35 protein-coding genes are annotated in these 51,878 nt (G+C 34.6%); 10 read left to right on the forward strand and 25 right to left on the reverse strand.

Going from position 1 to position 51,878, the window contains the following annotated elements; all coding sequences use genetic code 11:
* Nucleotides 1-840: 840 nt before the first annotated feature.
* The 4 genes from B0A66_RS01880 (at nucleotide 841) to B0A66_RS01895 (ending at nucleotide 7,292) form a co-directional block, all read left to right on the forward strand.
* Nucleotides 841-1,977: a helix-turn-helix domain-containing protein gene (locus B0A66_RS01880; RefSeq protein WP_089048155.1), complete on the forward strand. Its 1,137-nt coding sequence runs from the start codon at nucleotides 841-843 to the stop codon at nucleotides 1,975-1,977.
* A 249-nt stretch (nucleotides 1,978-2,226) separates the two neighbouring features.
* Nucleotides 2,227-4,569 carry a TonB-dependent receptor gene (locus B0A66_RS01885; RefSeq protein ID WP_244283374.1) on the forward strand — a complete coding sequence of 781 codons (2,343 nt, stop codon included), beginning with the start codon at nucleotides 2,227-2,229 and terminating at the stop codon, nucleotides 4,567-4,569.
* Nucleotides 4,570-4,572: 3 nt separating this feature from the next.
* On the forward strand, nucleotides 4,573-5,412 hold the full coding sequence (locus B0A66_RS01890) for a DUF4249 domain-containing protein (protein WP_089048157.1): 840 nt from the start codon (nucleotides 4,573-4,575) through the stop codon (nucleotides 5,410-5,412).
* Nucleotides 5,413-5,852: 440 nt separating this feature from the next.
* On the forward strand, nucleotides 5,853-7,292 hold the full coding sequence (locus B0A66_RS01895) for an eCIS core domain-containing protein (protein ID WP_208862563.1): 1,440 nt from the start codon (nucleotides 5,853-5,855) through the stop codon (nucleotides 7,290-7,292).
* Nucleotides 7,293-7,294: 2 nt separating this feature from the next.
* On the opposite strand, the gene B0A66_RS01900 is transcribed toward B0A66_RS01895, so the two are convergent.
* From B0A66_RS01900 to B0A66_RS01965, 15 genes are read right to left on the reverse strand one after another with little or no spacing between them, the layout of a single operon-like run.
* Nucleotides 7,295-8,647 carry an ATP-binding protein gene (locus B0A66_RS01900; RefSeq protein WP_089048158.1) on the reverse strand — a complete coding sequence of 451 codons (1,353 nt, stop codon included), beginning with the start codon at nucleotides 8,645-8,647 and terminating at the stop codon, nucleotides 7,295-7,297.
* Nucleotides 8,638-12,417, reverse strand: a complete 3,780-nt coding sequence (locus tag B0A66_RS01905; RefSeq protein ID WP_089048159.1) for a contractile injection system tape measure protein — start codon at nucleotides 12,415-12,417, stop codon at nucleotides 8,638-8,640. Before B0A66_RS01905 ends, B0A66_RS01900 begins: the two co-directional genes overlap by 10 nt.
* Before the next feature lie 17 nt (nucleotides 12,418-12,434).
* Nucleotides 12,435-15,407, reverse strand: a complete 2,973-nt coding sequence (locus B0A66_RS01910) for a hypothetical protein (protein ID WP_089048160.1) — start codon at nucleotides 15,405-15,407, stop codon at nucleotides 12,435-12,437.
* A 30-nt stretch (nucleotides 15,408-15,437) separates the two neighbouring features.
* On the reverse strand, nucleotides 15,438-16,283 hold the full coding sequence (locus B0A66_RS01915; RefSeq protein WP_089048161.1) for a hypothetical protein: 846 nt from the start codon (nucleotides 16,281-16,283) through the stop codon (nucleotides 15,438-15,440).
* 6 nt (nucleotides 16,284-16,289) lie between these two features.
* On the reverse strand, nucleotides 16,290-20,147 hold the full coding sequence (locus B0A66_RS01920; protein WP_123868192.1) for a hypothetical protein: 3,858 nt from the start codon (nucleotides 20,145-20,147) through the stop codon (nucleotides 16,290-16,292).
* Nucleotides 20,148-20,156: 9 nt separating this feature from the next.
* Nucleotides 20,157-20,564 carry a GPW/gp25 family protein gene (locus tag B0A66_RS01925; protein ID WP_089048163.1) on the reverse strand — a complete coding sequence of 136 codons (408 nt, stop codon included), beginning with the start codon at nucleotides 20,562-20,564 and terminating at the stop codon, nucleotides 20,157-20,159.
* A gap of 3 nt (nucleotides 20,565-20,567) precedes the next feature.
* The gene (locus tag B0A66_RS01930) at nucleotides 20,568-20,867 is read right to left on the reverse strand and encodes a PAAR domain-containing protein (protein ID WP_089048164.1); all 300 of its coding nucleotides are present in this window, start codon (nucleotides 20,865-20,867) and stop codon (nucleotides 20,568-20,570) included.
* Nucleotides 20,868-20,884: 17 nt separating this feature from the next.
* A complete protein-coding gene (gene vgrG, locus B0A66_RS01935) occupies nucleotides 20,885-22,681 on the reverse strand; it encodes a type VI secretion system tip protein VgrG (protein WP_089048165.1) in 1,797 nt (598 codons plus the stop codon).
* A gap of 6 nt (nucleotides 22,682-22,687) precedes the next feature.
* Nucleotides 22,688-23,353: a CIS tube protein gene (locus B0A66_RS01940; protein WP_089048166.1), complete on the reverse strand. Its 666-nt coding sequence runs from the start codon at nucleotides 23,351-23,353 to the stop codon at nucleotides 22,688-22,690.
* A gap of 1 nt (nucleotide 23,354) precedes the next feature.
* Entirely contained in the window at nucleotides 23,355-23,519 is a 165-nt protein-coding gene (locus tag B0A66_RS22785; protein ID WP_165766569.1) for a DUF5908 family protein, read from the reverse strand.
* 19 nt (nucleotides 23,520-23,538) lie between these two features.
* A complete protein-coding gene (locus tag B0A66_RS01945; protein WP_089048167.1) occupies nucleotides 23,539-23,994 on the reverse strand; it encodes a phage tail protein in 456 nt (151 codons plus the stop codon).
* Nucleotides 23,995-24,005: 11 nt separating this feature from the next.
* Complete coding sequence (locus tag B0A66_RS01950; RefSeq protein ID WP_089048168.1) at nucleotides 24,006-24,461, reverse strand: phage tail protein; 456 nt, start codon at nucleotides 24,459-24,461, stop codon at nucleotides 24,006-24,008.
* A 32-nt stretch (nucleotides 24,462-24,493) separates the two neighbouring features.
* Nucleotides 24,494-26,434, reverse strand: a complete 1,941-nt coding sequence (locus B0A66_RS23055; protein WP_089048169.1) for a phage tail sheath C-terminal domain-containing protein — start codon at nucleotides 26,432-26,434, stop codon at nucleotides 24,494-24,496.
* A gap of 18 nt (nucleotides 26,435-26,452) precedes the next feature.
* A complete protein-coding gene (locus tag B0A66_RS01960; RefSeq protein WP_089048170.1) occupies nucleotides 26,453-27,283 on the reverse strand; it encodes a hypothetical protein in 831 nt (276 codons plus the stop codon).
* 8 nt (nucleotides 27,284-27,291) lie between these two features.
* A complete protein-coding gene (locus B0A66_RS01965; protein WP_089048171.1) occupies nucleotides 27,292-27,861 on the reverse strand; it encodes a DUF4255 domain-containing protein in 570 nt (189 codons plus the stop codon).
* 336 nt (nucleotides 27,862-28,197) lie between these two features.
* Here B0A66_RS01965 and B0A66_RS01970 point away from each other — a divergent pair, with 336 nt between their 5' ends.
* Together B0A66_RS01970 and B0A66_RS01975 are read left to right on the forward strand one after the other, a co-directional pair.
* Nucleotides 28,198-30,144, forward strand: coding sequence for a glycosyl hydrolase family 18 protein (locus tag B0A66_RS01970; RefSeq protein WP_165766570.1), 1,947 nt, complete (start codon nucleotides 28,198-28,200; stop codon nucleotides 30,142-30,144).
* An 11-nt stretch (nucleotides 30,145-30,155) separates the two neighbouring features.
* A complete protein-coding gene (locus tag B0A66_RS01975; RefSeq protein WP_089048173.1) occupies nucleotides 30,156-30,935 on the forward strand; it encodes a polysaccharide deacetylase family protein in 780 nt (259 codons plus the stop codon).
* Between the two features lie 261 nt (nucleotides 30,936-31,196).
* Here the strand turns inward: B0A66_RS01975 and B0A66_RS01980 are convergent, their stop codons facing one another.
* On the reverse strand, nucleotides 31,197-32,066 hold the full coding sequence (locus B0A66_RS01980; RefSeq protein WP_089048174.1) for a DMT family transporter: 870 nt from the start codon (nucleotides 32,064-32,066) through the stop codon (nucleotides 31,197-31,199).
* A 344-nt stretch (nucleotides 32,067-32,410) separates the two neighbouring features.
* Between B0A66_RS01980 and B0A66_RS01985 the strand changes: the two genes are divergently transcribed.
* Nucleotides 32,411-34,438 (forward strand): T9SS type B sorting domain-containing protein, encoded by a 2,028-nt coding sequence (locus tag B0A66_RS01985; protein WP_089048175.1) that lies wholly within the window; start codon nucleotides 32,411-32,413, stop codon nucleotides 34,436-34,438.
* An 87-nt stretch (nucleotides 34,439-34,525) separates the two neighbouring features.
* Here the strand turns inward: B0A66_RS01985 and B0A66_RS01990 are convergent, their stop codons facing one another.
* Nucleotides 34,526-34,912 carry a DoxX family protein gene (locus tag B0A66_RS01990; RefSeq protein ID WP_089048176.1) on the reverse strand — a complete coding sequence of 129 codons (387 nt, stop codon included), beginning with the start codon at nucleotides 34,910-34,912 and terminating at the stop codon, nucleotides 34,526-34,528.
* 194 nt (nucleotides 34,913-35,106) lie between these two features.
* On the opposite strand from B0A66_RS01990, the gene B0A66_RS01995 reads away from it, so the two are divergent.
* Nucleotides 35,107-35,460 carry a winged helix-turn-helix transcriptional regulator gene (locus tag B0A66_RS01995; RefSeq protein ID WP_089048177.1) on the forward strand — a complete coding sequence of 118 codons (354 nt, stop codon included), beginning with the start codon at nucleotides 35,107-35,109 and terminating at the stop codon, nucleotides 35,458-35,460.
* Nucleotides 35,461-35,613: 153 nt separating this feature from the next.
* On the opposite strand, the gene B0A66_RS02000 is transcribed toward B0A66_RS01995, so the two are convergent.
* The 8 genes from B0A66_RS02000 to B0A66_RS02035 form a co-directional block, all read right to left on the reverse strand.
* A complete protein-coding gene (locus B0A66_RS02000; protein WP_089048178.1) occupies nucleotides 35,614-37,080 on the reverse strand; it encodes a M28 family metallopeptidase in 1,467 nt (488 codons plus the stop codon).
* Nucleotides 37,081-37,179: 99 nt separating this feature from the next.
* Nucleotides 37,180-39,993: a M16 family metallopeptidase gene (locus B0A66_RS02005; RefSeq protein ID WP_089048179.1), complete on the reverse strand. Its 2,814-nt coding sequence runs from the start codon at nucleotides 39,991-39,993 to the stop codon at nucleotides 37,180-37,182.
* An 11-nt stretch (nucleotides 39,994-40,004) separates the two neighbouring features.
* Nucleotides 40,005-42,272: a Gldg family protein gene (locus B0A66_RS02010; RefSeq protein WP_089048180.1), complete on the reverse strand. Its 2,268-nt coding sequence runs from the start codon at nucleotides 42,270-42,272 to the stop codon at nucleotides 40,005-40,007.
* Between the two features lie 11 nt (nucleotides 42,273-42,283).
* Nucleotides 42,284-43,231, reverse strand: a complete 948-nt coding sequence (locus tag B0A66_RS02015) for an ABC transporter ATP-binding protein (RefSeq protein ID WP_089048181.1) — start codon at nucleotides 43,229-43,231, stop codon at nucleotides 42,284-42,286.
* 65 nt (nucleotides 43,232-43,296) lie between these two features.
* The gene (locus B0A66_RS02020; RefSeq protein ID WP_089048182.1) at nucleotides 43,297-44,673 is read right to left on the reverse strand and encodes a RagB/SusD family nutrient uptake outer membrane protein; all 1,377 of its coding nucleotides are present in this window, start codon (nucleotides 44,671-44,673) and stop codon (nucleotides 43,297-43,299) included.
* 12 nt (nucleotides 44,674-44,685) lie between these two features.
* On the reverse strand, nucleotides 44,686-48,072 hold the full coding sequence (locus B0A66_RS02025) for a TonB-dependent receptor (RefSeq protein ID WP_089048183.1): 3,387 nt from the start codon (nucleotides 48,070-48,072) through the stop codon (nucleotides 44,686-44,688).
* Between the two features lie 148 nt (nucleotides 48,073-48,220).
* Complete coding sequence (locus tag B0A66_RS02030; RefSeq protein ID WP_123868193.1) at nucleotides 48,221-49,258, reverse strand: FecR family protein; 1,038 nt, start codon at nucleotides 49,256-49,258, stop codon at nucleotides 48,221-48,223.
* A gap of 211 nt (nucleotides 49,259-49,469) precedes the next feature.
* Nucleotides 49,470-50,063 (reverse strand): RNA polymerase sigma factor, encoded by a 594-nt coding sequence (locus B0A66_RS02035; protein ID WP_089048185.1) that lies wholly within the window; start codon nucleotides 50,061-50,063, stop codon nucleotides 49,470-49,472.
* A gap of 745 nt (nucleotides 50,064-50,808) precedes the next feature.
* On the opposite strand from B0A66_RS02035, the gene B0A66_RS02040 reads away from it, so the two are divergent.
* Nucleotides 50,809-51,588: a HipA family kinase gene (locus B0A66_RS02040; protein WP_123868194.1), complete on the forward strand. Its 780-nt coding sequence runs from the start codon at nucleotides 50,809-50,811 to the stop codon at nucleotides 51,586-51,588.
* A gap of 6 nt (nucleotides 51,589-51,594) precedes the next feature.
* Nucleotides 51,595-51,878, forward strand: a 284-nt coding sequence (locus B0A66_RS23060; protein WP_208862564.1) for a hypothetical protein, incomplete at its 3' end; no start/stop codon positions are given.

Below are 51,878 nucleotides of genomic sequence, written 5' to 3' on the forward strand. Positions count from 1 at the left end.
CAATGAACTTTCCGTGTTTTACCTCACTTAACTCTTAATTAAAAAAGTGTTCGGTGAACTCGTTTGCGGGGTGCAAATGTAACATCTGTTTTCAAATCTCACAAGCTTTTTTAAATCTTTTTTTGAAAATAAATTTTCAACTTAGATTTAGTTGCTTGTCAGTATTTCAGTGAACGTTTGTCCTTATTGCGGGTGCAAAACTACACCCTTTATTTACATTTACAATACTTTTTGTTACATAATTTACATCTTTTTTAAAACTTTTTCTTNNGTAATTGTAGGATTTTTGAGGGAGTCATTTCTGTTTTCGCAATTTTTGGGGGCTTAAAACTTGCCGTTTTATGGACTTCGCAGGTTTTATTCCTTATAATTTGTTTTTTTCTTTCACGCAAAGGCGCTAAGGCGCGAAGGTTTTTCTTTTTTTGTGTTGTTTTTTATTGTTGTTCTTTGCTACACTGCTGCCCTAGCCCCGATGGGAGTGGAAATCCTTTGGCTTTTTTCTTTAAAAAGCTAAAGATTACTTCACCTAGCTTTTATTTTAGTCGGAGTTCAGTGAACTTCATTTGTAGCGGACAGCGGGAAATAGCTCCTGAAAAATATACTTCTTTCTTATTATATACATTAAATCTAACAGGTTTAGGTAAATTGCTCCTTTATATAATACTTGATTTACTGTCTTACTTAAACCTACAAGGTTTTGAAAACCTTGCAGGTTGTTTGTTCTTAATATATGAAACATCATTTTCGTTAATCATTTCTTAATAGCATTAGGAATTTTTCTTCCTTAATATAACTTCGTTCCCGAAATCGAAATCTTTAAACCAATCTTTACTACTAATCTTGATTTATATCACTCTTTTAAATATCGCTATTTTCCAAGGACTAATTTTAGGCTTAATTATTCTTAGGTCTCCTTTATTCTCCAGCGCTGCAAATAAATATTTGGCTTATGCGATATTTACACTTTCTATACTTTTACTGAATCTTGTTCTGGAAATGGAAGGTGCTTACGAATCTATGCCGTTCCTTCATTTTCTAGATGATGTGGAGTGGGCATTTATTTTACCTGTTTTTATCTTTCTCTTTATTATTAAAAAGACGGATCATGCTCTCCAATATAATAAGAAGGTACTCTTGCTCTTTATTCCATTTGGATATTCGGTTGTCCTTAATATTGTATCTGACTGTGATACTATCGCTGGTTTTTACAAGATACCTTCTTTAGGTTTACAAATAATTGATGTACTAAGTCAGGTTGAACTTTTTCTAGCACTAACCTTTATTCCTTCTATAATACTCTACGCTTACAGTTTTATAAAGCATGCTGCGGATAAACAGGAAAAAAGGTGGCTCATCAGTTTATGGTTAATTATAGCTGTATTGCTGTTCTCTTGGGTTATTGCTGTAATTGCCGGTCTGTTTTTCTCTTATGATATTTCATCTCTCATGAGATCGTTAGCGCTGTTTGGAACATTATTAATTCACTGGAGTGCTTATATTGGAATCTATAAATACAAACTTGCTAAGAACAAAGCAGCAATCTATAGTTTCTTAAATCAGGAATTAGCGGTTTCTTTTGACAATGTATCAATTCCTGATAGTAGTATAAGAGAGGAAATTAAGGAATCTATTACTGCGGATAATCTGTATTTTCAAAAATTAGAGGCTCTCTGCAAGGAACATCATATCTATACGGATAGTACATTAAGCCGAGAAAGGGTTGCGGAACAGTTAGGGATTAGTCCTGGTTATGTTTCTCAGATTGTAAACATAGTAACGGGAGATAATTTTGCCAACTATATTAATTCGTATCGGGTAAAGGCTGTTCAGAAAATGATCTTAAATGCTGACTTCGAAAATTATAATCTCTTAACTATGGGATTAGAATCCGGCTTTACTTCTAAAACTACTTTTTATAATGCTTTCAAGAAAATTACGGGTCAGACACCAAATGAGTACCGAAATGCAAATAAATAGGTACGGATTTGTACAATTTTAAGTTTTTGAAACCTTATTTAATTCCACTTCACTGAATTTTGGCATTAAATAATTCAAATAACTTATATGACTAAAATCTTATCTCGTGCAGTATTGTTGCCACTATGGATTGTAGATACGCAAATCAAGAGCGATCGCTTTTTATTTCCTCATAAAGGGAGAGTCACCGCATCTAAAAATTTTAAAAAGTACAAGATTGCCACTTGCTTTTATTTATTCAGCTTGTGCATGTTCTCTCAAAGTGTTCCGACAACTTCTGCTAAAACAAAAAAGAGCAAATTAACCGGTCATGTTTTAACTAGCAATAATCAACCTATTGCCGGCGCTACTGTTTTGATTAAGGAAACTGAAACTAGTATTATGACTAATTCAAAGGGAATGTTCCTAACAACATTGGAGGATGGCACCTATACTATTATAATTAGTTACATTGGTTTTAAAAATTCCGAAAGACAAATTACGATTTCTGATGCTACTTCTCTTGATTTTACTATGGAGGCTAACAGTCACGAATTAGATCAGGTGGTCGTAAAAGGTTCTAAAGCCATTGATGTTAGAAGTACTCAAATGAGTATTAACAGACTCTCCATGGAAGAAATAAAGAAGATTCCGGTTGTTATGGGTGAAGCTGATCCGTTAAAATCTATACTAACATTGCCCGGAGTTACCAATAGTGGTGAATTATCTTCTGGATTTAATGTTCGTGGAGGTGCGAATGATCAAAACCTGATTCTTTTGGATGGAGCTCCTGTTTATGGTGATTCTCACATGTTTGGGTTGTTTTCTGTTTTTAATGCCGATATCGTTAACAGTTTAGATTTGTATAAAGGTGGGATTCCATCAAAATTTGGAGGAAGGGTTTCTTCTGTTTTAGATGTAAATCAGCAAACGGGTGATTTTGAGAAATACCATGTCAATGGTGGAATAGGTTTAATATCGAGTCGTCTTTTGGTGCAAGGTCCTATAAAAAAGGACAAGGGTTCTTTTATCCTTGCAGGACGCGCTTCTTATGGTCACTTATTTTTAAAGCTTGACAAAAACAACAATGTGATTCGGTTTTATGATCTTAATTCGAAACTTAATTATAGACTTGGGACCAATAATACGTTAACCTTCTCCGGATATTTAGGTAATGATATTCTAGATTTCAAAAAAGAGTTCGTCACCACATTTGGTAACACAATGGGTAATTTAAGCTGGAAGCATACTTTTTCTGATAATCTAAATACAAATTTATCTGCTTTTTACAGCGAATATAAGTTTGACTTTGGTGTACCGACTGAAAGTTATACTTGGGAAAACAACGTTAAGACATACGGCTTAAAATATAATTGGAATCAAACTGTTTCAGAAAAACTGAAGCTGAATTACGGGTTTGAAGGTATTTACTATAATTTTAATCCGGGAACGATACAGCCAACGGATTCTGAATCACAGATTAATTATAAACAACTTGATAAAAAATATGCTTTTGAGTCTTCTATATATCTTGACCTTGAGCATCAGATAACTGAAAAATTAAATCTTCGGTATGGACTTCGATATAGTATGTTTTATCGCTTAGGAGCTGAAAAAATTAACACTTACGAAAATGGACAGGCAGTTGTCTATAATCCACTTTATAACATTTATCAGGAAGGTAATCCAACAGGAAGTATTCAGTACAAAAGTGGAGAAATTATAAATACGTTTAAAAACTTCGAACCACGAGCGGCATTATCCTATACACTTGACAAAAATACAGCTGTGAAAATAAGCTACAACAGGATGGCACAATACATTCACATGTTGTCTAATTCTCAACTGGCATTGCCTATGAATATCTGGACTCCAAGCGGACCTTTTACCAAACCACAACTATTGGATCAATTTACAACTGGATATTTTAAAAATTTCAGTGATGGTGATTATTCTTTCGAGACTGAGCTGTTTTACAAAAAGAATAAAAATCGAATTGATTATATAGACGGAGCGGGAATTTTAGGGAACAATAATATTGAACAGGTAATTCTAAACGGAAAAGCGAGATCGTATGGCGCTGAATTTTTCTTTAGAAAAAATACGGGTCGTTTTACAGGTTGGGTTTCCTATACTTTATCACGAGCGGAACAAAAAACTCCGGGACGAACTGCTGAAGAACCTGGTATTGCAGAAGGTAACTGGTATTTATCCGGTCATGATAAATTGCATAATCTAAGTGTTGTTAGCAGTTACAACTTGAGTTCAAAATGGTCTCTTAATACTAATTTTTCATTCCAATCCGGTCGTCCCACAACGTATGCAAATGGTTATTATGAATTTGCAGGTCTTAAGGTATCTAACTACACATTAAGAAATCAGAACAGGCTTCCTCTCTACCATCATCTGGATTTAGCGGCTACTTATACGCCAAAACCTGATAAAACTAAGGGATGGCAAAGCTATTGGGTATTTAGTATCTACAATTTGTATAACAGACACAATGCCGCCTCTATGACTTTTTCAAGTAATGATGATACTGGAATCAACGAAACTAAAAAACTATCTATATATGGATTAGTACCTGGAGTTTCTTATAATTTTAAATTTTAAGTAATGAAAATACAGAACGAAAATAATTTTAAAAATAAGATTGCACTGGTATTCACTATTTTTTCAACCTTGTTTTTAACTTCTTGTGAAGAGGTTGTACATCTTGATTTAGAAGCTGCTCCATCTAAATTAATTGTTGATGCTGAAATTCTCTGGAACAAAGGCACCAGCGGAAATGAACAAATTATAAAAATCAGTAAAATGGCTTCTTATTATGATGCCACAACACCAAAAGTGACAGGAGCAAAAGTATACATAGAAAATAGTACTGGTATCTCTTTTACCTTTACAGAATCTGAACCTGGTTCGTATGTGTGTACTAACTTTATTCCTGAACTGAATATGAATTATACCTTATATATAGAAGCAGAAGGAAAAAGTTTTACGGCTACCGAAAAATTAGCTCCGGTTGTACCGATTACCAAAATAGATCAAAAGTATGTTACGGATTCCGATGGGATTGATTTACTTGAATTAGACGTCTATTACGATGATCCGGCCGACGAAACCAATTATTATCTAACGGAGTTTAGAACTGACTTTTTGCTCTTTCCCTCTTATTCTATGACAAGTGATGAATTTTTTAATGGTAATGAAATCAAAACTACATTTTCTGATGAAGATTTAAAATCCGGTAAAAACATCGAAATCATACATCGTGGCATTTCTAAAAGCTTTTTCAATTATATGACTTTGATTTTTCAAGCATCGGGTTGGAATCCGTTTGCTATTCCGCCTGGAAATATTAGAGGAAATATTGTTAATACAACAGATTCTAATGATTTTGCGTTGGGCTATTTCAGACTTTCTGAAGCAACTCATACTTCCTACATTATGAAATAAACTTTTGAGTTAGGAAAAGCAAGTGCTTCTAATATTAGGAATAATGTTAGAAGCACTTGTTATTTAATCTATTCAGCGATTAAATGTTGTGTTTCTTTTTCTAAACTAACGTATTATATCGGTCGTTCCTATGGAACTTTTAGTTTCGGTGGCTTTATAATCAACGGATTAAAATCCGTTGCTACAAAATAGGTCATTCCTACGGAATTTTAAACGAAGTGTTGAATGCATTCTCTATTTGTAATTTATTTGAAATCTATTATCTATTAAGTAAAACATTCAAAATCAGAACACAATAGAATCAAAAATCGTCTCAAACCTATCAGAATTAATTTTAAAGTGTTACATTTGAAAGAATTAACTCATATTCAATACAAGCCTGTTATTTTTATTCCGATTCCTATACGCTAAAGTACTTGTTGAACTTTTAACTTTAAATCATGAATTCGTACGCAAACCAATTACAGGAAAATAAAAATATAAAGACAGCTGCTGTTACTCAAAAAAAGAGTCATCATAAAGTTTCTTATTATCCTGCTAATGTCGCACAAATGCAATTGCAGGAAATAGCGAATAATAGTGTGCAGGTAAAACAAGCTTTACAGTTAAGAGCAATCGCCAATTCTTATTTTGCTTTTCCGATACAGAAGAAAGGTGTTGAAGAAGAATTGCAAATGAAGGTTGATCCTGTGCAAAAAAAAGGTGCTGAAGAAGAAGAACTACAAATGAAAGCTGCTCCAATACAGAGAAAAGGTATTGAAGAGGAAGAGGCTGTTCAAGGTAAATTTGCGCTGCCAATTCAAAAAAAAGCCAATAATACCGGACTTCCAGATAATTTAAAATCCGGAATCGAAAATCTTTCTGGTTTTGCTATGGACGATGTAAAAGTACATTACAATTCTGCTAAACCTGCTCAAATACAAGCGCATGCTTATGCTCAGGGAACTGACATTCATGTTGCGTCGGGACAAGAAAAACATTTACCTCACGAAGCCTGGCATGTAGTCCAACAAAAGCAAGGTCGCGTTCAACCTACAATGCAAATGAAAGGCAATATTAATGTAAATGATGATGCGGGATTAGAAAATGAGGCTGATGTTATGGGAGAAAAAGCCATGCAACAAAGTACTTCGCAAATACAATTAAAAGAAATTGACAATAACAATACAATAATTCAACAATACAGCAATACATCTAAAACCATTCAACGTAACGCTGACGAAGATTTGCTAGCCGGACAACAAAACCAAACTTATTTTGTAAATGAATCTGCAAATTTAAATACTGCCGGAACAAATGTTTATAATGTTATAAATGGTGCGCCAAACAATTCTACAAGAGATAAAGCAGCAGCCGGTTACAGATATTATTGGCAAACAATGCTTGATGGTTTTGATGGAAAAAAAGCTGAGATGTATGAAGCTAAATTATTAAGCGAAGATCATACTCCAATATTATCCAATAATGATTTTGTTGATCCTGACGTAAGAATTGAAACTGTAGATGGAGTAGAAGCTACTGAAGTAAAAACAATTAACTCAGACAATACAGGAAACGTAAATACACTAATTAAAGGAGCCGACATGCAATTAAGTAAGCGTGACGCTTACCGCAAAAAAATAAAAATTAGAATCGAAAGTGCTAACAATCTTTGGCCTGATGCTCGTTACAATAATACTGAATACATTAAGAGTAATACCGATTTAAAAAATTGGTTAAGTAAAGAAGGAGTAATACCTAAAATTCCAAATACTAATTCAATTGATATAGAGGGAATTAATATTCCTTATGAATCAATGGGAGATAAACGAAATTTTTCCGCAGATATTAAACGTGATGGGATTATCAAAAAAACCGGAGCACAAGTATGGGTAATATAGAGCTACACAATCTTCCCTTCCTTACCAAATTCCTTCCTAATGCTATGCAGCAGGTCTTTTTTGGTAATGGTATTGTCTCCGCGTTTGATTGCTATTAGTGATACGTATCTTAATACGTTGATAATGGCTCCACCTGCTAATTCGTATTTTTGGGCAATTTCATCGAGGTTGACATCTTCTGCAAGTGCAAATTTTTCTGTAAATGCTTTTTCCCATAACTTCTTGCGTTGTGGTGGGCTCGGTATTGGAAAGTTAATCATGGATTGAAAACGTCTGCTGAAGGCTTCGTCAAGATTGGCTTTTAAGTTGGTGGCTAAAATAACTACTCCTGGAAAGTCTTCGATACGCTGCAGCAAATAAGATACTTCCTGATTCGCATATCGGTCGTTTGAACTACTGGTTTGGGTTCGTTTTCCGAAAAGAGCATCGGCTTCGTCAAAAAACAAAATCCAGTTTTTATGTTCTGCCTGATCAAAAATATTAGATAAGTTTTTTTCTGTTTCTCCAATAAATTTAGAAACTACCATAGATAAATCAATTCGGTAGACATCTAATCCAGTTGATTTCCCTAGTAATGATACTGTCATGGTTTTTCCTGTTCCCGGAGGACCGTAGAACAAGGATCTGTAACCGGGCTTGATTTTTTTATGCAATCCCCAATCGTTTAGTAATGTTGGTCCGTAAACTATCCAGTCTTTTATTTCCATTACTTCGGTTAAAGTCGTTTTTTCGATCACCAAGTCTTCCCAAATTGCTTCGGTTGTGATGCGTTTGGCTGGGAAACTGGTACTAAAATCAGGTTGGTGTGACGTTCCTTTAGTAAAATAGCTCAAGTACTCTGCTGAAATGGTTAGTGCTCCGCTTAAAAATGGTTCGTTAGATGGACTGGATTCAAGACTTAAAATATTGAACTTTTTAAATTTATGATCGTCAGAGAAGAACGCTGAAATTATAAATCGTTTTTCGAGATCATTAGGTGCTAATAAAAACACGGCTGTTTCTCCTGTTGGTAAAAAACCTCCAAAATTTTGACCTTTCAATCCGCCAAATTCTGTAAAGCCTTTATCATACGCAGCATTTTTAATCAAAAAAATGTCTAATATTTTTGGTTGTATGTGTGGTGCCAAAGCGAGTAATAAGATGACACGCTCTGAAAAACTAATTTGATAATGTTTTAAAATTCCGGCGTACGGAGAATCATTATCGTATAAATCAGGAGGAAGTACTTCTGTAATGCTTTTATAGGCGCACTCTTCATTCCAATATAATTTCATGCTAACATCGATTAGCTCTGCAAGCCAATTTAATTCGGCTGTAAGTGTTTCAGCATTTTGTTTTAAGGCATCTAACTCCATTCTACAAATATTGGTTCGGTCATCCACGAATTTTTAATAAAACTTAATCCCCAGGGAAGTGTTTGCAATAATACATCAAAGGCCTTGTTTTCTACTACCAAAACCCAGCCTTCATCGGAAAGACTTAAAGAACCACTTCGTTGCAAAAAACTTTCCTGAAGTCCGTTAATCGAAGTATTTTTTAATTTTTCCCATTGCTGCGTGACTACATAAAGGAGTTGATTTGCTGTTTCTTTTTCGAGATCACTAAGCTGAACTTCTGAGGTTATGGCTTCCTGATATTCTATTCCACATAAAATTTTGTTGAGCAGTAAAGCATGTTCCGGACTTTCTTCTTCAAAATTCACAAGATATTGTAGTAAATGTGGTGCTCTCGATTTGGCTTCTTCATCTACAAATTCGCCATTTTTTACTAAACCGGTACGATCAAATAAAGTACTCAAAAATGGATGCAACAAAACCAGTCCTGCATTTTCGATATAAATTTTCTCTCCTTCTTGTAGTGCCGGCAGTTCATCATTATACGCACCTTCTGTTTTCATTTCTGCCATTTCTGTTGGAATGTTAGTTTCTGTAAAGTTAGTTTTTTTTAATACCTCCTCTTTATTATCATACAAAATCTCATTTTTATAGGCTTGCTGGGCAAGATAAGCTTCTGTAGCTTTTTGCATCTTTAAGAAAATGGCCTGCAACGAACTATTATTCAGTTTTTTGATATCGGTTGGCACTTTAGCAAGTTGTTGGTAAAAGCGTTTTATGTCCCAATTTTTTCTATGATTTAGAAAGGCAAGAAAACGATCAAAAAACAAAGTAGTATTTCCTGCATTGGTTTGTGCCACCCAATAAAAACTAAATTCTCTAAAATACAGCAAGAGCTTTTCGCGTTCAAAAGAATCCTTAACCGTTATATTCAATATATAGGTATAGTTTTCAATTAATTCCTGCAATATCGTATTGCCTAATGTTTTTATTATCGTAGTAAATTCTGCTCCTTTATAAATACCCGCATAATGCAATGTTGTATTGGCTAATTGTAATAGCTGTTTGTGCATTTGCTGTTGGGTACTTTCACTATTTTGCTTTTTAATAAAATGCAGCATCTCGTTTAAGTTTACAAAATCCTGATTGTGTCCCCAGGTTTGTTTGATGTAAACTAAGAAATCTTTCTCTTCGTACTCGCTGAGCAGGTTGGCAATATTTCTACCTTGTTGGTTAGTGCTTTTTGAAAAAGTGGTATGCAAGGTCATTTTTGCTGTTGATGCTGTAGTATCCTGACGCATTAGGTTGTGTAAAAGATTCTGATCTTGTTCGAAAACCAGAATTATTAATCTTTCTATGATTTTTGCTTCAATTGAAGGATCATCTACTTTTATTTCATCGGGTAATTTGTTGTGAAGCAAAAAATACGCTAGAATATCATACGCTTTATGCACCAAATTACTCCATGATATATTGAATATGTCTTTTGATTTGGTCAGCAACTTAAATTCATCATAAGAAAATGATTCTGGATTTTCGAAATCATCTAAAAGGAAAAACTCATTCTTATCTCTCCTTTCTGCTAATTTATATTTCTTACTTTGATTCTGTAAATCACTATCTTCTTTTGTTAGTATACTTTTAAGGTGCAATAACTTGTTTGCTTTAAACTGTGTTTCGAAAAACTCTTCTACTATTTTTTCTGAAATTCCTGCTTCTGTTTGAAGGTATTCTTTCAAAAGGAAATGAAAATATTGGGTACTAAACGAATTAAAATGCTGGTGATGATAACTTTCTAATATCGATTTCAGCACATATCCCATTAAACTGTCTCTTGAAATTCCAATCTTTGAAAATCCTGTCAATTCTTGAAACTCGTTCCATAGCTTTACAACATTTTCAGCCTCTGGAACCCTTTTTAAAAGTTGTACGATAGCTTGTGATACAGTATTAAGGAGGATTTGATTTTTAAATCCAAGATGCGAAGCTTGTTTTACTACTAATAATGCCTGAGCAGGTTTTGTTTTTACGAATTTCTCAAATAGTGCTGAGATTGAGGCATTGGTTTGCTCTTTTGCCCACCAAGGTATTGCAGCGTGTGTAAACCAATACAAAATAAGGTCTTGCAGCGAAAGATCATCCGCGTAGGCGTAATCCTTTTTGGTTTCTTTTAAATCCTTTTCTAAATATTTTTCTACCTCATCGTTAACTCTTTTTTTATGCTGTTCTTTATATTCTTCTTCTGTTGAAATCATTTCTGTCGAAAATAAACTTTTCATAGTATTTCTGATTTCTCCCAGAATTTCTGTAAAAATAAAAAACAACGGCGATTGGTCTTTTACAATGGCTTGTGCTTCTGCCATACCTTGTGTCATTAACAGTAATAATGTTTGATAATCTATATTATAATGTTGTGCGAGTTTTTTAATATTGTTTTCTACAAACATTTTAGCATTAAATAAACTTCCATGTGACGTAAAGAGAAAAGAAAGAATAAATTTCAGAATCGCTTTTTTAAACTCTTTTTCATTTGTTTTGATAAGATTCTTTTTGTTCTGAATTTTTACTGTGGTTTGATAATAGCTAATTACAAAATCAGATTTTGTGGTTTCGATTATCTTAATAATGGCAAACAAGGTTGCTTCCGGTGCTACCAGCATTAGTCGTTCTGTAAATTGTGTTATGTTGTGCTGTTTCTTGAGTATTTTGATAAAATCTTCAGGTTGTTGTTTGATGATTCCCTCCAACAATACGCTTATTTTTTGAGCGGTGTAATAACCGTATTCAAATGGTAAAGAGCCAAAAAAGAAATAATATTGGAGTGCTTCAAAATGACTCTTTGGTGTGTTTTTTTCTAAATAAAGGACTGAATCTGCCTCTTCATTTTCTGTTAAAGCTGTTGTGGCTTCTTCTTTTAGTTCTTCTATAAAGGTTGCGAAGTTTTTATCTGATCGAATGATCTCAGGATTTATCTGAATCGCATCTGACAATAAATGCAATATTCTTTGATAGGAGACATTAAAATGAGCTGCCATTTGCAACAGTGTACTTTTCACAAATTGTTTTCGTTCAAAATGTCCGCCCATGTCTACTAATAAGTAGGTGAGAATAAAATACCACAATGCCTGTCCAAATACTTTTTCCTGCGTCTGAATAATTTGTTTGTGTTTCTGAATTTTAACTACATTATTGAAATAGCCCGCAATAAAATTTGCATGAAAAGGTTCTATCAGCTTTATACTGTTTACTAGTATATCATCATTAAATTGTTGAGACAATCGTTTTCTTACCTCCTTCTCTATTCCTATTTTTAAAAGTAATTGTTTTAGCTGTTCCGGATTTTCGTCGAACAGTTTCAAAAAAGTTTTATCGGGCTGGGTAAATATAGCACCACTTGCCCACCACGGTAATGCGCCATTATTTAAAAAGAAGCGAAGCAATTCGAGGTAACTTGCTGAAAAGTTTTGCGTGTCTGCCGGTTTGCCTTCTATGGTATTTATGGAATGTAATGTGGTGTAATCAAACAATGCTTTTTCTAATGCCTGCTCATACAGTTCGGCAAATTCTTCGTCAGTAAACGGATAGGTTAATGTGCCAATATTTAATTCTAACTGATCTATCCTAATAAAATTATGCGCGTTTACTGTTTTGTCTAACAGTGTGTTTGTAATATCTCCTAACTTAGTTTTAAAAAGTCGGCTGAATTGTGCAAACACATCCTGAACGCTGGATTTATCATAAAATCCAACCTCAACAACTTGTTGCTGTATAATGTGTTTTTGACTTTCCATTTAAAATAGTACGCTGTTTATTTTTGCTTTTTAATATCCGTTTCCAACAACCAATTGGTTAGCACTTCACAGGATTCTAGTCGTGCCTTGGGATCTGACTCGGTTTTTATTGCTTCGAGCCAATCGAAATAAAGGTCTTCGAACTTTTGCATACGCGAAATTCCCAACCACTTAAAACTTAAATGCAAATAACTAGGTGCTATGGCTTTGATTAAATCTTCGGTAAACATTTTAAATTCTTTATCCTGAAAACGTGCCGGCCATGAAGGCAGGACTATAGTTGCTTTCAGGCTATAAAAATTTTCTTCAATGATTTTGTTTCCCAGTAACTTTACATTGAGTTCCATTCTGGGATATTTATGGGTTTTAGTTTCTTCTATCCTTTTAATTTTGGTTATCATTTTTCTCAGACTATCATGTAATACCGATTCCTCTTTACTGAATTCTTCTGTACTAACGGGGCTGAAACTCTTATTATCAAAAGATCTTACTCCAAAATTAAAATCTTTTCCTGGTGTTTTTTTTCCTAAATTATTAACGGCTTCCTTTATTTTTTTTAATCGATTTTCTCTTTCTTCAAAGCTTGTCCATTCCTCATTTTTAAAAAGTATGGTGTCTTCGCTTTCATAATAAGTAAAACCAAAATTGTGCTGTTCTAATTTGGGACGTAATAATACATGTTCTACTAAATGAAAACCTTCTGAGGCTACACTTATTTTTCTCAGGGATGCTATTACCTCATCTAAGGCTTTGATTGCATTGTCTTTTGTAGAATAAATTCCTATTGCCTGCCATTTTTCCTGAGATGACATTATTTCTTTTTGCGGCGATTTGTATATAATGATGTATTTACTTCCTTTAGGTATTATTTTATAGTTTTCCGTTAAAATGCCAAATTCCAGTAATGAAATGGTTTGTGAATTAAATATAAAGGATGGATTTATGGTATCTTCCTGTGTGTTTTCAACTGCTTCTAAATTTTCTATTGCATTGGTTACCACAACAAAATCTTCATCATTAAACTCGATAATATCTATTTCTTCCTGCTGTTGTGTTATCTTTTGTGGTTGTGCAGTGGTAATAGTATATTTTTTTTCTGTATTATTAAAAGATTCTGTCAGCCTTCGTCTCAGCATACTTTCTTCCTTAGACTTGAATGTCTTCAAATCCGGATATTGTAAATGGTTAACATTTAAATACAGAGAAATTTTATATTCAAAACCAGACACTAAATTTTCGTGGTATGAATAATCAAATCCTTTTATTTTACCCTGATCGATATTAAGTATGTTGTTTAAAATATTAGCTTTCCATTTCAAGACAAAGCTGTCACGTTCTAAATTACTGCCGCCAATGTAGCTGTTGAAATACTGAAGCACGGGATAAATGCTCAGTTTACGATTAAACCTCGCCAGTAAATGATCTAATATTTTATTTTTTCTTTCGGTATAAATTTCCGGTGTTTCTATAGCGTCTAATAAAGCTTTTATATAAGCATTATCTGCGTCATTCTGAAAGTCATCCCATTTTCTGTCGTTTACAAAGGAATCCCGATTATCTCCATGCTGATTGTATTCTTTTATTATTTCTTTGATATGAGGAACATTATAAAGGTCTTGTGTGAAATAAGATTTTTGATTGTTCTCACTTAAATTTGTTGAATACAGGTTTCCTAAATTTGCTAACTGAGCGGAATAGTTTGCTAATATCTGTTCGAAAAAAAGCAAATACGTTTTAAGCTGTTTGGCTACAGCTTTGCGTTCTTTAGTTTCAGATTCTGATAATCCATTTGGTCCTATACCATAAACAGCAGGAAAATAATTCTGAATCGAATAATAGGTTCCCACATCTTTATAAGTTCCGGCTTTGATGAAACTATCCTGTGTTTTATTTATACCTTCTTTTCTTATTTGTGTTCTTAAAGGTTCTCTATGATCGTACAAATCCAAAAACAGCTCTTCATTAATGGGAATACGATAATCGTCTGAATATAATTTTACATGTTTTAAAAAAGTGGCTTTATCTAAATAAGCAAAATGATCTTTTTTTAATTTAAAAGGTAAACTTTCATTATTCTGATTTGTATCACTAGTTTGAAATCGTACCTCTAAATTATCAATATCAGTGTCATTTTCTATTGTCAGATTCTGAATATAATTAACGCCATCTAAATTTGTTATTGCATTTGTAACATCTATAGGATCTATTTCTGTAGCAATAGGTTTTAACTGATTTTCGAGTATGAATCCGTTATTTAATAATGGTCCATCGTAAATTTCTTCAATAGTATAACCTTTATCCAATAGTTCTTCTTTAGAGTAAAATCGGATTTTAGGATTTAGTAAGTTTTCTATTTTATTATAAATTTTTAGTAAAATTTCCTCTGGTACAGCAATGTATTTGATACTAATGTTGGCATGTACTGCTATTTGCTGACACTTTAAGATCACAATGTCGCCCATTACATCTTCGCAAATACTTCGCTTTCTAATGGCTAATTTTCTAATTTTTTCTTTAAACTTTTCTTCAGCATCTTTATCCTTACTGAAATTTTTGGTCACGCTTTCATCTGCTCTTACTACAATTCTATATAATCCTTTAATGTACTGATTACTATGCACAGATAGTACAGGATTGAACATGATATTATTTACTTCCTTAATCCTGTCGAGAATAATTTTTCTAAAATCGTTAACTGTTACCGGATTACAGGTAAGTATTTTTTCTTTTTCGAAAAAAGCATGCTGATTTCTGTTGATTAATCCTCTTGAATTAGTTAAAATATCTTCGGTGCTTAAAGCTGCTTTGTAATGCAGGTCTGTTAGTGCAAAACATACTTGTTCTAAAATAGTAATTCCCGGATCATGAATATTATAGTCTGTCCATACGTGTCCTGTTAGTCTTTGTACTAAATCTATGGCTTGTTTTAAAATAACTTCAAAATTGGCTGTAGGATCGATGTCTTTATTTATAAACCGAGGTTCAATCATATTTACTGGGTATTCTATTTTCAGTCGTAATTAAGTTCTCTTATTTTGGTTTTGCTTATCGTTAAAGCTTTCCTGCTTTTTAGGATAGTAACAATTTTCGGGCACAAAAAGTTCATCATCCCAGAGTTTGCATATTGTGTAATAAATCATAGCTCCTGAACCAAAATTTGAATCAGAGCGCATTTGCAGTTTGTAACTGTGTGTGGTTCCGTACCAGCGTAAATTCAGTTTATTCCAAAACGACCAAAATGATCCGTAGTAAGCACGGGTTTTTCTAATCTTAGATCGTGATTTTCCAAAGGCGCTTAAAGCGGTGGCATGCATGATCGAAAACTTTCCGGAGTGTTTTATTCCCGCACGGGCGACGATTTCAAAAGCCTGACAATTGTCTAGTTCCGGTGTAATATCATGCCATTGTCCATCTGCCGGAATTTCTTTTTTCTCGTTGTAAGTTCCGGTTCTTCCTTTTGATGCTGTGAAACCGTTTACGTCCAGCTTAAAACTATTTTTACTTTTATTTCCGATTCCTAAACTTCCATCGTTATGAAAATAAAAGGATTTCTCTTCGTCTGTTGCTTCCGACTTTAAAGTGTCTGAACGGAATTTCAGACTTGGTTTGTCCAACAAATCTTTTTCGACAAAGAAAAAAGGTTCTGATCTATCAATGTTTTGATAAAAGGTAATTAACTTAGACGATGTTCCTAAAGAGGTGATGCTATAACCATTTTCTTCATCTTTAGATATTCCGTCATCGTGCTGAATAACAACAGAATCAATTAATGATTTGAAATGTGTTTCATTGGGAATTCTTCCGTTTCGAAAATATTCTATTAATTCAGCTCTTCCGTGTAACTTTTTTTTGTCGCTTTCTGCCATATTTTTTTAAGTGTTACTATTAATAATAAAATTAAAAAGTTCGTCTTCATCGCTATAATCATCAGACGAAGGCTTCTCATTTGGCGCATCTGTTTCTAACGCATTTTCAATTAAAAGTTCTTCGCCTATTATAAAATTGGAAATTCCTAATTGCCTCGCTGTGTTGTGAATTGGCTTTTCTGATATTTTTAAAATATGATGTTCCGAGGGTACAAATACAGAAGCTGGCGAAGAGCATTCTATGAATTTGATATCATCTATCGCACTGTCTGTTATTTTAGAAATTAAAATGTTGCCTGATGTATCTTTTTGTTTGTAAAAATGAATAAGTGAGAAACCTGTAACGTATTCAATGTAAGGACGTGTTTTGATAAAAAGCAATAAATCCGACTTATAAATGCGGTTTCCTATTTTAACATCATCATTTTTATCAAACAGCCAGGGAGCAATATATTTATTAATTTCTCTGATTAATTTTCTTAAATAATTTCCCGAATCTTCTTTTGCTTTATTCGTTAAAACAACTTCGCATACTACTTTTACTCTTTCGTAAATAGGATTTCCAACTTCTATAGTGATAAAAGGAGAAATGAGTTTGTCCAGAAATGATTTTACATCAAAAAGTGTTAACAGACTTACTCTGGGAACATCTTGGAAAGGGTGATTGTTTCTGGATTCTTTGGGAATTAAAACTATATGCAAATTGGTTCCCTCTACCACTTCATAATTTTCTACTTCTGTATTAAAACATTTTACCATCATTATTTCCGGAAAATTTTCTAACACAACTTGTGCAATATCTCTATTCTGAACTGGTCTCTGTTTGTGTCGTAATCTTTCGCTTACCCGAGTATAAAACTTGTCTATACTTTCCGGAGGCGTTCCGTTTATAGAACTAAACAATTGCCACACTGCACTAACTCCTTTGATGTTTTTTTCGAATCCTTTAATCGAATAAGGCGGAATAGATACTGTATTCTTTTTATAGTTTTCGGGTAAATATTTTCTGGTGGCAACTGCGCCGTTAAAGCCAATTCCCAGCAGATTGGGTTTAATCGCAATTCCATCGATTGTTGTTGCTTTGATCCAAAATAAATCAGAATTCATTATGGTATTTCCTGATGGTATCGAAGAAGGTGCCAAGATTCTAATGATTCCCGAACCCATAAAATCATTTGTGGTATCAAAAATAATATCCTTATCTGAAAACGGAATCCAGGTGTTGTATTTTAGATAGCTCCATGTGAGTTGTGTTTTTTCTAATGTATAATGAAAACTGGAATCTTCAAATTTAAAAAGGAGATTCAGCTCTGATCTGGCTTCTACATCTTTTAACCCAATACATAAATTATCATAGTCTAAAAACTCGGGCATAAATTTCGTATGCTTTTTATACTTATTTGGATAAATATAATCGTAGCCAAATGGATAATCGTGAATTAATTGAATTTTACAATTTTCGCTATTGGCTGCTCCGTCAAGAATTTCAGAGTATTCAAGCGTATAATCAATTGCTATTGATTTTATAATAGGAATTACAGGCTGATTGGGTAAAGGCTGTTTTAAAGACTTTTTTTTAGCCTGACTCATTACTGCCTCCGGAAAAATTCTAGTAAAAACTTCCTGCCCAAAGGCATCTTTTGGAGAAGCTAATTCTAATCTTAAAGTTCCGTCTACATCAAATGGATTACCGGAGTCTAATTCTGTTAAAGAAGGTTCATTGATAAAATCAAGTTTACTGAAATCAAGTTTATCAATCACAGTAAAATCACTTAAAAAGCCATTATTTTTAACAGTAAATAATTCTTTCTGCTGGTGATTCTCTGCATTTAGATATAAGTTTTGCGTTTTTAATGATTTGATGCTAACCCTAAAAATATCATTTTTAAAAGGCTGAGGGTATTCTTTATAGTAAGTTTCAAAACCTCCATTTTCCCTTGGTAAGTTTAACCAGTTAATATTGATGGTGAAGTCTTTTGAATATCTGTTAAAAACGTTGGTGTTTTTTATATCGAGAAATGAACCTAATATTGGCTGGGGTCCAAAAATCTGAAAAGGATTTGTAGGACTTACTAAACCTATGCTGTTTTGCAGTATTAATGAGCGGAATCCTTTTACCTCACTTCTTATAGTAATACGCTTCATAATGACATCCTGCAGAAAACTGTAGGCAAAATGTTTACTGAAATTATTAAGTCCAATTCTTACGATTGGAAATTTAGAATCAAAATCCAGTTTATGAATCTCCTGACTGTAATTATCAATTGGCGCTGCAGCAGCTTTTAATTTTAAAACAATTTCAAGGGTTTGAGATCCTTCATGTGAAGGATCGAATTTTACAAAGTAATTCTTTATTTCCTCCCAGCCTTTTGTTGAAGTGCAGGTGATAATAAAAGCGGTTGAAAAAAGTTCGTAAATAATCGTTTCTAAGGTTTTCTTTCCGTCAGCATTTTGTTCACCTTTTATATCATATTTGTATTTGTTGGCATTGATAGTGTTTTGGTAAGAAATAAAATATTCTTGTAATGTCTCAAAACTTTTGCGTTCCAGTTTAATTTTTATACTTATGGTTCTTTCGCCTTCCGGTAAATATAAAAGCGGTGATGTAATAAATATTCCTATATCGGCATTATCCATTGTTCGCATATTGCCGAGTTTTCCCTGCTGATCCTCACCAAGACAAGGCCATGACGTATAACTATCTTTATTTTTTTGATAATCGGCTACTGAAAAAACTTTTGGAGAAGCCTGATACACCTGATTTTCAAATATATCCTCTATTTTTATATCGTCAGAGACCACTTGCGCAAACTGACTGACAAAAATCGTTTTTACATCTGCTATTGTTGCAGCAGATATAGAGATCGCATTATTTAGTTCATAAATTATAGGATGTTCCTCATTTGGGATATCTGTAATTAATAAGTCAGAAGGTGTAATTTTTAATTGTTTAACGCCTATTTCGGGTTCAATGATGATATTAAGATGATCCGGATGTCCTTTTTTGTGTTTTAATTCTAAGACATTTTTATAGTAATAATCTAAATGCCTGCGGTTAAAATCATTAATTTTTAACTGAGTAGATTTGTACAGGTTTAAAAAACTGATTAACAAACCAATTTGTGGCAAAAATTGCGTTTGCAATAATTCCTTCCTTTCAATGTAGGATCTGGATGTTCGGACTAAATCATTAAACTTTGCAATTACAGATTCAAATAAACTGTTTAAATACCGAATTGAACCATTTATTTTTTCTTTATTGGAAGTTTCCTGAAGTATTACTAATCCAGGATTATCTTTTTTTTTATCAGCCGATAATTCCGGAGATGGATCAGGATTTTTAAAACTGACAAATACTTCTGATGCTTTTTCACAGAAGCTTTTTAAGTCCTCTAATTCTACGCATGCTGGCTGAATACTCAATAAAACTTCTCCAATATCATTAGGCAAAGGCAAAGTATTTAGTCTGTTTTGTAATTTGGTTAATTGTGCTATTACATCAAACAAAAAACGAATAAGCTGTGTTAATTTTTCTATCCGCTCTGACAGCAAATTACTGCGGCTATCATGCTCTACTGTTTTTCTTATGGTATTAAACTGACTGCTAATATCTACAACATTTACATTGCTAATAATCAAAGTAGCGATATAAGGATCATTGTATAAAAAGTCCTCCCAAGTACCATCTATCTCGTTTGTCTGTGTATTATAATAATTAAACTGAGCTGAAATTTTATGAATATAACGAATCAATTCCGGAAGATCCCGCGAATCAATTTTGAAATAATCCGGTACTAAAGTATCAAGCATGCGTTGTGCCTGACTTATTCCCTGATTAGAAGTCATAAATATCTCGTTACTCATTTGTTAGTATTATAAATTAGTTCCCTCAAGGAGATAAAAAGGAAATACGATATTGTGTCTTGTATTGGTTATAATGATTTTGTAATTGACTTCTATATGCAAAACACCATCTAATTCGTTACGCGTTAACACTTTAGCATCGATAAAATCTACACGTGCTTCAAAATTTAAAATCGCCTTGCTAATCGTATTATTTAAACCTGTAACGAAGGACGTATCATGTCGCTCAAACATAAATTTTCTGAGATTGCATCCGTACTCGGGTCTCATTAATCTTTCACCGGGATCTGTACTCAATAAAATATGAAGGCTTTCTGCAATATCCGTTTCATCTGAGACTAATATTGCATTTTTAGTTTCTTTGCTAAACGCGGGCGGAAATTTCCATCCTGTTCCTAAAAATGATTTTAATTCCATTGCTTATCCTCCTATCAAAACGGTTGGCAGACCCAAAACAATTGAGCCTCCGTGCGCTGTTGTATCACCCATTCGTGCCGCTGGCATTCCGCAGATTAAGACTGTCGATGAACCTTTAACAATACTATCCGGCGGGCCTACACATACCAGCATATCTCCTACTCGTGCAGCAGGTAAAGAACCTATTAAAACGGTTGGCGCACCTACTATAATTGGACCTCCTACATGTGGAATTGGCGGTAATCCCGGAGTTAACATTGGACAGGTGTGCATATCTGTAATTCTTGCGGCTGGAGCTCCCATATTTTTATATTTTTAAGTTAGTTAATCATGACTATTGCGCCTTTTACGGTGGTTTGTCCGCTGGCTGATATTTCTGCCGTGGCAGCACCTTTTGCAACAAATCCTATACTGGCGTTATTGTTTATATTCAATCCTGTTGTTTTTACATCCATTTTGGCTACGAGTTCTACATTTTGTACTGCTGTTGCAGAAATTTTACCCTTTGCATTTAGCACTATGTCTTTCGAACTTTGCATCGAAATACCGCTGGCATCCATGGTAATAGAATTGGTATGCTGGTCTGTAATTTCTATTGATTTGGCATCGTCACTAAACGTGATGTAGTTTCCGCCTGGTGTTTCTAATTTCAGTATCTTTTTTTCGTCATCAAAGCTTATTTTGAGCTGACTTTTGGTAATTATGGTTTTAATGTAATTATTATTGTCTGCGGCTGTAGCAGCTGCGGCTTTTGAACTGCTGTACAAGGAACCTAATATTACGGGATAACGCGGATCATTTTCTAAAAAACCAATGACAACCTCATCGCCTACTTCCGGTAAAAAACCTGCTCCTGCTGTACTCGTAGCATGAAAATTGGCCATCCTTGCCCATATCCCATCTTGATTTTCGGCGTTGCTGGGTAAAGTCAGTAAAATGCGAAATTGAGAATCGGGATCTCCAAATATTTTTTTGACTACTGCGACCTGCAAACCATTAATCGCCGGTAATTGCCCTATTGCATTTGGGTAGGAAAAATCTTTGTTTTCGAAAGCAAACTTTTCGTCTAGTCCAAATTTTACTGTGGTTGTCCAGTTTCCACCTTCCAGAACATGGTTTACCATCGTTACGTAAGCATTTCCGTTAAAACGTTGTCCAACGCCTGCCAGCTCGATTATCGTATTGGGTTTTACACTTGCGTTTCCTATAAAACTTACTGTTCCTTTTAAGGCTGACAATCTCATTTTTAATAAACTGGCATCACCCCAAACTTGTAAATCAGCAGTAGTAAGCGGCGTATTCGATGTTAGTTTTAAAGCTTTTTGACTTAGTTTAGTTGATAATGTTGTAGCGGTTATATTTCCCTGCGTATTCAATGTTGGTTCTGCAGCTGTTGCATTTATTAACGCATGTGTTTTAATGTCCCAACTGCTAACCTGCAAAGAGGTCGGTTGCTTTTCTGCAGATAATTCAGCATCAAACGAAAGTATTGATTCCCCAAAACCAACACGCAATACGGCACTTCCACTCGTTTTTGGTTTTCCTACGATCACGGCATCATCATCTAATGCAGTTACAAAACCATTAAAATCAGCACGCGATAAAATAAAATCCCAATCTGTGGCTAATTTTTGAAACATAACCGGCACAACTGGCGTCGTACTGTCTACTGTGGCGGTCAAACCATACGTCCCAATAACACTGGTCATAATACCGCTGTCTGTTTTTTCAGAAAATTGCGCTTCGGTTCTATTGTAGCACATGGTAACCGCTTTATGTTTGCAGGTAAGTACCAAAGCTGATGCTTCACCGGCAGCAATACGTATGGAATGTTTTACGATCAGACCTTTAAAAATGGATACTTCGGCATCAGATCCGTAACCTGCTGTAACTTCGATTGTATTACCCGGTATCAAATCTGTGCTTTCACTGATAGTAAAATCTGCGGTATCTACTTCTCCGTCAAAAATGCTGATTTCGGCATACGATATTCTGTTTAGTTCATGCGTAATGTTTACATATTCTACAGGATAGGAATCTTTTATTGGCTGTCCTTCTGCTTTTATAGTTAATCGTAACGTAGGATCTGAAATATCTAATGGTGATTTTGCAGGCATTTATTCTTATTTTTTTATAGGAGGAAAATACAATTGATCCCCAGGTTTTATGGCATTTATACTGGTAAGGTTGTTTATTTTGGCTACTTCCATATAATAGGAACTGTCTCCGTAGATTTTAAAAGTCATTAAAGGCAAAGTATCTCCTGCTTTTACAGTTCGGATATGCGTTAAGTCGGGCGAACTTTTCTTGGCTTCTTTTGCTACAGTTACAAAATCAGATGTTCCAGACAACTTTAGTTCTATGCTGGCTCGAAGTGCCGTACCATCTTCTTTAAACAAATTATAAGTTACATCCAATGCTTTACAAACACAAATCATGGATAAACTTCCCCATACTATCGTTAGATAATTAGGTCTGTGGTTTAAACCATTATAAGAATAGGTAAGATCTTTGATCTTTTTTATATAATCGTCTACATCTAAAACTCCTTTGGGTAACGGAACAACACCTGTACCATCTGCAACTAATTTCAGACTCATGTCACTTCCTGTTAATGCCTGAAAAATAAGTGTCCTGTCATTTTGCCCAATTACTTTAGGAGCGCTGTACTCTGCCGTATAACTTCGGGTATAAGAACTTGGATTAAACATGGCTTCTATAGGGCTACCTACAGCAGTTGTGCATTCGGGATCCGAAAAAGCTTCAATTTTTAACTTTAGTAACGCCATCTTATCTTTCGGATTTTCTTTCTAGTTTAGCGATCACTCTTTCTGTGCATTCCTTTATAATCTGTCTTTTTAAATCGGTCAGGTTTTGATTTTCTAAACCGTTAGCAGGTTTATTGTCTTCTACAATATTGACTTTTATAACCAGTTCCCGAATTTCAATTGGCATAACCTTTAATTTTAAATAATTAAAAAATCCTTGTAAAGTAGCTGTACGACAATTCTAAAGTTTCAATAACAATAGCATTGTCCTGTGCTTTTAAGTCCGATACTTTCAGGGCAACGGGATAAGCAGCATTAAACGACCAGGAAGCAACTGGAGCTCCGGTTTCGTCGAGTAAATTTACAATCACGGTGCTCGTTACAAAATTGAAATATTCTATAGCACTTTTTGCCCACAATATCAAAGCCGAGTTGAGTACCATTCCTCTTTTCAATACCAGATTTTCGTATTTAACAGGATTGGGTAAACGATGTTCGAATCGGTTCTCACCGCCTTCTTTTATGGGATCGACACCTACTTTGGCACTAATTCCGGTTACTTCCTGAAAGCTTCCTTCATAAATACCAGTAATTCCCACAACATTTACTTTAAAAGAAAATGCTGCGGGAAAATAGGGTGGAGTTTTAGCAACGTAAGCCATTTAACTAAAAATTACTTAACGATCTTTAATCCCTCGTGTGCCAGTTCTATAGATTCAACTGCTACTTCATTTCCATCCGATTTCATATCAGAAACCGTGATTTTTACAGGAAATGCATTCGCAAGCGTCCAGCTCATCGCGACGTCGTTTTTTTCGTCAAGCAGACTTATTGTTATCGTAGCTCTTTTATACGTATTCATGGTGATAAGATTGTATTTATCCCATAAGGCTTTATCGCCCAGAAACATACCTTTCTTTAAGGTTACATTTCCAAATTTTTGTATTCCCGGCATTTTTACTGTAGAGTATACTTTACTGCTACCGCCGCGGTATTCTATCACCTGTGTCTCTGATGATAAACCTGTTACCTCCTGAAAAATTAGTTCGGCATCATCCCATTTTACCTGAAATGAAAATTTAACTAAGGGCCAGGTGGCCGCTGATTGTGTAGAACCATCGTCTGCCATAATAAATATTTTTTAATTGATTACAGTTAGTTTTAAGATTGTTGCATTTGTTGCTGGAAGGTAATAATGATAAACTCAGCCGGACGTACGATTGCCACTTTTACTGTGATTAGCATTTTTCCGTCCAGAATATCAGTTGGTGTCATCGTAGAACCCAAACCAATCTGAACATCAAATGCCTGCTCAGGAGCTGCTCCTGCTAAAGCGCCTTGTTTCCATAAATTGGTAAGGAAGTTAGACATCATACTTTTAACTGTTACCCATGTATTGGCATCATTAGGCTCAAATACATACGATCTTGAAGCTAATTTCAGCGATTGCTCAATCATGATTAGCGTTCTTCTCACATTGATGTAACGCCAGTCCTGGCTATTTCCGTCTAAGGTTCTTGCTCCCCAAACCAGTGTTCCAATACCCGGAAAACTACGAATTACGTTTATCGATTTTCCTGCAACAACATCAACATTTAAACTTTCCTGCTGTTCGCTTGAAATATTTATTGATGGTGCGTTTACCATACTAACAGAAACGTTTGCCGGAGATTTCCAAACGCCACGACTGCTGTCTACTGCTGTATAAATCCCTGCCATCGCTGCACTTGGCGGAAGCTCATTTAATTTGGCTCTGATTTCTTCAAGGATATTAACGTACGTTGGGCTGGTTGCCTTTAGTGATTGATGAAAATTAAGTTTATCATTATCAGAAGGGAAAATCACTTTTTCTGAAAGATCTTCTGTAGCCGCTGCTAAATTTTTCTCTGCCACTTTTACTTTATCAGCATCAACAGTAGCTGCACTTCTTGCCGTTTCTAAATCAGCTTTTGCTTTTTCTACTGCTTTTACTGCATCCGCTTTTGCTTTTACTAAAGCAGCATCAGCATCGGCTTTTGTTTTTTCAAGTGCTTTTATAGCATCACTTGGTTCCGAAGTTGCTGTTAAATCTGCTAAAGCTTTTTCTGCTGCTGCAACATCAGCATCAACTACAGGGTCTGCACTTTGTGCGGCCGTAACAGCTGCTTTTGCTTTGTCGATTGCTATTTTTTTGGTATTAGCTTCTGTAAATTTTGCTTCTTCTAAGGCTGTCTCTGCTGTTTCAACGTCCTGTATTGCTTTGAATACTGCAGGTGGATTTGCTTCGGCTGTCGTTTGTGCACCTTTAAAAATTTTGATAATATTTAAAGCCGCTTCTTCTCTTTTTGGTAAAACAGTCGCTAAGTCAATAGAATCATCCAGGTTTTCAAAAGTTACTTCGCCGGGTTGAACCACTCCTGATTTTAACCAAGGGTAATAAGCTGCTCCGTATTTTAAATCGTTCATCCCTATTCCTTCGCGGAACTTGGTAACGATTGGTGTTGTATCTTCAGATGGTAATTGTTTTACTAAATCAAAAAGACCAAAACGACTTTGCATTGATGCGCAATGACTTAATATTTTGGTATAGATAGAATTGTAGCAAGCTTCTCCTAAAACTATCGCATCCGGAACAACTACTAGAGTAGGTTCAAATTCTTTTTTCAGCAATTCAAAAGGATCTAATTTAGTAGTAGAGCCTAAGAAATCGTCTGCTTTAATTTCAAGTGTCGCTTTATCCCTGAAGGTATCAACTGTCAGGATATAACATGGTCCTCCGCCATTGGCATAAAACAAACGAATAGAATTGAACAAGTACAAGGTATTGTCTTTGTTTATTTCGACTACTTTATTTTTTCCGTCAAGCGAAAATGTTTCCTGCTTAATAGCCGGATTGGCATCCAGGATCTTGAATTTTGCTTTGAATCCACCACCAAAACGCTCTACATATTCTGCAAACGAGGTAACTCTGGTTGGGACATTTACTAATGATTTGCCATTCCATTCGGCTTTTTCAGTATAGCCAATAAAAACAGGAATTGCAGTTTCTACTGATACGGCAGAACTAGGAAAGGCGTTCTTCTCATCAATATAAACACCGGGTGTCATAGGATTTTTTATCATAAATTGTATGTTGTTGGTTTAGTATATAAAAATTTCTGAATAATACTTATTATCGTTTTTATTCGCTATTATCGACGATATATGCTTTGTGTCCGGAACAGGAAGCGCCTTTATCAAAATGGTATAGGCACTTTCCTCTTCTGTATAATGATCAACTAATTTAAAATATTGGTCAGGTCTTTGTTTGTGACCAATCGGCGAAAGCGAAACAAAACTTATTCCCTCGCGATTATCCGGAAGTGTAATGTTTCCGGGACCTTCAAATGCAACATCTTTTCCTATAATTGCTAATTGAGCTAGATTTTTAAAATGATCACCCACAATTATATAACGCCAATAACTTTCTATTTCTCTAAAATGTACCACATACGCTGTTTGTAAATCGTATCGCAATTGCAACTCTATAATTCCAAACGGTTTTCTTAAAAACTTTTGTCCAAACGTACTTTCATCAACAGTATCTTCATTCGATACAAACTCCTCCTTATGTAAATTTTCAATACCAAATCTTTCTTCTTTCTTTCCGAAATTATTAAAGTGATACAATCCCGAATCCCATTTTTTTGCTCCGCAATCTGTATAATTAAAAAAATACGGATCGTTTAGTGTAATTTGAAATCGTAAAACAAAATCTTCCAGAACACTGCTTCTGTCCTTCTTTTCCTGATTCTGAAAAGAGGCAAAAAGCAACTTAAAACCATTGTTGAATGCTTTAAAAACAATTCCTGACTTCAAAAAAAAAGCATTCGTATTGTGATCAGGCTGTATGGTAAAACACTCTAATTTATTATTTAAAAAATAGCGATGCTTAAATTCTACTTGTGTTAATATTTCGTATTCAGCAATCACTTTATTCTTTATTTAGTTTTATTTTGATTATCTACTTTTGATACTCCAGGTCTAAATTCTCTTACTACAGCTTCATCAAAATGCAGCATGCGAATTTTATATAAAACTGAAGGCATGTATTTAGCTCCCAATAAAGACCACAAATTGCTCAAAGCATCCATACTCATATCTACAATTTCAATACTTAACTTCTCTAATTTTGGATCCATGTTGGGCGTATTACTCTTTGTAAAAACATTTTTGCCTTGAAAATAAGCCAGTATAAACGATATAAAGCGCAATGACTCTGCATAATTATTACTACTGAAATAGGCCGAAAACAAAACATAAATATTAACCTGCAGCGGTGTATTTTGATTTCCAAAAGAATTTGTGATGGTTCTTGAGGGTAATTGCTGCAATGTTTCTTTCTCTAAATTAACAAGTGTAATTACTATTTTATTTTCTCCGGGAACGGCAACACTCCCATCTGCATTAACTAAACCGGAGACTACAATTTTCTCTTCGGAAATGCTCAATTTTAACTTAAAAAAGTCATTTAATTCTTCGGCAAGACACGTTAGAGCTTCATAAATCATAGCACTTTTTTATGTTTTTATAATCAACTACAAATCAATAGTATAGAAAAATTAATTTGAACAAACGTAGTATTTCTTTTTCAAAAAAAAAATTTTTTACCTAAAAATATATAATATTTTATTTACAAATACAAGCAAAAACGCATAAATAATTGATTTACAGTTAATTATGTAAATTCGTGTTAATTTATTATAAAAAAAATAACATTAATGTCATTTTACAATCATATTAAAGCGTATTTTTAACAAATTTTAAATATTATTCAATAACACAAAAAATATCATTTTGACTCCCTAATGCGCTTTATTCAAAAGATAATTGTTTTATTTCTGCTGATGACCTGTACAACAATTTTTGCACAGGAAAAGAATAATGCGCCCATTACGAAGAAAAAAGTAACTATTGAAATCCCCGTAGATTCAGTTAAAGTCAAAAAATCGCTGATTAAAAAAATCAAGGATGCTTTTAAGTTCAGAGCCAATTTTCGAAAAGGCGAAGAAGAACGTATTATAGCTATCATTAACCGATTAGAAAAACCAACTCCTTCAAAAGACACTACGGTAAACAATACGTACATAACCAACAATAATGTTCCCATAAGTACGATTCAGAAACAAATTGACAGCTTGTTTACTGATTTTACCACTTCTGTAGATTCTACCAAAATTTCTAATATCGATATCAATAATTTGGTAAACAAACTCCTGCCGATGGTGCAGAAAAAAATTGATTTTGAAAAAGAAGACGAAAAAAGGCAGGACAAAATAAAACAAATTCGCGATCTCTTACAACATCCGTATGGGATCATGACCACAGTAACGATCAACAAAATACCGGTTAAAAAGATACTTAGAAAGGTAGACCGAAATACTGAAGTCTACGGATTTCATCCCTATTGGATGAATAAATTCTACCTTAACTACAATTACAAAGCGCTTCATACTTTAATCTATTATGGATATGAATTAAACGGAAAAACAGGCGGTTACAAAACGCTCAATGACTGGAATAACGCAGAAATAATACCGAAAGCCAAGAAAGAAGGCTGTAAAGTGCTGCTGTGTATTTTTGATAAAGACAAAAAAAGCATCGATCATTTTCTTAAAAATAGTGATGCGCAATCGCGTCTTATTACGGATATTAAAACACTTTTAGAAGAAAAAAAAGCGGATGGTGTCAATATTTTCTTTGAGGATTTTGGAGAAACCAATCGTGCTAATTTTACAGAATTTACAAAACTGTTTTCTAAGAATTTAAAATATGGCAAAACACCTTATCAAGTTACCGTAACGCTTCCTGTAATCAACAATAACAACTATGATATTGCAGAAATTGAACCTTTTGTAGATCGATTCATTATCGATTTTACTAAAAAAAATAATTACGGACCTATTCTGCCACTTAAAGTCTCGAATTATAGTCTGGATGTTGGTATTGACGGCTACCTCAACAAAAATATACCTCCGGAAAAAGTTATTGCCTGCTTAACCTACAACGGAATTCTTTGGCAATATAAATCGAAAAAATCAGATTACAAGTTCTACAATACTATCGTAAAAGAGTATCTGACTAATCATACTCCGGTATATGATAAAAACAATGGAGCACGTATTGATATTGTAAAAAACAAAAAAGACACGCTAAGTCAGCTTTGGTATGATGATGTACAAACGATATCTGACAAATATGATTTTATTCGAAATAAAGGAATTGGCGGCATAGGAATCTGGGGACTTGGTTCTGATGACGGAAGACCGGAAATGTGGAATGCGCTGATAGACAAAACAATGTATATTAAGGTTCAGACTACCGTACTGCCACCTCCTCAAAAACCAGGAAGATGGGCTTCGTGGAAAATCAAGTTTGAAAAAGAAAAAGAAATATACAGAATACTTTTAAATACTCCTTGTAAGTTTTCAGAAAAACATACTAAAATTATGGTATCGGACGATATCGTGATCATGACTACTAAAATACTTTTTGGGATACTTGTTATAGTCGTTGCATATTCTTTGAATCAACAAAAAAAACTGGGCGATGATTGGGAAAAAAGAAAACTCTTTTATGGAATTTTAACTTTCTTAAGTTTAGTATTAACTGCTTTAGTTGCACTATGTTTATTTCTAAACCCCAAATTTTCAGCATTTGGGTTATCTGCTGACGGAAAATGTGAAACCAGTATTACTACTGTTCTGAAAATATTAGCAGTTGGTTTTATTATTGGTTTGATTGCCATGAAATTCCTGATTTTTCCTTTAATGAAACCTAAAGACATTCCTTAACACGAAAATCTATGAAGAGACTTTTTACTCCAGCACTAGTACTTTTAACGTTTTTAAATCTAATTTCCTGCGAAACAAAAAAAGAAAAACCACAACCAAAGCCTTATAAAGCAGGTGTAATTTTATCTTTTGATGATGCTTATGTGGATGAATGGTACGAAGCCGATCAGGTATTAAGAAAATATTCCTGGAAAGCGACTTTTAATGTTTGCCGAATAGATTCTATTGGTGCTCCACAACTCAAAAAACTGCATGAAATGGAACAGTACGGACATGAGATTGCAGGACATGGTTACCATCATTACAATGCTGTTAAATTTGTACAGCAAAACGGAATTGACCAATATCTTGATCAGGAAATCGATCCGATGATTGCTTCTCTTAAAAAGAAGAACTTCAAAACAACTTCATTTGCTTATCCTTACGGAGAACGTTCTGACGAACTTGACAAAGCTTTATCCAGCAAATTCAAAATAATACGCGGAAGGGCTTTTGGAGGCGAAGCACCTGAAAAACAAGACAGTTATTTTAACAACTCAAAAATCGTATTTGCTTTTGATATTGATAATAGTCACATTCATTTTAGTATTCCATACCTGCTGGAATTGCTTCATTATGCTAAAAAGAATAATAAAATTTTAATTCTGTGCAGTCACAAAACCGTGAAAGAAGTAACAGAGAATTATCAAACTAAAATAGAAACATTGGAATTTGTGTGTAAATACATGAAATTAAATGATCTTAAATTCTATAAACTTTCAGACTTAGACGATTTGCTTCCGCAGCAGTAATAGAATAATTTAAACATTCAATAATTAACACTTTACATAATTAATTTATTGTATCATGGTAACGGATTATGTCATTGTATGAAAGGACAATTCTTTGTCCTAAAAAATAGTTGCTTCTGAAAACAACATAAATAAGCATAGAAAAAATCCGTATAAATCCGCGTTTTCGCATAGCGAATCTGTCTCATCAGCGTATTAGAAAAAAGCAAAGTAACCACAATCTTGTCATTTCGCAAGGATAAGATTGCGGATAAGTAAACATTACTCTTTAATTTGTTTCTTAAAATTAATTTCAGCCAAAAACATTCCGCTTATTATTAAAAGCCCACCAACGGCGGTTCTTCCTGTAATGGTTTCATTGAGTATAAGAAACCCTGCCAGCGTAGCAAAAATGGGTTCACACAGATAGGTTAAGGCAATTTTTTCTTCGGCTATATAGCGTTGACCAATGTTTTGTACCGCATACATATAGGCAGTCGCGGGTATTCCTGCAAACAGTATGCCTGTCCAGAAGTCTGATTCAGCCGGCATCCAAACTGATGAAGTATCTGTGAGCGCTAAAACAAAACAGCCTGCTGCGCAAAAAAACATAAGAACCAATACAGCCGGAATTGGATTTTCTTCTGTAGAAAAACGTCCCACCTGAAGCACATAAAAAGCGAAACCAAAAGCTCCTGCAATAGTCCAGAGATCACCAATGTTTAAACTCAAACTGTCTTGTACCGCAATAAGATACAATCCTGCGAGTGCTGTTGCACAGGCTAACCAAACCTTAGCGGCTACTTTTTTTCTGTACACCAAAAATTTTAAAACCGGAATCAGTAATACATCAAATCCCGTAATAAATGCAGAATTCGATACTGACGTCGATTTTAGTCCTATCGTTTGCAGTATTGTTCCGGCAAGAAGCGGGACGCTAATGAGTACACCTATTTTTAGTGTTTTAAGTGTAATCTGTTTTAGATGTTTGTAAAATACGAGTACAAGGATTACACCCGCTGTGAGAAATTTATAGAACAGAAAAACATAAGGAGAGCCCTGACCTATACTAACTTTTACAAAAGTAAATGAAATGCCCCAAAAGGCTGTTCCAATAATTAAAAGGATTAAATAAAGTGTTTTGTTTTGCATATGAATAATAGTTATAATTTACATTACAGCTATTAGAGTATGCAATCAGAGGGATTACAAAAGATACAAAATACCCCCGCTACTTCTTCTCTAATGTCGGGATATTATGTTTTATGTTCTTATCTGAGGCAAAGATGAGAATTATTTTTTCAAAATGTATGCAGTAATTTCTATTTTTTGTAGCAATCCTTACTTAAAGAATTTTCTTGCTTAAACTAAAATAAAATCCATAAATACCTAAAAAACAACCACATAGTTTTTAATTTTAAAAAAAATATTAAATAAAATCCTTAAATTTAGAATTCTATTGTAAACATTTTACCGTAACTAAATTTTTATAGCCTATGGATTTTAAAATTTTACTTGTACGCCGTTTATTATTTTCAATACTTCTTTTGGTCTCTACAAATATATTTTCGCAGTGTTTCGAAATTCAGAGTATTCTGGTAGATGCATGCGGCGGAGCCGATGAAGGACGAAATGAAATGGTACGTTTTAAAGTAGGAAGCACTCCACTGAATATAAACAATTTAACTGTAGTCTGGCCAAATAATTCCTGGCAAGGTGTTGTTCAAAATAGCACTACAGCTGCTAAAGTAGCGCAATTGAATGCTGACATACTTCTTGCCGGCGGATGCGCACAAATTCTGGAACCACCAGGCGGAATTTTACCCGCTAACGCTAAAGCTATTCTGATTACGAGTTTCAATATGAATACCGCAGTGCATTCTTTTGGTGCTATCTCTGAAAATTTATATATGATTTTTCAAAACAATGCAAACAATAGTGTGGGACATTTTGCCAATTTTGGTCCTGCACCGGGTGCACGTACTTTCTCGATGACCTTTGGTGGAACGTGTTCGGGCAGCGTTGTTTATGACAGAACTTTATTAACTACAGTAACTGGAAATCTTGCTGCCGAAGATGGTGCCACCGTAAATTTTTCTCCCACCGGAGTTGCTACATACACCAATTCGGGATGCGTGGCGCCAACTCCACCTTTTTCAGTAGATGCCGGAGCATCAAATATAACGGTTTGTGCAGGAACAACGATAAATCTAAATGGTAGTGCAGAAGGACAGCAATCGCTTAATTGGTCAGCCGTTTCAGGAAATTTTTCATCACCAACAACAACGGCTACAAATTATGAAGTTCCATTATCAGGTGGAGGAACTACGGTTGTACTGACATTAGAAGCTACAAATGCCTGTGGAGTAAAAATTACAGATGCTATTAATCTGATTGTTACACCTAACATAACGCCTGATTTTGTTACTTCACTTATCTTATGCATTAACGATACTGCACCAATTCTTGCCGGAACATCATCAAACGGAATAACGGGAACATGGAATCCGGCTACTATTAGCAACACAGTAAGCGGAAATTATATTTTTACGCCAACAGCTGGACAATGTGCTTCTGCGACTACTTTAGCCGTAACCATAACACCTGAAACTGTACCGGATTTTGCAACAACACTAACTTTATGCAGTATCGATACTCCGCCAATTCTTGCTCCCACTTCACCAAACGGAATCACAGGAACATGGAATCCGGCTACTATAAACGCAACGACAGATGGAAATTATGTTTTTACGCCAACAGCTGGACAATGTGCTACTGCCACTACTTTAGCTGTGACAATTGCGCCTGAAACGATACCCGACTTTGAAACAACATTAACTTTATGCAGTACCGATACTCCGCCAATTCTTGCTCTCACTTCACCAAATGGAATCACAGGAACATGGAATCCGGCTACTATCAACACAATCGCTAGCGGAAATTATGTTTTTACGCCAACAGCTGGACAATGTGCTTCTAATGTTACTTTAGCGGTTAACATTACCTCTTTTACATATTCCATAAAACAAGATTGTATTGATAATAATTATCTTATTGAACTTGTATTAAGCCCCAATTCTTCTGCTACAGATTATACATATAGCTGGGTTAACGACAGAGGGGATCAAATAGCTTACAATACTTTAGTCTTTAATTATACCAAATATCTTGAAACCCTAAATGATAAATCGACATTGCCTTTGCAATTTGGCGTTACGGTAACTTCGGGCTCTTGCGAAGTCCAACAAGCATTTGAAATAGAAGATACTTTGTGTGGCATCCAAAATGTGGTTTCTCCTAATGGTGACGGTAAAAATGATGATTTTAATCTTAGTGCACTCAATATAAATAGTATCACTATTTTTAACCGTTACGGCAGAGAAGTATATCATTTTAGAGGCAAATACGAAAACCAATGGCACGGACAATGGAAAAACGGATTACTTCCAACTGCTACCTACTATTACATCATCTCCAATGAAAAGGGAGAAGAACGAGTGGGCTGGATATTTTTAAGTTACTAAAAAATTAAAAACAAATAAACCACTCGATTAGAGCGGTTTAGTGTGTATTAAAAACAACAGAATTCAAAACTTTAAAAGGTTTTTTATTTAATATTGAACTGTAGCATTATGCATTTTACGTTTTAAAAATGTACGATAAGAGATTACAGTGGCAACTATAATTAGAATCGTTACTCCGTACTTATCTAATCCGCCTCCATTGGCAATCAATACATACGTTGCTCCTATGAAGTAAAAAATGAATCCAAAATAAGCTGCTTCATGAAACTTTTTAAAACCCGGAATCAAAATTGCTACCGCGCCTAATACTTTTACGGTGCCCAAAAATGGCATCAGATATTGTGGCAAGCCCAATTCTCTGTTTACCTTAACTAACGATTCTAACTGAAGTATATTTAATATACCTGCAAATCCAACAAATGCGACAAAAATTGTCGTTACCCAATACACAATTGTAATTCCTTTATTACTCATTTTTTATTTAATTTACTGTTTTATATTTCTTTTATTCTATTTAGCTTCAAGCCTATAAATTGTCTTGCTGTTCTTTTTATCAAGCTTTATTTTTGTTGTTTGTTACAATACAAAATTATATATATTTGCTATCTATTTTATAGTACTATCCTTTTAGATAGTGCTTTCTAAAAGGATAGCATAAACAAATACTGATGAAAAAGACACCTGCTGCACACGAAAAAGGAGAATGCCTCAAAATGATTTTACCTGTGCGAGATGCATTGGAAGTATTAAATGGCAGATGGAAATTGCCTATAATTATCTCACTTTCATTTGGTAATAAACGATTTGGAGAAATATCAAAAGAGATAAATGGCATTACTGATAAAATGCTTTCAAAAGAATTGAAAGAATTAGAACTAAATAAAATGATTACCAGAACGGTTCACGATACTTTTCCGCCAATGGTTGAATATTCCATAACCAAACACGGAAGATCACTCGACCTGGTAATCACTGCGCTGCGCAATTGGGGTATTGAGCACCGTAAAGAAATTATTGGATAATAAATGCGTTTTGAAACAAAGTACTAAGCAAAAATCCACAAACAACAAACAACAAACAACAAACAACAAACAACAAACAGCAAACAGCAAACAGCAAACAGCAAACAACAAACAGCAATTCACAACTCACAATTCACAATTCACAATTAAAAACTAATTTCTCGCTCGAGGCAAAACCTTAGGTCTCTCGATTTCATTAGAAAGCTTCCAGCCTGTGCGGTAAATCCATTCTGTCATTTTATGAAGTTTTATGTAATCGATATTTTCAGATTCATCCATTGGAGTATGATATTGATCGTGCAATACACTCGTAAAAAAAACAGCCGGAATATTTTTATACACATACGGCAAATGATCAGAGCGAAAGAAGAAATATTCCGGATGTTCCGGTCTGTCCCAAAGCTTGTCTAACTCAAATTTTGGGCCTTCGTTATTGGCTTTCATTGCCATATTGACCAAATCAGAAGAATTGATATGAGGCGCTGTCGATCCTAAAAGCGCTGCCTGATTTATGTCATTTCTCCCTATCATATCACCATTGAGTACCGCAATGATATCTTTTTGAGGTACTGTCGGATGCGATGCATACCAGCTTGATCCCAGTAAACCGCGCTCTTCTGCCCCATGAAATACAAACAAAGCCGTTCTTTTTCCGGGTTGCTTTTTATAGGCTCTCGCAATCGCAAGCATCGCGACACACATACTCGCATTATCATCTGCTCCGTTGTAAATCGAATCTTGTCCGTACTTCTGTCTTACACCATCATGATCCTGATGACCGCTAAACAAAACGTATTCGTTTTTCAATTTCGGATCTGTTCCTTCTACTTTTCCTACCACATTTACAGAAGGATATTTGTAGGTCTCCGAAACAACCTCAGCAACTGCATTTTCTTTGGTCGTTTTCAGAAATTCTAATTGATCATGATGAAGCCAGAAAACCGGCATCCTTGCAGGAACAGGAATCTTCTCGTGAACGCCTTCAATTCCGTATACGCCTCTTGTCATTTGAGGCTCTACCTGCGACCAGCTTTTTTCGCCTAATTCATCTGCTACGATTATAAGTGCAGCAGCTCCTTTTTGGGCTAGTTGCTCATAATATTTCAGTTTTACCAAACCCGGATAACGTCTGTCAAATAGTGAGATATCATCTGAAATGCCTTCTTTGGATGCCAGTACCACAACCGCTTTTCCTTTGATGGAAGCTGAGTTTATTTCCTGAATCGGGGTATCTCCCAAATACAGCAATGGTGCATTAACCTTGGTATTGGTGGTTTCTGCTATCAAAACATCAGTCCATAATTTATAGTTTTTGTCTCCAATTTTAAATGTTGTGTTAGCGGTAACCTGATGTCTGTAAAGATCAAAAAACTGAAAAAAAGTACCATCATCACCCGCTGGCTTCATTCCTGCCTGTGCTGCTTTATTGGCCAGCCACATCGATACTTTAAGTTCATCTAATGTTCCTGCTTCACGACCATTAAAATGATCGCCCGCCATTTGGTACAAATCTGTTTTTAGGTCTTTTGCCGTAATAGCAGTAACTAACGGTTTTTTATAAGTCTGCGAAAACAGAATCTCGCTGTATGCAATCAGTACTATTAAAATTTTTCTTTTCATAACGGAAACGATTTAAATGTTAGATAGTCAACAGAAAAGGCTGTCTGGCAAGGACAACCTTTAATGACTAATAAAATAAAAATTTGAATCTAAAGCATATTATTTCCCGGATGGATTCTCCGGAATCATAACTACTTCGACACTTGTAGAACTATCCAAAACGTGCTTACTAAACTGCTGAATAGTTTTTTGATTAATTTTAGAAATTAAGTTTTTATATTCTTCATCTTTCAAAAACGGAATCTGATTTAATGTATTATTATAAATTGTGGTATTCCAGAAAGAATTGGTTTTAAGCGATTCTTCTCTGTTTTTTAAAAGTGCTTTTTTAATGTCTTCTAAATCATCTGCTCTAACCGGATTCAATTTCAAATCATTGATTTCTTTCCAGACAATCTGCATCAATTTTTTCTGTTTTTCGGGATTACAGTCAAAAGTCAAAGCCAGTTCAAAAGTAGGTTTTGGAATCTGTTCGATATTCCCGCCAACACTTACCCCGTAGCTTCCTCCTTCTTCTTCTCTAATAGTCTGAATGAAGCGTTTCGATAATAATTCGCCAATGATATACATGCTCATTGCGTTTTCTTTGCTGTATTCTATTTTACCGGTCAGGTTCAAATAAACCGATGCTTTAGGCACTTCCATTGGACGTTTGAACTCTACAACCGTTTTTCCTTTTTTAGGTTCGATATTATGATCGACAAAATTCTCCTTCAAAGCCGGATTGGACTTAATGTTTCCAATATATTTCTGAATCAATCCTAAGGCTGAATCTGGTATGTTTCCAACAAAAATAAAAGTAAAATCAGCCGCATTTTTAATTCGGTCACGGTAGATCGCTTCTGCTTTTTTCAATTCAATTGTTTCAAGAAATTTATCATTGAATAGAAAAGTTCTCGGACTGTGATTAGAATTCGCCAGATCAATAGAATCTTTAAAGGCGCTTCCGTTGTCTTTTTTGATGGTTTCTAAACGGTTTTTATACTGCTCTTTTAGAATGTCAAAAATATTTGAGTCAAAACGAGGCGCTTCAAAAGAAAGATATAACATTTGCAGCATCGTTTCGAAATCGGCTTTGTTAGAACCTCCCTGAAATCCTTGTATGTTTTCTCCAATAAATGGTGCTGCTTTCGCTACTTTTCCAGTCAGTTTTTCTTTTAAACCCAGATTATCAAAATTCCCTAAACCAGAAGATCTTGCAATGGTTGTCGCAATTTCTGCAGATGCCAGATCTTCTGTTTTTATAAGTGACTTCCCTCCTTTTGAGTAAGCAGAAAATACAATCTGATCCTGCGAATACGTCGTTGGCAATACAATGATTTTAGCATCATTTTCTAAAATATATCCTTTTGCATCTGGTATTCCTGCTACTTCAAATGTTTTTTTAATGGCTGCAGGTTTTAATTCTTTTTCAATTAAAGGTGCATCATTTTCTTTTTTAGCATACGGTTCCAGCGTTTTGCTTTCTACCTTTTTCATTATATTCACAACAGCATCTTTCGTCGGGAAATCCTTTTTATCCTGATCTGCTCCCGTTACTAAAACAACCTGATTTGTTGGTTTTTGAATGGTTTTGATATGTGCGTTTAATTCTTCCAACGAAATACTATTGATAATACCTACGATTTGTTTGTACTCGTCTTCCGGCGTTAGAAATGGTTTTGCTGTCAGGAAATAATCTGTTAGTTTATCAGCCCAGCTGTCATTGTCGACTTTATCCTTATTGCTGATAAAATCATCGTAAGAACTGATAAACAGTTTTTTAGTTCGGTCCAATTCTCCTTGTACAACGCCAAAACGTTTTAATCGTTCTGCTTCTGTGTACGCTTCTTCAAATGCTTCAGCTGTTTTTCCCTTTTTGGCAGATGCCGAAATGTTATAGCTGTTGCTTAATCTTGAAATTCCGCTAAAATAACTGCTTAGATTCAAACTTGACGTTTGATTCTTTAAGATCAATTCGCTAAAACGTTTGTTTAATATATTGGTATAAAAAGAGTTCAATACGTTTTTACGCGTAACGCTGCTGTCTTTTATCTTTGGTTCATCAAAAATATAGCGCAATGTAATTACGGTTGACGAAGCTTCTTTATCAGAAGCCGTTCCAAAATACAATTCATCGTGTTTCGGAATTTCAGCATAGGTTCTTACCGCTGCTTTTTTAGCCAAAGGAATATCCGAAAATATGCTTTTCACTTTTTGTTCCATCACTTTTACATCGACATCACCTACGATAATGACCGCCTGTAAATCGGGTCTGTACCACTTTTTGTAATAGTTGCGCAGTTCCGGATATTTAAAGTTGTTGATGATATCCAAATCACCAATAACATCACGTTTACTGTATTTAGATCCTTTGTATAAAACAGCATCCGTTTGGTGTTTCAAACGAAAATCACTTGTTCTGCGGGTTCTCCACTCTTCTCTGATCACCCCTCTTTCTGCGTCGATTTCTGCATTTGTCAATGACAAAGATCCGGACCAGTCATGAAGCACCCAAAGAGTAGAATCAATTAGTTTTTCATTAGTGACAGGAACTGTGCTTATGTTGTACACCGTTTCGTCCTGAGCTGTAAAAGCATTGATGTCTTTACCAAAACTTACTCCATTTTTCTCCAGCATTTTAATAATGCCTTTGCCTTTAAAATGCTCTGTTCCGTTAAAAGCCATGTGTTCCAGAAAATGCGCTAATCCGTTTTGATTGTCATCTTCCAGAATAGCGCCAACATTTTGAATAAAATAAAAACTGGCTCTGTCTTTTGGCTCTTCGTTATGCAGAATATAATACGTTAATCCGTTTTTTAATTTTCCTGTTGTAACGTTCTTGTTAAGCGGAATTGTGGTTTTGAATTGGGCAAATACGCCATTAAAAGACAAAACCAAAATTCCAAGTATGATATTTTTTTTAGTATTCATTTTGTTATTTTTTATCTTCTGTTTCTTCTGATAAGTATAAAAGCACCACTCAATATAATCAATAAAGGAAACAAACCAATGAATATTATTTTACTAATAAAAACCTGATTGGCATTTACGGTGATTTTTTTATCGGTATTTTCCGGACGTGTTGTATCAATTGGAAATTCGTAATTGCTAAACCAGCTGAAAACATCGGTTACAAACTGAAACGTTCCTGATCCGCTTCGACTTAACTCAGCATTGCCCATAAAATCGGCATCTCCTGAAACTATTATTTTTTGTGACTTACCGTTTACATTTCGGGTTAAAGCTACCACAAGCGGCACTGCGATTACAGAAGGCTGTCTTTTTAAATCCTCTGAAACAGAAGTAATGCCCATTTGTGATTCCCAAGCCGGTTGGTTATTGGTTTTTAAAAGTGGTGTAACTTTAAAACCTGTATCTTTTATGGTTTTAACGCTGCTGCTTCCTAAAAACGGAATAGGATAATTGTTTCTGTTTTTACTGAATTTAATAATAGCAGGATCAATATCTTTTTGAAGATCGGTTACCAAATAATCAGGAGAATTGGTTTCGCTTTCCTGCACCAATGCTTGTTTAGAAAAACTCAATCCTAATTTATCCGTAACTGCCGCTAAAGCCGAATTGGTTTCCGGTTCTGCCAAAAGCATTAGACTTTTCCCTTCATCGATATATTTAGAAATTCGGTCAACCGCGCCTTGGCTTAGTTGTGTTTTAGGATCGGCAATAATTAAAATAGTAGTTTGCTGCGGAATATCCTGTGCATTAATATCTACAGAAGAAACATCAAATCCCTGATTGATTAAGGAATATCTAAATGAAATTTCATTAAATCCGGTTTTGTAATTTTTATCTCCGTTTTTGTCTACGCTTCTTTCCATGTTTCCGGTTGCGAAAACAATTTTAGGAGCCGGAACAACCAAACGTTTTAAGGCAGCAGAAATTTCTTTTTCCATAGGAACCTTAAACATATCGTCATACATTCTTAAGAATGTTTTCTTTCCGTTGTATTCTACTGTTCGTACGACTCTGTTGTGCTCGGGTTTCAGATCTATCACTTTTTTAATTTCTTCAGGAGAATATAATTTTTTCAGTTTTAAGTCCTGCGTTTCGATCATTTTTTGCGCAAGCTGTTTGTCATTCAGTCCCGGGTTTTGGGCATACAACGCTTCATTGTCAGAAGTATCATAGTAATACACATATTCCATTTCGAGCTGCGGTATAAAACGCGTGTATTTTTCAAAGCTGGATTTGTCTGAATTATGAGAATACGGCATAGCCATATAATAGTTGATGTCTAATAAATTCACATAAGTAGTAAGCTTAATAGGTCCATCTATTTTTTTAACAATGTTTAAGCTGGTTTCCGTAAGTGTTCTGTCTTTGGTTCTGGTCATATCGTAATATACCGAAAGTGAAGCCAATGATGTAATATAACCCAATGCCAGCACTACACTTACTAAAGCAGTATATTTAAGCACTCTTTGATAAACAGACTGTGCATCTCTTCCTGTTTGTAATTTATAAATACTTAGTCCGATAAAAAGACCGCTAACAAGAATAAAGTAAAATACATCTTTACTGATTAACAAACCTTCGAGCATTTCGTTGGCACGTCCGGCAATAGAAAGAAAATAAGTAATATCTTTTACGTATTCGATATCCTGCCACAGTTTTCCAATAAAATTAAGACCTGCTAAAACAACCAAAGTACTAATGGCCGCTACAACCTGATAAGAAGTAAGACAAGACATAAAAAGTCCGATGGCGGCGTAGGTACACACTAGTAAATACAAACCTATCAGTCCCGAAATAGCAAATTTTAAATCTAAATTATCAATAGAGAAATATGCTATAACAACCTGTAAACCAAGTATACCAACAAATAATAAACAATAAGCTGCTATAGCGAGATATTTCCCTAATACAATGTCTTTTATTTTAATGGGAGAAGAAAGTAACAGTTTAATAGAACCGCTGTTGATTTCACGGCTTATTAACCCCATCGTTAACAGTGGAACATATAAGTACAAGTAATTCTGCATTTCGGTGTACAAACCACTAAAACCGGAAAATACAACCTGAGTTAAGTTACCAAGGCCTTCTCCTATTTTTTGTGCTTTTTCAAAACGTTCAATAGAGTTAAAAAATTTCCAGCTAGACTGGATCGAAAATATTACCAAAACAACCCATGCAACAGGCGAATAGAACATCGTGTTGAGTTCTGTTTTAGCAATTCTGTATATCGTTTTCATTTGTTTAATTTTTAAGAAAGAATAGTGTTTTTAGAAGGTGCTTTTTTAGATAATTGGGCGAAAATCTCATCGAGAGAAACTTTTTCAAATTGAATTTCACGTAATTTCCAATTGTTGTAAACACTTAGCGAGACAATTTTTTCGGCAATTTCCTGTGTTCCTTTAAAAGTGATCTGCACTTTTTTAGGAGAAAGATACACTGCATGTGTAATTTCCGGAAGATCTGTAAACGCTGAAATTACAGGCGGATTCTCAAAACTTGCCGTTAGTTTATCTGCTTCGATATAATTGTTAAAAGCTTCTAATGAATCAGAGAAAACCATATGTCCGTTTTCAATCATTCTGATGTCCTGGCAAGTTGCCTGAACTTCAGACAGAATGTGCGACGAGAATATTACGGCTTTATCTTTGGCTATTTTCTTAATTAGATTTCGTACTTCTAAAATCTGATTCGGATCCAGTCCGTTAGTAGGTTCATCTAAAACCACCAGCTTAGGTTCGTGAATAATCGCCTGTGCAATTCCCACACGCTGACGGTATCCTCCTGAAAGATTGCGGATTAAACGATTGCTGAAATGAGAAATACCACATTGTTCTTTGGCTCTTTCAACAGCGGTGTGCAGATCTTCCTTTTTTACATGGCGCAACTGCGCACAGTGAATCAGGTATTCATTTACCGTTAAATCAAGGTGCAAAGGCGGTGTCTGCGGTAAAAAACCAATTAACTTTTTAGCTTCTACCGGGTTTTCTTTCAGATTAATTCCGTCAATAAAAATGTTTCCTTTGGTTTGGTTCAGTACGCCGCAAAGAATATTCATCGTGGTCGATTTCCCTGCCCCATTAGATCCTAAAAGACCTAAAATTCTATTTTCTTTAATTTCAAAACTAATATTTTGTATTGCCCAATCCTTGCTGTATTGATGTGACAAATCCTCAACTCTTACAATTGTTGTTTCCATAGTGCTTTTTAAAATCGCAGGAATGTCTTTGTAGCAAACACATTCCTGCGCTATTTTTTTAGTATTTAATATCCTGAATTTTGGGTCAAAAAGGGATTAGAGCGAAGTGCCGGCTCTGGAATAGGGTATAAACTATCAGTAGAATTCCAGATTTTATCGGTTAAAACAGAAAGTGTTTCATCTAGTTTTCCGGTTCTTTTCAGATCCAGCCATCTGTGTCCGTTTTCTGCAAAAAACTCACGCTGTCTTTCTAAAGCGATTAAATCCAGTAATTGATTGGCATCTGTTAAAGTCGTATTTTCAAGTAATGCTCTGTTACGAATAATGTTGATGTCTTCCTGAGCTCCTGCAATATCATTTAGTTTTACTCTTGCTTCAGCTCTTATCAAATACAATTCAGCCAGCCTAAGAATAGTAGAACGCTCTATAGGCGATGCTCCAAACCTGTTTTTATATTTAGTCGGGGAAACTCCTATCACAACACTCTGATCATTGGTAATATCTCTTGTCCAGTTTATTTTTCGGGCATCATCCGCTTCAAAGAGGGTACTTCCGTTTCTTAATAAAAAGGTAGCTGTATTGGCATTTACAAATACAGAAGAACCTTCATAAGTATAGTTGACATTAAAATAAGGAATCTGCAAAATAGCTTCGTCATTATCTGCAATAAAAGGACTGTTTTCCTCTTCTAAATCGGTTATGATTTTATAGGTTGCAGTTTCGTTTAGTACCGCAGTAGCATGAGCAGCAGCTTCACTCCAATTTCCCTGATACAATTTTACCCTTGCCAATAAAGCTTCGGCAGCCCATTTTGTAGCTCTGATTCTTTCCTGTTTGTAATTTTTATAATCAACCGGAAGATCAGCAGAAGCTTCTGTCAAATCTTTAACAATTTGTGCGTAAACCGTATCCTGATCAGATTGAGGTAACAAAGCCGAAACATTGATATCTGTAGTCACTACCAAAGGCACTCTTCCCCAAAGATTGGTTAGGTAGAAATAAGAATACGCTCTAAGAAATTTTGCTTCGGCAATCCATTGTTTGCTTTTAGCAGCATTAAGAGTAGTACTTTTAGAAACACCTTCGATTACGTTATTAGCGTTGTAAATGGTTTTATACAATTCACCCCAATTAGAATTTATTGTTCCGTCAGTCTCCGGGATTTCATTGGTGCCATATACATTCGCAAGACCATTAGTTCGTATCAATTCATCAGAGGTTTGCCCAAGAATACTGTACACCTGATCGTAATAAAAACCGGCAACCATACTTTGGTAAATACCGTTTACAGCAGCATCAGCCGTTGCATCAGAAGTATAAACCGTTTCAGATGATAACTGATTACTCGGAAGCTCAACATCAAGAGCGTCATCACAGCCTGTTAGTCCTACGAATAGAAAAAACGAAAATATATAAGTATATTTAGTTGAAATATTTTTCATGATTTTTTAGATTTAAAATGTAAACTGAGTTCCAAAAGTTATTGTACGCAATGGAGGCAATGCCAACCCCTGTGTTTCCGGATCAAGTCCTTTGTAACTTGTAATCGTCAACAAGTTTTGTCCCTGAATCGAAAGACGAATGCTCTGCAAATATTTCTTCGTAGCTTCATCTAGTGGAATTTGGTACGAAGCACTAACATTTTTAAGTTTGATGTAAGACGCATCCACAACTGTAGCATTAGATCCTAAATAATTAAAAAAGCTATTTTGAAAACCGGAGCTCAAAACATTTCCCTGCGCTATATAATTATTGTATTCATCTTCCTGAAAATTAGCTGTTGCATACGGATAACCCGGCTGTGCTCCCGTAGAAGTCATCAATAGAGAACCATCTTGTTTTACAAATTGAAACAAAAAGTCAAGCGTAAAAGCTTTGTAGCTTATCGTATTCGAAATTCCTCCGTAGTACTGAGGATACGTTGGTCCTGCATATTTTCTGTCACCTTTACCTGTTTCTGCAAATCCTGTAGAGATTTTACCATCTCCGTTTACATCTTCAAACTGTGCAATTCCATTAGCATCTACACCAGTAAAATTAAAATTATACCTGCTGCTCAAAGGTCTTCCAACAATGTATTGCGAATAATAACTTGTAAATTCTATCTCCGGAAAGGATACTAACTTATTCGAATTGGTTGAAATATTAAAAGAAGTTGACCAGTTAAAGTTTTTAGTTTTAATATTCGTTGTAGCAAGCGTAAATTCCCAACCTTTGTTTTCCACCTCAGCCGGTAAATTTGCTGTATACGTAGTAAACCCAGCTTGCGCACTAAGTGTGTAATTCACTAACTGATTACTGGATGTGTTTTTATAATAAGCCGCTGTAAAAGAAAGGCGATCGTTAAAGAAACTTAAATCCAGTGCTGCTTCAAATTTCTTTGTCAATCCCCATTTCAGGTCCGGATTCTGAATTCTGGCTGCTGTCATAGACGCGTTTCCATTACCATAAGTACGCGTATCAAAAGTATCAGCATATTGATAATCCCCAATATCATCACTTCCTATTTCTCCATAACTAGAACGAAGTTTTCCGAAACTTAATATCGTATTGTCTTTTAAGAAATTTTCCTGTGTAAATACCCATGCACCACCAACAGAACCAAAATTTCCAAAACGATTATTAGCTCCAAATTTAGACGAACCGTCTCTTCTAAAATTGACATTTAAAATGTATTTGTTCGCAATATTGTAGTTTACTCTGCTAAAAAGCGAAATGTATTTATATTCTGTACTACCATTAGTTGCCGTTACATTTTCTGCCGTTCCCAGGTTTCCAATTAAATTATCTGAACTATAACCACTTGAACTAACATACGATGGCATTTCTGATTTTCTGTTTTGCCATGAACCACCAACAAGAGCCGTTAAATTTCCTTTCCATAATTCTGTTGTATAATTAAGCTGAGGCTCAATAGTAAAATTATTAGTATTATTGGTCGAAACAGTGTATGATCTTGAAAAATTAGAATCAAAATCGTTGGCTTCATTGTAAACATAATTACTTGCAGATGCAGGCATGAATTGTTTGGTTTGCATTTGCGCTCTTCCGTACCCAAGATCAGTTTTGAAAGAGAACCCTTTTGCAATTTCATATTGCAGGCTTAAACTTGTAATTAAGTTAATTCCTTTATCGTCTACTCTTTTTTCTAAAGCAGCAAGCGGATTTATATCGCTGAAATAATCCGGAGACCAGTAATAACTTCCGTCTGCATTATACAACGGACGGTTTGGCGCCGTATTGACAGCATAAGTGGTAATATCAAAAAACGGAAGCTGATTATTATCTGCAGCAAATATTACAGATGAACCTACTTTTAATTTATTGTCCAGCGTGCTGTGGTTGATATTAAAATTAGTCGAGAATTTATTATAATTAAAACTTCCCGGAACTACCGTCGTTTCTTTGTGATAAGCAGCGCTTAAAAGAAAATTCGTTATTTCATTTCCGCCTTTTAAGGAAGCCGAATAATTATTGAAGTTGGCTGTTCCGCCAATTAATTTTTTCTGCCAGTCCGTATACGCATTAGGATCCCAGTCCACAAGCGCAATACCGTTACTGTCATTAGAAGCTACATCTCCATTATTGTCTAATGCGGTTTGCAGCATGTTCAGGTAAGCAGGCGTTTTTAATGTTCTCACCATATGCCCTACTTCAGAAACTCCCGAATTTGTCGTTACCGTAAATTCTGTTTTTCCTGCTTTTCCTTTTTTAGTCGTAATCAATACAACACCGTTAGCACCTCTGGAACCATAGATCGCTGTTGCATCTGCATCTTTCAGAATTTCGATGCTTTCGATATCATTTGGATTAATAATATTCAGCGGACTAGTCGATTTTTGAGCACCTCTGATCACATTCTGATCCTGTACCTGTTGTTTGATGTCGTCACCAATGTACGGAACACCATCTACGATGTAAAGCGGAAGATTACTTCCTTCAATAAAATTTCTACCACGAATACTAATGTTCATATCGCTTCCTGCATAACCCGAAGTCTGTGTTACAAAAACCCCCGGAGTTCTTCCCTGAAGCGTTTGCAAAATGTTGGTTACCGGTTGTTTTTCAATATCTTCAGCCGTAATTTTCACTACAGATCCTGTTGAAGTTCTTTTAGTTGTAGTTCCATAACCAATCACCACGATTTCATCTAGTTTGGCTAAATCGGGCTGCATTTTTATAGTAATCGAAGTTTGATCCTGAACCGTTACCTCCTGCGTTTTATAGCCTAAATAAGATACTTTAAGCGTATGTTTTCCTGACGGAAGCTCAATATAAAACTGTCCGTCATAATCAGAAACACCCGTTTTATTTCCTCCTACCAGTAAAATCGTAACGCCTGGCAAAGGCTGTCCGTTCTCATCCAGAATTTTTCCGCTTAGCATGTAACTATGCTCATATCCTTTTTCTTCTTTTACTGTGTTTTCTGTTTTTGTATTTTCGCTTCTGTACACGACCACATTTTTATCTACTTGTTTGTAGACCAAATTGCTGCCCTGAAAAACCGTATTCAGAATATCGCTCACACTTCTGCGGCCTCTTGGCGTCGTTACTTTTGGAAAATCTTTGATAACCTGTGGCTGATAAGCAAACAGTAATCCCGTTTTATTCTCTATCGTTTTAAATAAAGTTTTAATATCCTGATTGTGAAGCTCTATATCAACAGATATTGATTCTAAATTTTGTCCTCTCATCTCAGTAGCAAACACCAATGGAGTGCCACAAGTCAATAAGAAAATGTGGAATAAACTGATTCGCATGATCATAATGGTTTTTTTTGACAGCGGGAAAAAAGATGATTTTTCCCTGTCAAACATGGTTGTTTTACAGCGCAATTTCATAAATTTGGTTGTTTTTAATGGTTAGTTCGAATTAATTATTAGAAATACTCGCCATCTGGGGTCGGAGCCAGATGGTTTTTTTTTGCTTTTATTTTATAGGCTTCCTGTTTTAAGATTATTACTATTTTTCTACAATATATTTTACTGACTAACAGCCTTTTCCATCGATTACGACAGCACCGGAATCTGTGTAGTGATAATTGATTTCCATAACACTGCAGACCACTTTTAGAATATGATCTAAATCTTCATCGTTTAAAAAACTCGCTGTTATTCTGCAATTTTTAATGTTTTCATTCAACTGAATTTTCACTTTGTACTTCTCAGAAATAAGCGCCACCGCCTGATCCATACTAATATCATCCAGAATCAGATAATTGTTTTTCCATTGCGTTACAGCAGTCGCATTAATGTTGCTTTGCTGATAGGCCAGCGTATTTTTCTCTACTTTAATCTGCTGATTCGGCGTAATTACACCGTATACTTTCTCAGCGTCACCCACCTGTACCTTACCTCTTGCAACTGTAACTTCAATAGCGGCAGAAGATTTTCTGGCATTAATATTAAAAGCCGTTCCTAGAACTTTAGTCTGCACCTTGCCCGTATGCACGATAAAAGCCTTTTTTTCGTTTCGCTGAATATCAAAAAAAGCTTCTCCGGTTAGCGTTACTTCACGGGTTTTATCATCAAAAGAATTTTTGTTGTATTCCAAACTACTGTTATCATTCAAAAGAACAGTACTTCCGTCCGGTAAATGAATCAGTTGTTTTCCACTAAAAGCAATTAAGGCACTTTCCTCTGTTGGAGTTTGCTGTACATCCTTTAATGGAGTCTCAGGAGTAGACTTAAAAAGAAAAGTACTACTGATTGCTGCCAAAACAGCAATTCCTGCGGCTGCAAAAAGTATACGAAATGTCTTTTTTCTATTTCTTTTTTGAGGATGAAGCGGAACTAATTTTGATTCGCTTTTAGATTCGGATAAAATAGTATTAAGAATAATTTCCGCGCGTTGTTCGTCCATAAAATCCGAAACCTCATCTTCCTTAAGCGAAGTATAAATTTCATCTTTTAAAAAAACATCATATTGATCCTTTTTTACAGCTTGCATGAGTTGTTCCAGTTCTTGTTCTGAAAGTTCATTGCGCACATAACGCTCAAATAATTTTTCAAATTCCTCTTTTTCCATTACTTTATAATTACTATTTACAGTAGTTTTTTTATTTGGGCGCTTCAATCAGTTTTCTAAAATTTAAATAATTGTTATCAATCATCGAAATAGAATGCCCGTATAGTATAAAGACAATTTAAAAAGGGATAAGGAGTAGTCGAAAGTTAAAAAAAAGTAAAATTATTTTAAACAAAAAATTCAATACACTGAAAATCAATAAATTGAATTTTTAATTTTGTGTAAAAAAATAACTCAAACTAAGTACAATAAGATTGATGTGGCGTGCCAATTGGGTACGAATGAGTTTCAAAGCTTGCGCCATGTGTTTTTTGACCGTGAGAGGTGAAATGTCCAATATCTCACCAATTTTTTGGTAACTAAGACCTTCAACTCTTGCCATTTGATAGATTTTTTGCTGCTGTGGAGGAAGTTTGAGCAAAATTTGATCTAAAAGCACATTATACTGCTCGTCCTCTAAAAAAGAATCTGTTGCGTTAAACGAAAAATCACCGCGTTTCAATTCATCTTTAAAAGTGTCTTCTCTGGCGATCTTTTTGATCATGTTGAAAATATGATTTCTACCGGAGATAAAGAGATAACTCTCGAAATTTACAACATCTCTAAGTTCTTCCCTTTTCAGCCAAATATTCATAAAAACATCCTGAACCACCTCTTCTGAAAGTGTTTTGGACTTCGTTATTTTCAAAGCCGATGCGTAAACAACATTTTTATATTGGTCGTACAAAATCGTAAAAGCCTGTTCACTCCCATCTGCAAATTGCTGCAGAAGTTCTTCTTCGTTAAAATTAAATTTTGGAGACATAACACAACTTATTAATTGAGTTTAGCAATATTATAATTTTTTTATGGACTTAGTATAGTTTAAACTAAGAAGTCAGTAAAATAGTATTTTGACAATTTCGAAACACAAATTTTACATATTCGAAAATTTAAACCCCGTTTATTGAGCAAGATTCAAAACCCAATCCAAACTTTGAAATACAAATCTCACATTCAAAATAAAGATTCTACTATCGAAATTCCATTTTTCCTGTTTTTTTCGTCTTTTCCTGTCAGATTTATAATTCTATAGTTTTAAATTACATTCTTTTTTCATCAAAACTCAATTTACAATTCCTTTACATAACTTAAGTTATTCTACTAAAATTGCCTTAGCCGATTCTATCACATACGAAAAAAACCAACTCTCAGTTGAAAATTGGTTTTTGGGCGTTTTTACCATTTTGATTGGCAATACTTTGCTTTAGTATACTACGCTGATAAAGCAGATTCGCTTTTCGAAAACACGGATTTATACGGATTTTTTACATTCATTCTATGTAATCATTTTTTGCTCTTATTTTTCACATGGGCTGTCGCGAGCATCTTGCTCGTGACAATGTTGCATTTACCTGTAAGATGCTTGACGGCAAAATTAGAATCTCTGCTGGTATTTTTTAAAATTACAACTACACATTTACTCATTAAAGTAATATTTTTACCTATATTTACAATATTTAAGATTATGAATGATTCTTACGCAGCAAAGTTTATATAGATCTGAACGCATGTTCACAACAGGTGATAAGCCAATATTAGTTACATGTTCTGATATGTCTGATTGGGTTTGTAAACATGGGAGACTGTATCCTTCAGTTTTATTTAGTGAAGTTATAGGTTCTACTTTTGCTGAATTATGGGATTTAAAAACACCCAAAATCTCTTTTGTGAATGTTCATACTGACCATTTACCTAATGAGTATTTAAACATTGTACAACCTGCATTTTTCAATAAACCCTGTTTTGGTTCCTTATTTATAGAAGAAAGTCAAGTTCTTGATAAAACATTATTACCATCATTTAAAAATCAAACATTTAGAAGTAAAATAGTCAATAAAGAGGATTTACTCAAAATTGCCTTATTTGATATATGGCTTGGAAATGAAGATAGACATCATGCAAATAGTAATTTATTACTTGATCAAACTTTACCAAATAAATATTACTTTAATGTATTTGACCATGGTGCAATTTTTAATTCAAATACATTGATTCATGGTTTACAATTAATTTCTGATAATGAATCTATTATATGCTCTGACTTTGCTCAAATTTTATTTAGAAAAGGAAAGACTTTAACTAAAATTGTTGATAACGTTGTTAAAGATTTCTATCTTTGTACCTTGGAATGCGAAGCGCAATTAAGTACTATTCTTGTTGATATTCCGGCTGAGTGGAGATTAGATTTGCCAAGTTTAGAAGTACTTATTCGTAATAATTTATTTACTGCAAACTGGAAAAGTGATTGTGAAAATCATTTTAGAGCATTAATCCAAGCTAACATTTAATATAAAATGAAAACTTTTTTTAGTATAATTTATCTTCCCTTAAATTCTAATTTACAAGAAAAAATTAGTGTAGGATTAGTTATGTCTAATGGTGAAAAAAACATATTTAAAGTTTCAAATCCTAAAATGCATATAATAAAAGGATTAATTTCTTCAAATAAGTTCAGTATTTTGAAAAATTATTTCAATAACATACTAAATGAAATCGAGCCAAAAATTGATGACTTTCAATTAAATCTTAAATCAGACATCTCAAACAACTGGTTAAATGAATCCTATCTTAGTTATTT

The sequence above is a fragment of the Flavobacterium hercynium genome (assembly GCF_002217285.1).
Lineage (GTDB): Bacteria > Bacteroidota > Bacteroidia > Flavobacteriales > Flavobacteriaceae > Flavobacterium > Flavobacterium hercynium.

What these genes read in the sequence shown, in the direction of transcription:
- B0A66_RS01885 (WP_244283374.1), top strand. Translation starts at nt 2,227, where the DNA reads ATGTTCTCTCAAAGTGTTCCGACAACTTCTGCTAAAACAAAAAAGAGC.
- B0A66_RS01890 (WP_089048157.1), top strand. Translation starts at nt 4,573, where the DNA reads ATGAAAATACAGAACGAAAATAATTTTAAAAATAAGATTGCACTGGTA.
- B0A66_RS01895 (WP_208862563.1), top strand. Translation starts at nt 5,853, where the DNA reads ATGAATTCGTACGCAAACCAATTACAGGAAAATAAAAATATAAAGACA.
- B0A66_RS01900 (WP_089048158.1), bottom strand. Translation starts at nt 8,647, where the DNA reads ATGGAGTTAGATGCCTTAAAACAAAATGCTGAAACACTTACAGCCGAA.
- B0A66_RS01905 (WP_089048159.1), bottom strand. Translation starts at nt 12,417, where the DNA reads ATGGAAAGTCAAAAACACATTATACAGCAACAAGTTGTTGAGGTTGGA.
- B0A66_RS01910 (WP_089048160.1), bottom strand. Translation starts at nt 15,407, where the DNA reads ATGATTGAACCTCGGTTTATAAATAAAGACATCGATCCTACAGCCAAT.
- B0A66_RS01915 (WP_089048161.1), bottom strand. Translation starts at nt 16,283, where the DNA reads ATGGCAGAAAGCGACAAAAAAAAGTTACACGGAAGAGCTGAATTAATA.
- B0A66_RS01920 (WP_123868192.1), bottom strand. Translation starts at nt 20,147, where the DNA reads ATGAGTAACGAGATATTTATGACTTCTAATCAGGGAATAAGTCAGGCA.
- B0A66_RS01925 (WP_089048163.1), bottom strand. Translation starts at nt 20,564, where the DNA reads ATGGAATTAAAATCATTTTTAGGAACAGGATGGAAATTTCCGCCCGCG.
- B0A66_RS01930 (WP_089048164.1), bottom strand. Translation starts at nt 20,867, where the DNA reads ATGGGAGCTCCAGCCGCAAGAATTACAGATATGCACACCTGTCCAATG.
- vgrG (WP_089048165.1), bottom strand. Translation starts at nt 22,681, where the DNA reads ATGCCTGCAAAATCACCATTAGATATTTCAGATCCTACGTTACGATTA.
- B0A66_RS01940 (WP_089048166.1), bottom strand. Translation starts at nt 23,353, where the DNA reads ATGGCGTTACTAAAGTTAAAAATTGAAGCTTTTTCGGATCCCGAATGC.
- B0A66_RS22785 (WP_165766569.1), bottom strand. Translation starts at nt 23,519, where the DNA reads ATGCCAATTGAAATTCGGGAACTGGTTATAAAAGTCAATATTGTAGAA.
- B0A66_RS01945 (WP_089048167.1), bottom strand. Translation starts at nt 23,994, where the DNA reads ATGGCTTACGTTGCTAAAACTCCACCCTATTTTCCCGCAGCATTTTCT.
- B0A66_RS01950 (WP_089048168.1), bottom strand. Translation starts at nt 24,461, where the DNA reads ATGGCAGACGATGGTTCTACACAATCAGCGGCCACCTGGCCCTTAGTT.
- B0A66_RS23055 (WP_089048169.1), bottom strand. Translation starts at nt 26,434, where the DNA reads ATGATAAAAAATCCTATGACACCCGGTGTTTATATTGATGAGAAGAAC.
- B0A66_RS01965 (WP_089048171.1), bottom strand. Translation starts at nt 27,861, where the DNA reads ATGATTTATGAAGCTCTAACGTGTCTTGCCGAAGAATTAAATGACTTT.
- B0A66_RS01970 (WP_165766570.1), top strand. Translation starts at nt 28,198, where the DNA reads ATGACCTGTACAACAATTTTTGCACAGGAAAAGAATAATGCGCCCATT.
- B0A66_RS01975 (WP_089048173.1), top strand. Translation starts at nt 30,156, where the DNA reads ATGAAGAGACTTTTTACTCCAGCACTAGTACTTTTAACGTTTTTAAAT.
- B0A66_RS01980 (WP_089048174.1), bottom strand. Translation starts at nt 32,066, where the DNA reads ATGCAAAACAAAACACTTTATTTAATCCTTTTAATTATTGGAACAGCC.
- B0A66_RS01985 (WP_089048175.1), top strand. Translation starts at nt 32,411, where the DNA reads ATGGATTTTAAAATTTTACTTGTACGCCGTTTATTATTTTCAATACTT.
- B0A66_RS01990 (WP_089048176.1), bottom strand. Translation starts at nt 34,912, where the DNA reads ATGAGTAATAAAGGAATTACAATTGTGTATTGGGTAACGACAATTTTT.
- B0A66_RS01995 (WP_089048177.1), top strand. Translation starts at nt 35,107, where the DNA reads ATGAAAAAGACACCTGCTGCACACGAAAAAGGAGAATGCCTCAAAATG.
- B0A66_RS02000 (WP_089048178.1), bottom strand. Translation starts at nt 37,080, where the DNA reads ATGAAAAGAAAAATTTTAATAGTACTGATTGCATACAGCGAGATTCTG.
- B0A66_RS02005 (WP_089048179.1), bottom strand. Translation starts at nt 39,993, where the DNA reads ATGAATACTAAAAAAAATATCATACTTGGAATTTTGGTTTTGTCTTTT.
- B0A66_RS02010 (WP_089048180.1), bottom strand. Translation starts at nt 42,272, where the DNA reads ATGAAAACGATATACAGAATTGCTAAAACAGAACTCAACACGATGTTC.
- B0A66_RS02015 (WP_089048181.1), bottom strand. Translation starts at nt 43,231, where the DNA reads ATGGAAACAACAATTGTAAGAGTTGAGGATTTGTCACATCAATACAGC.
- B0A66_RS02020 (WP_089048182.1), bottom strand. Translation starts at nt 44,673, where the DNA reads ATGAAAAATATTTCAACTAAATATACTTATATATTTTCGTTTTTTCTA.
- B0A66_RS02025 (WP_089048183.1), bottom strand. Translation starts at nt 48,072, where the DNA reads ATGAAATTGCGCTGTAAAACAACCATGTTTGACAGGGAAAAATCATCT.
- B0A66_RS02030 (WP_123868193.1), bottom strand. Translation starts at nt 49,258, where the DNA reads ATGGAAAAAGAGGAATTTGAAAAATTATTTGAGCGTTATGTGCGCAAT.
- B0A66_RS02035 (WP_089048185.1), bottom strand. Translation starts at nt 50,063, where the DNA reads ATGTCTCCAAAATTTAATTTTAACGAAGAAGAACTTCTGCAGCAATTT.
- B0A66_RS02040 (WP_123868194.1), top strand. Translation starts at nt 50,809, where the DNA reads ATGTTCACAACAGGTGATAAGCCAATATTAGTTACATGTTCTGATATG.